The sequence below is a fragment of the Mesorhizobium sp. LSJC285A00 genome (assembly GCF_000503155.1).
GTDB lineage: Bacteria > Pseudomonadota > Alphaproteobacteria > Rhizobiales > Rhizobiaceae > Mesorhizobium.
The window spans coordinates 56,029-111,094 of sequence record NZ_AYVK01000024.1 but is presented as its reverse complement, the minus strand read 5'-3'; the positions used below and the strand labels follow the sequence as shown (position 1 = coordinate 111,094).

Genomic DNA, 55,066 nt, shown 5'->3' with positions numbered 1-55,066 from the left:
TGGGCGTCACCCACATCATCCGTGGCGACGACCATCTGACCAACGCCGCGCGCCAGACGGTGATCTACAACGCGATGGGCTGGGACGTCCCGTCGATGTCGCATATCCCGCTGATCCACGGCGCCGACGGCGCCAAGCTGTCGAAGCGGCACGGCGCACTCGGCGTCGAGGCTTATCGCGCCATGGGCTATCTGCCCGAGGCGCTGCTCAATTATCTGGCACGGCTCGGCTGGAGCCATGGCGACGACGAGATCATGTCGATCAAGGACATGATTTCGTGGTTCGACATCGGCGATGTCAACAAGGGTGCGGCGCGCTTCGACTTCGCCAAGCTCGAGTCAATCAACGGCGCGCATATGCGCAAGATGGCCGATACCGAGCTGTTCGACATTTTCGTCGCCACTCTGCCATACCTCGAAGGCGGACCGGCTATCGCCGCCCGTCTCGACGATGCCAGGAAGGCGCAGCTGCTGGCCGCCTTGCCGGGCCTGAAAGAGCGCGCCAAGACGCTGGTGGAACTGGCCGATGGCGCGGCCTTCCTGTTCGTCGAGCGGCCGCTGCCGATCGACGAGAAGGCGGCAGCACTGCTCAATGCCGACGCGCGCGCGATCCTGCGCGGCGCACATGCCGCTTTGCAGACTGTTTCGGGCGAGTGGTCGGCTGCCGCGGCTGAAGCCGCGGTGCGCGAGTTCGCGACGGCAGGCGGCCACAAGCTCGGCGCCGTGGCCCAACCGCTCCGGGCGGCCCTTACCGGCCGCAGCACCTCGCCCGGCGTGTTCGACGTGCTCGCCGTGCTTGGCCGCGAGGAAAGCCTGGCGCGGATTGCGGATCAAATCGATTAGGAGCGAACTGGCCCAAGAAGATTGGCATTGAAAGGCGGGTTTCGCAGTGCAACATTAGGCCTTGGCCCAATCTGGCACGCACCTCCCAAAATGCGGTGGCGAGTTCGCGCATTCCGGTGATTTCGACGTGTCGTTTGCAGGAATTGCCTTGCCGGCATGAGGAACATGAAGGAGTTTGAGAATGAGCGAAGCTGCGACAAGACTGGAAACCGGCAGCAAGACGACGCACCCGTCGACTGCCACGCTCGAACTGGCCGGCAAGACGCATGAATTCAAGGTGCGAAGCGGCTCGGTCGGGCCCGACGTCATCGACATCGGTGCGCTCTACAACACCACCGGCGCCTTCACCTACGATCCCGGCTTCACCTCGACGGCGAGCTGCGAGTCGGCGATAACCTTCATCGACGGGGATGCCGGCATCCTGCTTCACCGCGGCTACCCCATCGACCAGCTGGCCGAGCATGGCGACTTCCTCGAAGTCTGCTACCTCCTGCTCTACGGCGAACTGCCGACCAAGGCGCAGAAGGACGATTTCGACTACCGGGTAACGCGCCACACCATGGTGCACGAGCAGATGTCGCGCTTCTTCACCGGCTTTCGCCGCGACGCGCATCCGATGGCTGTGATGTGCGGTGTGGTCGGCGCGCTGTCGGCCTTCTATCACGACTCCACCGACATTTCGGACCCATACCAGCGCATGGTCGCCTCGATGCGGCTGATCGCCAAGATGCCGACGATTGCGGCCATGGCCTACAAATACCATATCGGCCAGCCCTTCATTTACCCGAAGAACGAGCTGAACTTCGCCGCCAACTTCCTGCACATGTGCTTTGCGGTGCCGTGCGAGGAATACAAGATCAATCCGGTGCTGGCGCGCGCCATGGAGCGCATCTTCATCCTGCACGCCGACCACGAACAGAACGCCTCGACCTCGACCGTGCGGCTTGCCGGCTCGTCGGGCGCCAATCCGTTCGCCTGTATCGCCGCCGGCATCGCCTGCCTGTGGGGCCCGGCGCATGGCGGCGCCAACGAAGCGGCGCTCAACATGCTGGGCGAGATCGGCCACGTCGACCACATCCCGGAATTCATCGCCCGCGCCAAGGACAAGAACGATCCGTTCCGGCTGATGGGCTTCGGCCATCGCGTCTATAAGAACTACGATCCTCGCGCGAAAATCATGCAGAAGACGGCGCATGAGGTGCTGGGCGAACTCGGCATCAAGGACGATCCGCTGCTCGACATCGCCATGGAGCTGGAAAAGATCGCGCTGACCGATTCCTACTTCATCGAGAAGAAGCTCTATCCGAACGTCGATTTCTATTCCGGCATCACGCTGAAGGCGCTGGGCTTCCCCACCACCATGTTCACCGTACTGTTCGCGGTCGCCCGCACCGTCGGCTGGATCGCGCAGTGGAAGGAAATGATCGAGGATCCCCACCAGAAGATCGGCCGTCCGCGCCAGCTCTACACCGGCGCGCCGGAACGCGACTACGTGCCGATTGCGAAAAGGTGAAAGAGAGTGAATGGTGAATGGTAAGTAGTGAATAGCAGGTAGTAAGTAGCAGCTTGATTATAGGCGAGAGCGCGTTAATCCTATTCACTATTCACTATTCACTATTCACTATTCACTATTCACTATTCACTACGGCCTATTCGCTCTCCCGATGTGGCGAAGAACGACATCGGCGGCGATGTCGCCGGAGGGCCTGTCGGTGGCCATGCGTCTGGCAACCTCGCCAAAGCCGTCCTTTTGCCAGGCGCGGTAGGCGGTGTCTGAAAACAGTGCCTCGAGCTGCCGCGCCAGATAGTGCGGCCGCACATACTGGTTGTAGCTTTCCGGCACGACCGGCCGGTCGGCAATAAGGTTGGGCAAAGCAGCGCTCCACACCGTGATCAGGCTCTGCGCCATCAGCATGATCGGATCGAACTTGTAGCAAGAGATCATCGGTACACCCGACAACGCCAGTTCCAGCGACACCGTTCCTGACGCGATCAGCGCCGCATCGGCCTTGCCGAAGGCCTGCCACTTGCGCTCGGGATCGAGGATGATTTCCGGCTCCTGATCCCAGCGCGCCACCGACGTTTTGACCAGTTCGGCGACATGCGGCACCGTCGGCAGCAACAGCCGCAGCCGGTGGCCGCGCGCGCGCAGCGCCGACACCGTCTCGCCGAACGGACCGATGAGCCGGCTCACCTCGCCGCGCCGCGACCCTGGCAGGACGAGCAGCGTCTTGACGCGATCGGCCGAGAGATCGCGTGGCTGGGCTTGCGCCCTGGCCGCGCCCAGCACGCCTGGATCATGCGTGAGGCGATGTCCGACGTAAGTGCCGGGCGGGCCGCCGAGACGGCTGAGCTCCTTTACCTCGAAAGGCAGGATGCACAGTATGTGGTCGACATAGGGCTTCATCGCGGCCGCCCTACCCGGCCGCCACGCCCAGACGCTCGGGCAGACATAATGGACGATCGGGATCGACGGATCGGCGGCGCGGATCTTTTTGGCGACGCGCAGCGAGAAATCGGGGCTGTCGATGGTGATCAGACAGTCGGGTTTTTCGGCGGCGACAGCACTTGCCGTCTGGCTGATCCGCCGCATCAGGCGCGGCAGGTCACGCAGGATGGCGCTGAGCCCCATCAGCGCGATCTCGGCGCCGTCGAACAGCGGCGCCAGTCCGAGCGCCTGCAGATGCCGCCCGCCAATGCCGACGAGTTGCACCTCGCGCCCGGTCATGCGCTTCAGCGCCTGCACGATGTCGGCGCCCAGCAGGTCGCCGGATTCTTCGCCGGCGACGATGGCAATCTTCAACGGCTTCTCAGCTGCCATGGTCAGACTCCGCAGCCGGCAGGCCGAACACGAACAGGCCGAGCGCATTGGCGCGCGCGATAACGACGGGGCCTTCGAGGATCAGCGAACGGCCGGCTTCGACGGCAATGCCGGCGAGCCCCGCGGCATGCGCCGCCTCGACGGTCTGGGGGCCAATAGATGGCAGATCGGCACGCAATTCCTGGCCAGGCTTGGCGCATTTGACCAGGACACCGCGCGTCTTGCCGGCCAGCCTGCCATGGCCGCGCAACTGCTGCGTCCGCTCGAGCAGTCCGTGGGTGCCCTCGACGCCTTCCAGGGCAACAGTGCGGCCACCGATGGCAATTGCCGCCTGACCAATGTCGAGCGCGCCGATGGCCTTTGCCGCCGCGTGTGCCGCCTCGATATCGCGCCAGTCGGACTTTCGCGGCACTGCTTTGGTCAGCGGCCCTTCGGCCGCGACGAGCCGGGGCACGACTTCATGCGCACCGACAACCTTGACGCCCCGTGCCTCCAGGCCGCGGGTCAATATCTTCAACAGCCCGTCATCGCCGCGGGCAAGCGCCATGGCGAGCGAGGGTATAAGTGCCAGTAGCCCAAGGTTCGGACGCATGTCGACCAACCGCGGCCTGCGCCTGATCTCGCCGGCAAGCACAAGATGGGTGATCCGCCGGCGCCTCAGCAACGCAACCAGCGAGCCGATGTCTTCCAGCGCAAGGCTTTCATGCTCATAGATTGTGAGGTCGGACTGACGGTCGGCCTGACCTTCGACCAGGATGATGACGGGCGGATGTCCGGCCTCCGCCAGGCCGGCGGCAACTTCGACCGGCAAGCTACCGCCGCCGGCAATGATGCCGACCCTGGCGTCCGGCGCAAGATCGAGGCCCGTTGAAGTGGCCTCAGCCTTCGTCATCGGCATCGTCGCCGTCGCCACCCTTGAGCGACGGGACGGCAAAATGCCGCTTGCCGCGACTGGTGATGAAATCGATGATTTTCATGGCCGTCGGCGACGACGCAAACTCGGCCTTGGCGAATTCGATGTTCTCGCCGACAGTGCGGGAGCGGTCGAAGATGGTCTTGTAAGCCTTGCGCAGCAGGTAGATTTCGGCGCGCGGCAACCCCGCGCGCTTCAGGCCGATGATGTTGAGTCCACGCAGGCTGGCGCGATTGCCCACCGCAATCGCGTAGGGAATGACATCGCCGACAAAAGCCGAGCAGCCGCCGAGAAAGGCGTTGTCACCAACACGAACGAACTGATGAACGGCGCTGAGGCCGCCAATATAAACGCTGTCACCGACCTCGCAATGGCCGCCCAAGGTCGCGCCATTGGCGAAGGTTGCATTTTTACCAACGACGCAATCATGGGCAATGTGGGCATAGGCAAGGAAATTGCCGTTGTCGCCGACGGTCGTCTCGCCGCGGCTGGAATCGGTGCCGAGATGCATGGTCACGCCTTCGCGGATCGTGCAGTTCTGGCCGATGACCAAAGTGGTGCGGCCGCCCTTGTGCTTGGTGTTCTGCGGCGGTCCGCCCAGTGTCGCCATTGGATAGACCTTGGTCGCGGCGCCAATGGTTGTCGCGCCCAGCACCGAGACATGGCTGACCAGTTCGACGCGGTCACCGATCACGGCGTCAGCGCCGACGTAGCAGAAAGGTCCTATGGAGGCGCCTTCGCCGATCTGCGCGCCGGCCTCGATGACGGCCGAGGGGTGGATTGAAGTCTGCATTTTCATGAGCATTTCGAACCGTCAGCCGGTAACCATCATTGCCGAGATCTCGGCTTCGGCGGCCTTTGTGCCCTCCACCATGGCCTCGCAGGCGAATTTGAGCAGGTTGCCGCGCATCTTGATTTTCTTGACGTGGATCTTCAACTGGTCGCCTGGGACGACCGGTTTGCGGAATTTCGCGTTATCGATGGTGAGGAAATAGACCAGCGACGGCTTTTCCGTGTTGAGGTTACGGATGCAGATCGCGCCGGCGGTCTGCGCCATAGCCTCGACGATGAGCACGCCCGGCATCACCGGCTGATCCGGGAAATGGCCCTGGAAATGCGGCTCATTGATGGTCACGTTCTTGATGCCGATGGCAGAATCATTGCCGTCGATATCGATGATGCGGTCGATCATCAGGAAGGGATAGCGATGCGGCAAAAGCTTCATCAACCCCAATATATCGACCGCTTCGAGCGTCGCCGGCACCATCTCAGCTACTTCCCCCTTCGCCCTGCTTGCGCGTCCTGGCAAGCTTCCTCAGCATGGCGATCTCACGCATGGCTTCCGCCATCGGCTGCGCCGGATAGCCTCCCCAGATCTCGCCCGCCGGCACGTTGCTCATGAACCCGCTTCTTGCAGCAAGCTTGGCCCCTGATCCGATGGTCAAATGATCGGCAAGGCCAACGCCGCCCCCCATGGTGACACCGTCGCCGACGGTGACGGAGCCGGAAATACCAGAGAGCCCGGCAATAATGCAATTGCGGCCGATGCGAACGTTATGGGCGATCTGCACCAGATTGTCGATCTTGGTCCCCTGACCGATGACCGTATCCGACATGGCGCCGCGATCGACGGTCGTGTTCGAGCCGATTTCGACATCGTCCTGAATGATAACGCGGCCGACCTGCGGCACACGCTCAGGGCCTTTGGCGCCGCCGACAAAGCCGAAGCCGTCCTGGCCGATCCTGGCGCCGCCATGAATGATGACGCGGTTGCCGATCAGCGCGTACTGGACGCTGACACCTGGTCCGATATAGCCGTCGCGGCCGATCTGGCATGACGGACCGATAACGGCGTGGGGGGCAATGACCGTTCCGCTGCCGATGGAAGCACGCGGGCCGACGACGGCTCCGGCCTCGATGATCGCGCCTGCCTCGATATGCGCCGTGGTATCGACATGAGCTTGCGGCGAGACCCCGGTTTCGCTGGTCATCGGTCCCGGCGTAGCCGCTGTCGGGAACAGCAGCCGGCCGATCATGGCGAAGGCCTGCTGCGGGCGCGGATGCACCAGAACCGCAATGCCGGCCGGCGCCTTGCCGGCGAACTCGGCGGGACAAAACACGGCCGCCGCCTTCAGCGACTGCATCAGCGCGAAATTGCGCTTGCCGTCGACGAAGACGAGCGCACCCTCGCCGCCTTCGTTGGCTGGCGCCAACGCATCGATCGATATGTGGGCAAGATCGGAATCGACAAGCGATGCGCCGGTCAGATTCGCGACTTCGCCGGCCGTATACCGGCGTGATGGCGCGAAGAACACCGGATCGGTCATTCCAGAAGCAATATCCAGCTAGGTCGGATCAATTCTCTTCCGGACCCCAACGGCCCGGAAGCATCGTTACCCGCGCATCAGAAGCGGCTCGACATGCCGAAGTTGAATTCCTGCACGTCGTCGGTCTTTTCCTTCTTGACGGGCATCGCGTAGTCAATGCGGATCGGGCCGAAGGGCGACGACCACAACAAGCCGACACCAACCGAAGCGCGCAACGCTAGATCAGTTGAAGCTTGAGTAACCCCGGCGACGTTAATCTTGCTGCCATACAGTGTGGCGGCATCAGCAAACACGGCGCCGCGCACACCAAAGCTTTCCGGAATGACCGGTATCGGAAACTGAGCTTCCGCCGACGCATTGAAATAGGTGGTGCCGCCGAGGTGGTCACCCGTTGCAATATCCGCAGGACCGATGCCACCATACTCGAAGCCGCGGATCATGCGGTCGCTGCTCTGGAACTGATCGAAGATACGCAGGCCGTCACCGCCGAAGCCTTGGATATGGCCGGCGCCGCCTGAGATCAGGCCGACCAGATCCAGCTGTTCGGACAAGGTCTGGTAGACAGTGCCACGACCGGTAACCTTGACGAATTTGGCATCGCCACCAAGGCCGGCCACTTCCACGGTCGTGGTGGCGTAGATGCCTTCGTGCGGGCTCTTCATGTCGTCGATGGTGTTGTAGACCAGCCCAAGGCTGACCGACGACTTGATCCAAGGGCTTTCGTCAATTCCCTGGACGATCGCCGGAGATATCTTGCAGTCGGCGTCAGGAATCCCGTCGCCAGGTGCGTTGACCGGCGGGCCTACGACAATAGGATTGTTATCGCAACCGTCGTCGAGCTTGTACTTCTCCTGGGCGATATTGTACGCCAACTGTGTCGAGATGTTGTCGGTGATCGGCAGGCCGAAGCGCACCGTCGCACCCAGCGTCTCGCTGTCATAGTGGTCGTAGTTGCGCGTCTGCTGGAAGATGTCGAAGCCGGCAGCGATACGGCGCCCGAGGAAATAGGGCTCGGTGAAGGACAGGCTGTAGTCGCGCGAATTCTTGCCACCACCCGCCGAAACCTTGATGTACTGGCCGCGACCGAGGAAGTTGCGCTCCGCGACCGAACCTTCGACGGACGGACCCGCAGTATCGCCACCGGTCGAATATCCTGCGCCGACCGAGAACTCGCCGGTCGATTTCTCGACTACGTCAACCACGAGCACGACCTGGTCTGGCTCAGAACCCGGGACAGTCGAAACGTCGACTTTCTCAAAGTAATCCAGCTTTTCCAGCCGCTTCTTCGCGCGCTGGATGAGTACCTGGTTGAAGGCGTCGCCTTCGCTGACATCGAACTCACGACGAATGACATAGTCGCGCGTGCGGTCGTTGCCGCGGATTTCGATGCGCTCGATATAGGCCTTGGTGCCCTGGTCGATCGTATAGACGACCGAAATGGTGTGGTTCTCGAAGTTGCGATCGCCGCGCGGCGTCACCTGGGCGAAGGCATAGCCCGAACCCGCGACCTTTTCGGTCAGCGCGATGATGGTGTCCTCGACATCCTTGGCGTTGTAGACGTCGCCCTTGTGGGTCTGAACCACCGATTCCAGCGCCTTCGAGTCGACTTCGGGAATGGTGCTCTCGACGCTGACGTCGCCGAACGTATAGCGGTCGCCTTCCTGGACGGTGATGGTAACGGTGTACTGGTTGGTCGTGTCGTCGAGCTCGCCGACAGCTGAGACCACCTGGAAGTCGGCATAGCCGTGATTGTAATAGAAGCGGCGCAGCGATTCCTGGTCGGCGCGGAGCTTGTCCTCGTCATAGACGTCGTCACGCAGCACGAAGGACAGGAAGCTCGAGCGCTTGGTGGCGATGACGTCGGACAGGCGGCGGCTCGAATAGGCGCTGTTGCCGACGAAATTGACGGCGGCGATCTTGGTGCGGCCGCCTTCGTTGATGTTGAAGACCACGTTCACGCGGTTGTCGCCGAGATCCATGATCTGCGTCGTGACAGCGGCGTCATCGCGGCCAATTCGCCTGTAGGCAGCCTTCACCGCCTCGACATCGGAGTCCAGCGTTGCCTGGGAAAACGTCCCGCGCGGCTTCAACTGCACGGCGACTGCCAGCGCATTGTCCTTGAGCTTCTTGTTGCCCTGGAACAGAACCTGGTTGACGACCTGATATTCGGCAACCTTGACTACCAGCGTCGAACCGACCTGATTGATCTGCACGTCCGAGAACAGCCCCGTGCCGAACAGCGCCTTGACCGCATCGTCGATATCGGCGCTGGAAAACGCCTTGCCCGGCTTGATCGTGATGTAGTTGCGGATGGTGTCGGCGTCGACACGCTGGTTGCCGCTGACCTCGACTCTCGAGACAACGGCTGCCTGCGCCGCAGATGTGGCAACGAACTGCACGGCGAGCGCACCTGGTACAACCAGAGCGGCGGACATAGCCACCGCGGACGCGGCGCTCAAAAATTTGGATGCTGCCTTCATCGGGCTTTTGTACCTTTTCTCGAAGTCCCCACGGCGAGAAAACCGGACGTGCGGTAATTTCTCCTACCGTATTAACCGGATTTTCCCTACACGCAAGGCTTCTGGTTAATTTGTAATTACTTAACCCTGATGCGTGGCTTTCGCGTCACGCATACCCCCGTGCATGGTAAACGGCGTCTCAACATTGCCGGTGCTGAAGCCAAATTTCTTCATGATTTCAGCACCCAAACAGATCGTTCCAGAAGACGAAGCCCATAAATCCCAGCACCAGAAAGAGGCCGGCCCGGTATCCCATTTCCATCATCCGCGCCGATACCGGACGCCGGAAAACGGCTTCGAGTGCGTAGAACAGGAGATGGCCGCCGTCGAGGGGGGGAATCGGCAAAAGGTTCAGAATTCCGATCCCGACCGACAGCCCGGCGACGAGTTGCACCAGCCATAGGAAGCCCAGCTTTGCCGCCTGCCCCGACATCTTGGCGATCTTGATCGGGCCGCCCAGCTGGCATTTGTCTTCGCGGCCGACAACGAATCGCTGCAGGAACTGGCCGGTGCGCTGAATGACGTGCCCCGTCTCCTCGACCGCGGCGCCGACTGCTCCGACAGGGCTGTAGGTGATCAGCCTGGGCTGGCCGACATCCTTGTTGTTGACGACGCCGATGACGGCCACCTTGACCTTGTTGCCCAGCGCGTCCAGCTGCTCCATCGGCTCCGGCGTCGCGACGACGGTGACCTCCTTGCCGTCGCGCAACATGGTGAAGGTGATGGCGTCGCCGCCGCGGCCTGAGACCAGACGTTGGACGTCGGCGAAGGTCTCAACCTTGCTGCCGTCGACGGCGACGAATCGGTCGCCTGGCAAAATGCCGGCCCTTTCGGCTGGACTGCCGGCGGTGACCGCCGCCACCATCGGCTCAAACACAGGGCGGCCATAGAGGGAAAACAGCACGGCAAAGACGGCAATGGTCAAAAGGAAGTTGAACAACGGTCCGGCCACCACCGTGGCGGCGCGTTTCCAGATGGGTTGCGTGTGGAAGGCGACCTTGCGTTCAGCGTCAGTCAGCGTTTCCAGATCTTCCGAACTCGGCTGGCTCGACGTGGCGCTCATGTCGCCGACGAATTTGACATAACCGCCGAGCGGTATGGCGCAGAGCTTCCAGCGCGTGCCGTGGCTGTCGTTGAAGCCGAGAAGTTCGGGGCCGAAGCCGATCGAAAAGGCCTTCACGCCAATGCCGCACCAGCGGCCGACCAGGTAATGGCCCATTTCGTGAATGAAGACGACCACGGTCAGCACGAACAGAAACGGCACCAGCGTGCCGAGGACAAAGCCTTCCGTGCTGAAAAACGCGTGAAGAATTTCGTTCAAGTCATGCCCTCAAATTCACCCGCGGCAAAAGGTGTCGCCGCGACTGTGACATCAATCCAGGCGAATCCGTGGCGTGCGCCATTTCTTCGCCGTGAAATATCACTCAAGCCGGAAACAGCCCCTGCGCCGGATGATCGGCGCCCGCCGAAATCCAGCCGATCACGTATAGGGCAAAAGCCGCCGCGACAAGCCCGTCCACCCTGTCCATGACACCGCCATGCCCGGGTATCAACGCGCTTGAATCCTTGCGGCCGTGGCGGCGCTTGACCCAGGATTCGAAGAGATCGCCAGCCTGGGCAACAATCGACAGCACCAGCGCAACCAAGGCGAGGACGCCAAGATTGCCGGCCCCGGCGGCGGCAGCCAGAAGCACGCCGGCGGCCACGCCGCCGACAGCGCCGCCAAGCGCGCCGCTCTGCGTCTTGCCGGGGGATATAGATGGCGCGAGCTTGGGCCCACCGACGGAGCGGCCGACGAAATAGGCGAAGATGTCGGTCGCCCAGACCACGGCGAACAGAAACAGGATTGCGATCAGGCCGGGGTGGTCGCCGCCGCGCAGCAGCGCCAGCGATAAGCCGGACAAAGCCGCGTAGGCAAGACCGGCTGCATCCCATTGCGCCGCCCCACGCATACGGGCGCCGACAGCAGCGACCACAACCATGGCCAGGACAAGAGACAGAAGCCACGATGCCGGCACGCCTGCAACCAGGGCGACGACGAAAACCAGAAGCAGCGCTTCGGGAATGAAGCCGAGGGTCGCACCGGCCAAGGGGCGCGACATGCGCGCCCATTCATAGAAGATGACCGCCGATATCACGGCGCAAAGCAGGCGGAACCACAGCCCTCCCAACCAGGTCAGGCCAAGCGCTATTGCGGCCAGCACCAGCGCCGAGACGATGCGAAGCTGAAGATTGTTCATCCCGCCGCCGATCACGAGGCAGCGACATCTTGAGCGGCAAGCCCGCCAAAACGGCGCTCGCGGCCAGCAAAATCGCGCAATGCGTCGGCCAGGTGTTCGCGGCTGAAGTCAGGCCAGTAGCAAGGCAGAAAAACCAGTTCGCTGTAGGCTGCCTGCCACAGAAGGAAGTTCGACAGCCGAAGCTCGCCACTGGTGCGGATGACCAGCTCCGGATCGGGAATGCCTGCGGTGTCGAGGGCGCCGGCAAAAGTGTCTGCCGTGATCGCCTCTGCGTCGATCTCGCCGCGCGCCACTGCGGCTGCGAGCTTGCGTGCCGTGCGCACGATCTCGTCGCGCCCGCCATAGTTGAAGGCGATGACCAAGGTCAGCGATTCATTGCGCGCAGTCAGCGATTCGGCCTCTTCGAGCAGGCCCCTGATGTCCGGCTGCAGCCCCGCCCTGTCACCGATGATCCTGACGCGCACGCCGTTCTGGTGCAGTTCGGCCAGATCGCGGCGGATGAACAGCTTCAAAAGCCCCATCAGGTCGCTCACTTCGGCCTTGGGCCGCGACCAGTTTTCCGACGAAAAGGCGTAGACGGTCAGGAAGAGATCGGAAGAGCACACGTNCCCCATCAGGTCGCTCACTTCGGCCTTGGGCCGCGACCAGTTTTCCGACGAAAAGGCGTAGACGGTCAGGAAGGAAATGCCGAGACCGGGCGCGGCGCGCACCGTCTTGCGCAGCGCTTCGACGCCGGCGCGATGGCCGGCAAGCCGCGGCATGCCGCGCGCTTTGGCCCAGCGTCCGTTTCCATCCATGATGATCGCGACATGCGCGGGCGTTGCCATTGTCTCGCTTTCGGGCCGGTGTGGGCCGACCCTAGACCTGCATGATTTCAGCTTCCTTATCGGAAAGCAGGTGATCGATGGTGCTGATCGTTTCGTCGGTCAGCTTCTGGACCTGATCGGAGCGCTTGCGCTGATCGTCCTCGCTGATGTCGCCGTCCTTTTCCGCCTTCTTCAAGAAGTCCATGCCGTCGCGACGGACATGGCGCACCGCAACGCGGGCGTTCTCGGCGTAGCCATGCGAAATCTTGACCAGTTCCTTGCGGCGCTGCTCGTTGAGCTCGGGCAGCGGAATTCTGAGATTGGTGCCGTCGACGATCGGATTGAAGCCGAGATTGGATTCTCTGATGGCACGGTCGACCGCGCCGACCATCGACTTGTCCCATACCGAAACCGAGATCATGCGCGGCTCCGGCACCGACACGTTCGCCACCTGGTTGATGGGCATGGTGGTGCCGTAGGCCTGGACCTGGATGGCGTCGAGCAGATTGCTGGAGGCACGGCCGGTGCGCAGCGAAGCCAGATCGTGCTTGAAGGCGGCGATCGCGCCATCCATGCGCCGCTTGAGGTCGTCGAACTCACCACTCATCTTAGTCTCCTCGACCCGTTTGATCCGGGTTCAGTGCTTAGGGCCTATATTCGGACCCGCTTTCGAAAACTGATCCCCTTTTTAGGAGAGTATACTCCGGGTCACTCGTCGGCGACGATCGTGCAACGGCCGCCGCCCCGCAGAATATCGCCGAAACCACCTTTTTCGTGGATCGAATAGACGATTATCGGGATGTTGTTTTCGCGCGCAAGTGCAATTGCGGCGGTATCCATGATCGAAAGGCCCTTGTTGATGACTTCGGCATGGCTGATGCGCTCGAAGCGGGTCGCATTCGGATCCTTCTTGGGATCGGCCGAATAGACGCCGTCGACCTGGGTGCCCTTGAACAGCGCGTCGGCGCCGATCTCGGCGGCGCGCAAGGCCGCGGCCGAATCGGTGGTGAAGAACGGATTGCCGGTGCCGCCGGCGAAAATGACGACCTTGCCCTGGTTCATATAGGCGGTGGCCTGGCGCTGGGAAAAACTCTCGCAAAGTTCGGGCATGGCTATGGCCGACAGCACGACGGCGTCGACGCCGATCTTGTTCAGCGAGGTGCGCAGCGCCAGCGAGTTGATGACGGTGGCCAGCATGCCCATGTGGTCGCCGGTGACACGGTCGCCGCCCTTGGATGCCACCGCCACGCCGCGAAAGATATTGCCGCCGCCAATGACGACGCCGACCTCGATACCAAGTGCGCGGGCTTCGGCGATGTCGGCGGCGATTCGGTCGACCACCGAGACATCGATGCCGAAATGCTGCTCGCCCATCAACGCTTCGCCCGACGCTTTCAGCAGGACACGTCGATAGAGGGGCTTTGCCGTCATCTGGACCTCGTCATTGTTGCGTGTGGCAGCCTGGGCAGGCCGCCCTCGCGCGGGCGCCGCCGCTGGCGCGATGCCGAGTTCCGATACACGAAGGGCGCCGCGATGTCACGCGGCGCCCCTCGCCCAATTCCGCCTTCCCGTCGCGGCCCGTCAGTTGCTGGTGATGCTGACGGCGTCGCCCTCGACCAGCAGCGGCGGCGCATAACCCAACGGCTTGTCGCCGGTCACGGCGCCGCCGGTAACCCGGGCTTGTATGTCGGAACCGAAATAGGCGTACGGGAATGGCGGCGGTGTCTTCCTGACCGTATCCAGCCGCGCGCGAAGCTCGGCGGGTAAAGTGAAATCCAACGCCGCCAGATTGTCCTGCAACTGCGCCAGCTTGGTGGCGCCAAGAATCACGGTGGCGATGCCGGTTGCGTTGCCACCCAGTTGAGCGCGACCTGCGCCATGCTGCGTCCGAGTTCGGCGGCAACTTTTTCGAGCTCCGCCACGATCGCCCAGTTGCGCTCGGTGAACTTCTGGAACCCCGGATGAGTGGTGTTGCGAAAGCCGTCGAGCCGGCCGGCATGGCCTTCCTGCGTCGGCCGGTACTTGCCGCTGAGCAGCCCGCTGGCCAGCGGGCTCCACACCATGATTCCTGCGCCATGGCGGGTGCCGAAGGGCACGAACTCATTTTCGATCGAACGCTCCGCCAGCGAATATTCAAGCTGCAGGGCCGACACCGGCTCGTAGCCGCGCCACTCGGCGATCGTCTGCGCGCGGGCAGCATACCAGGCCGGCACATCGGACAGGCCGACATGGCGAATTTTGCCCGCACGCACGAGATCATCCATCGTGCGCATGACCTCCTCGGCTGGCGTCAGCCCGTCCCAGACATGGAGGAGGTAGAGGTCGATATAGTCAGTGCCCAACCGCTTCAGCGAGGCGTCCACGGCGCGCAAGATGTTCTTGCGGCCATTGCCACCGGCGTTCGGATTGCCGGGCTCCGCGTTGAAGGTGAATTTCGTGGCGATCACCGCTCTGTCGCGCAAGCCTCGCTCGGCGATGAATTCGCCGAGCCAGGTTTCGGCTGTGCCGCCGGTGTAGAGGTCGGCGGTGTCGAAGAAATTGCCGCCGGCCTCGACATAGGCGTCGGCCATGGCGCGCGCGGTTTCCCTGTCCGCGCCCCAGCCCCATTCGGTGCCAAAGGTCATGGTGCCCAGTGCCAGCCGGCTGACGCGCAGGCCGCTGTTGCCCAGTGTGTAATAGCTCATGGTCATGGTGTTTTTCCTATCCTGATTTCTTGACGCCGGCTCACTGGCCAGGCGTCATCTTGACCCAGGGATTGCCGCGCTCATGCGTGGCGCGGAAAACGAAGCCGTCGACTTTCCAGCCGGTCCCGGAGCGAACCAGATGGTGCTCGTAGGTGCCCCAGACTTCCCACAGCGGGTCGCCATTGCCTTCCATCCGGTTCCAGGCATAGCCGTTCGAAGAGACGGTCGCCGCGTCCGCCTCAAAGATCACCTGGTGATTGGTGCGCAGATGCAGGCTGGTCTTGCTGCCCCTGAGGTTGCCGGCCCAGGTACCGATCAGATTGTCGGAGGGGATGGTGGCGGCAGGCTGTCCTGACAGGCTGCTGAAGTCGACGGTGACACGGTCGGCGAAATAGGAGCGGGCAAGCTTCCAGTCCTGCGCATCGACGGCACGGTCGATGGCATCGGCGATGCGGATGACGGCGCGTTCGTCGGCGAGCGCGCGCCAACCGGACGGCTCGGCGCCGCCGGCATCGACCGGCGCTAGGGCAAGGCCTGCGGCGAAGGTAGCGTGTTTCAAGGCATCCATCTCTCTTCTCCTTTGTGCATCGGTGATGGTAATATGGGTCAGCCTGTCGGCATCGAGAAGATTGAAGTGTTCGCAAGGACTATGCGATATCATGCATGAATGGACCGGGATCTGCTCAGTCATTTGCCTGTCATCGTCGCCGTTGCCCGACGCGGCGGCTTTGCGCTAGCTGCGGCCGAACTGGGCATGTCCCCATCCGCCGTCAGCCATGCGGTGCGCCTCGTGGAGGAGCGGATCGGCCAGCCGCTGTTTGCGCGCACCACGCGCAGCGTCTCGCTGACGGAAGCCGGCAAGGCGCTGGTGGACACGGCAGCCCCTGCCCTCCAGGATATCGCCGACCGGATGGACCGCATCCGAGCCATCAAGGGCCGGCCCTCCGGCTTGCTCAGGTTGAACGTTCCCAACATCGCCGTTCCACTTGCCGTCACTCCCGTGGCCGCCGCGATGGCTGAACGCTATCCTGATGTGACCATCGAATTGCTCACCGACCAGGGGCTGGTGGACATTGTCGGCGAGGGTTTTGATGCCGGCATCCGGCTGGGCGAGATGATCGCACAGGACATGGTCACGGTCCGGCTGACGCCGCCATTCAACGCCGTGATCGTCGCCTCCCCCGCCTATGTCGGCCGGCATGGCCGTCCGCGCGGTGTGGCGGATCTTTCGGACCACAATTGCATCGGCTACCGGCTTGTGCGCTCCGGCGCACTCTATCGCTGGGACCTGACCGAGGACGGCAAGGATGTCGTGGCCGAGACGAAGGGTACGGTCATCGTCACCGATTCGCTGGCCGCGATCGACCTTGCGCTTGCCGGCGTCGGGCTGACCTATGTGTTCGAGCCGCTGGTGCGCGCGGAATTGGCAGCCGGCCGCCTCGTTCAGATTCTGCCGCAAACGGCGATCGAGGAGCCCGGCCTCTTCCTCTACTTCCCGCGCCGGGCGTCGATGGCGCCAAAGCTCAGGGCCTTCATCGACACCGCACAAGAAATCGGCCGAGCATCCTTGCGGACACCCGGCCGAGTTGCCTGAGCTGAGAAGCCCCTTTTCAGGGGCTATTTTAAAACTACTTCTTCACCGCCGCCGCGACTTCCGCCGCGAAATCGGTCTCTTCCTTTTCGATGCCTTCGCCCAGCGCAAAGCGCAGATAGGCGGAGATCTTGGCCGGAGCGCCGATATCCTTCTCGGCATCCTTCAGCGCCTGCTCGACAGTGATGTCGGGATTGAGCACGAAGGCCTGCTTGAGGAGCACGACTTCCTCGTAGAACTTGCGCAGGCGGCCTTCGACCATCTTTTCGATGATCGCTTCCGGCTTGCCGGACTGGCGCGCCTGGTCGGCGAAGATCGCCTTCTCGCGCTCGACCGCTGCCGGATCGATCTGCTCGGCGGTCAACGCCAGCGGGTTGGTGGCGGCGACATGCATGGCGACCTGGCGGCCAAAGGCGTTGGCGGCATGCTCATTGCCCGTCGTCTCGATCGCGACCAGAACGCCGAGCTTGCCAAGACCATCGGCAACCGCATTGTGGACGTAGGTTGCGACAGCACCGTGCGGGACGGTGAGCTTGGCCGAACGGCGGAAGCTCATGTTCTCGCCAATGGTGCCAACGGCGTCCTTGATGGTGTCAGTGACCGACTTGTCCGAACCCGGATACTTTGCGGCAGAGACAGCCTCCGTCGTGCCATAAGCAAGCGCGACCTTGGCGACATTGCGAACGATCTCCTGGAACTGCTCGTTGCGGGCCACGAAATCGGTCTCGGAGTTAACCTCGATGATGGCGGCCTCGCGGACGCCGGAGTCGACGCCGATCAGGCCTTCGGCGGCAGTACGGCCAGCCTTCTTGTCGGCCTTGGAAATGCCCTTCTTGCGCAGCCAGTCGACGGCCTCTTCGATGTTGCCGTTGGTCTCGGTCAACGCCGCCTTGCAGTCCATCATGCCCGCGCCGGTCAAGTCGCGGAGTTCTTTGACCTGTGCAGCCGAAATGCTCATTGTCGCCTCTTTGTTTTAAATGCACCGACGCACCACCGGTACTCGGTGATGCGTCTGTCTAGCGTGCCAAATATGAGAATGATGAAGGCCGCAACCGGCCTTCGATTGTCAAGCTTCCGGAGCGTCCGCAGCCGGGGCCGGAGCCGGATCAAGCGCCGGTTCGACCGGAGCTTCGACCGAGGCGCCGATGTCGACGCCGAGCGCGCCCTGCTGGCGGGCGATGCCGTCGATGGCAGCCTTGGCGATCAGGTCGCAATAGAGCTGGATGGCGCGCGCCGCGTCGTCATTACCGGGGATCGGGAAATCGATCTTGTCCGGATCGCAGTTCGAATCGATGATGGCGACGACCGGGATGCCGAGGCGCTTGGCCTCGAGGATGGCGATCGCTTCCTTGTTGGTGTCGATGACGAACATCAGGTCCGGCGTCGAACCCATGTCCTTGATGCCGCCGAGCGCCTTGTCGAGCTTCTCGCGCTCGCGGTCGAGGTTCAGGCGTTCCTTCTTGGTCAGGCCCTGGGCCTCACCGGCCAGCATCTCGTCGAGCTTGCGCAGGCGCTGGATCGAATTCGAGATCGTCTTCCAGTTGGTCAGCATGCCGCCGAGCCAACGCGAGTTGACATAGTATTGGGCCGAACGCTGTGCGGCGTCGGCGACGATGTCGGACGCCTGGCGCTTGGTGCCGACGAACAGCACGCGGCCGCCCTTGGCAACGGTGTCGGAAACCTGCTTCAGAGCCTGGTGCAGCAAAGGCACCGTCTGCGACAGGTCGATGATGTGGATGTTGTTGCGGGCGCCGTAGATGTAAGGCGCCATCTTCGGGTTCCAGCGGTGGGTCTGGTGGCCGAAGTGAATGCCAGCTTCCAAAAGCTGGCGCATGCTGAAATCAGGCAGTGCCATTCTTAGTTCCTTTTCCGGTTAGCCTCCACGGACACAGGCATTTTTGGACTTTGTCCTCGAACGCCACCGGAGGTTTCAGCCGGATTTCTCCCGGGCAGACACCAAAGTCCGTGTGTGGAATGAGCGCGCATATAGAGGGGAAGCGCTGCAAACGCAAGCGGTGAGGTGCTTCATCGCTCAGCGTGCGGCAATCAGCGCTCCGGTGCCGATCATGGCGCTGCCGGCGAACCGGTTAATCAGCCGCATGCGTTCGGGCGTCCTGAACCAGCCGGATGCCCTGCCCGCCAGCGCGGCGTAGATGCCCATGGTGAGAATATTGGCGCCGACGACGACTGCCACCACCAGCAGGCCGTCGGCAAACGTCATGGTGTCGAGGTTGAGGATCAGCGGCATGATCGAGGCGTGGAACAGGATCGCCTTCGGGTTGCCGAGCGCCACGGAGGCGCCAAGCAGGAACGAACGCGACAATCCGGTTTGGGGGATTCCTTGCGCGGCCGATTGCGCGGCCGCGGCCCGCCACATCTTGACGCCGAGGAAAATCAGGTAGGCCGCACCGGCGTATTTCAACAGGAGAAACACCCATTCGAAGGTCTGGGCCAGCGCCACCAGCCCGAGCAGTGCCAGGGTGACCAGCACGGCATCGCCGGCGGCAATGCCCATTCCGGCGACGAACGCACGCAGGAAGCCGCGTGCCACGCCGTTGGTGATCACCGTGAACATCGCCGGTCCCGGCGTGGCGGCGGCAAGTGTGATGGCAAGGCAATAAGCCAGGAATGCCGTTAGCGTCACGATCGGCCCTTTCCGTTGGGTACCCGTACGCGCCTGAAGATCGCAACGATCTCCTCGCGGCTGCATTCGATGGCGCCGAGCCGCACCGCCCGGTCGCGCTCGAAGCCGGTTATGTCATAGTGCGGCGCCGATGTCCTGGGCGGCCCCTGGTAGGACGAACGCTTGACACCAAGCTCGGCGGCGAAACGATGCAGTTCGTCCGTATCGTCGGCCATCAGGTGGCACCAGCGATGGCCGGCCCATTTCCAGATCGCCGCATCGACATAGACCGCCATCGGGAACTGCCATCAAGCCTGCCGTGCCAGCGCCGCATTGTTGCTATTTCGAGACCGGGCAAGGCTTGGTCTGATCGAACAGCGACAGGTTGACCAGCTTTCCGGTCATCGAGAACTCGCCATAGTCCATTGTGAGGTCGCGGGTGATGCCGTTCTCGTGCAGCTTGAAGCTGATGCGGTATTCTGGCACCTCTTCGCCCGATTTGTCGGTCTCGTCGAAATAGGCGATGTCGACGGGCCAGTATTTGTCGCCGGCAAGCTTGGCCAGCGCCGGCGCTTCGGGGTCGGCCTTGTCGCCCTCGGCCTTCTTGCCGACGATGACGGTGGTGGTCATCACCTTGTTGGCATCCTCCGAACCGTCGAACAGGCTGGTTTCGTAGAAATTCTCGCCCTTCTCGGCCTTGCCGATCAGTTCGACCAGATGCTGGGTCGGGAACTGAGTGGCGGCGAGTTCCAGGCTGTTCTTCTCGGGCTTGTCGATGTCGACCTTGAGGCCCTTGGTCTCTTTCGTGGCGGTGCCCTTGACCTCCTTGTCGAGGTTCTGGTCGACGAAGGATTTGGTCACGAACGAGAAGGTCTTGCCTTCGGCGTCCTCGAACGTGGTCGTCTGCTGGTCGGTCAGCCTGGTGTTGTCGCCGGTGGCGATCTGGGTGACGAAACGGAATTTTACCGTATAGCCCTCGCAGGGCGAGCCGTTGAACTCATAGACCATGCGGCCGGAAATCCCGGTGATGCCCGAGCGGTCCGACGCCTTGTCGAGGGTAAGATCGTAGACGGCGCGATGCGCCTGCAGCGCCGGCACGGCAAAGGCTGGAGCCATCGAGAACAGCACCGGAACGAGAACGGCGTGGAAGGCAAGGCGCGTTGCGCGCATAAGGGGCTCCGATCGTCGCAGCTGATGGCAGGCCGCAGGTAAAGATGGTCCAGCTTAAAAAAAGTCGTGGCGGAAGCGAGGCAAAAATAGCAATTTCGGCCCGGCCAGCGCGGCCTCTCCAAGCAATAGGGAAATACCATGAGTGAAACAATCGAAAAGCGGCTAAGCGATCTCGGCGTGACAATACCTGCCGCCGCAGCGCCCGCCGCGAACTATGTGCCCTATTGCAGGTCCGGCAATCTTTTGTTCACCGCCGGGCAGTTGCCGCTCAAGGACGGCAAGCTGCAGGCAAGCGGCCTGCTCGGCCGCGACGTCGACACGGCAACCGGCAAGGAAGGCGCAAAGTACTGCGCAGTCAATGTCTTGGCGCAGGCAAAAGCAGCACTTGGCGATCTCGAAAAAATCCAGCGGCTGGTCAAGATCACCGTCTTTGTTGCATCAGTGCCGGATTTCGTCGAGCAGCATCTGGTCGCCAACGGCGCCTCCGATTTCCTGGTCGCGGCCCTTGGCGAGCGCGGCAAGCATGCCCGCTCCGCCGTCGGCACCGCCTGTCTGCCGCTTAATGCCGCAGTGGAAATCGAAGCCGTCTTCGAGGTCGCATGAGCAGGACCAAGACAATGACCGACCTTTCTTGGCTGACCGCCCGGCCGGTGGCGCATCGCGGCTTTCACGACATGAATAAGACGCGCTGGGAAAACACGCTGTCGGCCTTCGCTGCTGCCGCCGAGCGCGGCTATGCGATCGAATGCGACGTGCATTTGTCGTCCGACCGCGTCCCCGTCATCATTCACGACGGCGATCTCAAGCGGTTGACCGGCCAGGACGGCTTCGTCTGGCAGCGCACGGCGGCGGAAATGACGGCACTCAAGATCGGCGGCACCAGGGACCATATACCGACGTTGCAGGAAGCGCTCGACCTGGTCGATGGCCGTGTGCCGATGGTTATCGAACTGAAGGGCGTGCCCGGTTACGACGAGGGCCTGGTGGCAAGCGTCGGCAAGATGCTGGAGCGCTACAAGGGCAAGGCGGCGATCATGTCGTTCGACCACTGGCTGGTCCGCGATTTCCCCAGGGATGCGCCAGGAATTCCGGGCGGGCTCACGGCCTATGGCAAGGACAACCAGTTGATCGAGGCGCATTTCGCCATGCTGGCACATGACATCGCCTTCACCTCCTATGCCGCGGGCGATCTGCCGAACCCATTCGTCAGCTTCGTGCGTGAAAGGCTTAACATGCCTGTCATCACCTGGACGGTGCATGACGAGCCGGCGGTGGATCTCACCTTCAAATACGCCGACCAGATGACGTTCGAAGGGTTCGAACCCGATCTGGTCAAAGTCGCCTGATGGGAGTGCCTGAAACGTGACTTGTAGCGGCCCCGACAGAGCTTAAATAAGCCTCATGGATCAGGGTGACGAAGGCGATGGGCAAACGGCGAATGCGGAGTTCTCCATCCGCGTCGCCGCCGGCATCAATGCCTTCACCTGCGACGAGTGGAACGGCTTTACCGGCACAACCCGCAGCGACACAGAAAACGGCTATAACCCTCTCGTTTCATATGCTTTTCTGAGCGCGCTTGAAGATTCCGGCTGCGCCGTGCGGCGCACCGGCTGGCAAGGTCATCATCTCAGACTGGAAAATGCCCAAGGCAGATTGCTGGGCGCCGTGCCCTGCTATCTCAAATCGCACAGCCAGGGCGAATATGTCTTCGACCACGGCTGGTCCGATGCGTTCGAACGCGCCGGCGGCAACTACTATCCGAAACTGCAATGCGCCGTGCCGTTCTCTCCGGTCACCGGCCCTCGCCTGCTGGTCAGCAAGGGCGAGGACAGCGCCATTGTGAAGGCCGGTCTCGCAGCGGGCCTGAAGGCGGTGACGGAAAAGCTCGGCGTGTCCTCCGCGCATGTCACCTTCGCCAATGAAAGCGACGTTGCAACGCTGGAAGCAGCCGGCTTCCTGCACCGCACCGACCAGCAGTTCCATTTCTTCAACGAAGGCTTTTCGACCTATGACGACTTTCTCGCCACGCTGGCATCGCGCAAGCGCAAGGCGATGAAGAAGGAGCGCCGCGAGGCGCTCGCCAACGGTATCTCGATCGACCGGCTGACCGGCAAGGACCTGACCGAAAAGGCGTGGGACGATTTCTTCGCCTTCTATATGGATACCGGCAGCCGCAAATGGGGCCGGCCCTATCTCAACCGCAAGTTCTTCTCGCTGATCGGCGAGCGCATGTCCCAGGACATCCTGTTGATCATGGCCAAGCGCAATGGCCGCTATGTCGCCGGCGCCATCAACTTCATCGGCTCCGATGCGCTCTACGGCCGCAATTGGGGCTGCATCGAGGACCACCCGTTCCTGCATTTCGAAGTTTGCTACCATCAGGCCATCGACTTCGCCATCGAGCGTAAGCTGAAGGTGGTCGAGGCCGGCGCGCAGGGTGAGCACAAGCTGGCGCGCGGCTATCGTCCCGTGACCATGCATTCGGCGCACTACATCGCACATCCCGGCCTGCGCAATGCTGTGGCCGACTATCTCCGGCGGGAACGCCGCGAGGTCGAGCGGATGGGCGAAATCCTGGAAGAGCATACGCCGTTCCGCAAGGATCTTGAGGAATAGCGATCCGCCCCTGCCCTCGCCTGTCGATATCGCCGGACCATCTTGCCGGTCCGGGACAGCTTCGCTACACCGGGAGCATACTCCCGGAGCGCCGCCATGACCGAGGCCTACGATCCCAGCAATATCTTCGCGAAGATCCTGCGCGGCGAAATCCCGTCGCACCGCGTCTACGAGGATGATGCCGTGGTCGCCTTCATGGATGTGATGCCGCAAGGCCCCGGTCACACGCTGGTGGTGCCCAAAGCACCGTCGCGCAATCTGCTCGATGCCGATCCGGCGACGCTCGGCCGGCTGTTCACCACGGTCCAAAAGGTGTCGCTGGCGGTCAAAAAGGCTTTCGGCGCTGACGGGGTCACGATCCTGCAGTTCAACGAACCGGCCTCCGGCCAGACCGTCTACCACCTGCATGTCCATGTCATCCCGCGGTTCGAAGGCATCGCGCTCAAGCCGCATACGGGGCAGATGGAGAAGCCCGAAGTGCTGACTGAGAACGCGGCCAGGATCCGAGCAGCGCTGAACGGTTGAGGTGGCGCGCGCCTCAGGGCGATGCGCTCAGCCACAATCCACCACGTCGGTTAGGAAAATATGGTTGTGTGCGTCAAGTTCTGCAAAAAGGGGCGGCCATGATGCTGGTCATGCGGCTTGGCGCAGAGCGAGCTTCTTGTGCTCGCGCAGGTCGTCCATGTTGATGTATCGNTGACGTTGAACATCACCAGCCTGCCATGACCGCCCCCTCTCAGCGAATTTGCAGAACTCTCAGCACACTACCGAAAATATCAAACCACCCCGTGATAAAGTGCCGTACCGGGATGCGTTTGGGTTTTAAAAACCGTGGAACATTCGGTTGCGACATCAGAGCCGTTGGTAAAAGCAGCTGCCGGGCCGTGGATGACTATGCGAGCGATCTGATTTCGATCGCCATCTGGAAGGCGTGCGGGTACTTCCTGGGCAAGTTTGCACCCGAGGGCGTCGCCGCCTGACCTAACAACATCTGACCTGAAAAGCAGGGGCGCTGTGTCGGCAAACCGGCCAGCCAATGAAAAAAGGGCCCGTCACCGGGCCCTTTTTTCATAGGCGAACTTTTTAGCTCTTGCGCGGCAGTTGCGGCACCAGGCTGCGCTTGCCGCCATCCTTGCCCTTGGGCTCAGGCTCGTCCTTGCCCTTGGGCTGAGGCTTCTGCGCCACCGCCTTCTTGGCGACGGGCTTCTTGGCCACCGCCTTGCGGGCTTTCGGCGCCTCTTCCGGCTCCTGCTTCGGCTGCACCGGGGCTTCGTCGGCCAGTGATTCGAGCTTCAGGCCGGTTTCGCCGGTTTCCTTCTTCTCGACTGTGACGCGCACCGTGCCGCCCTTCTTGAGCTTGCCGAACAGCACCTCGTCGGCCAACGGCTTCTTGATGTGCTCCTGGATGACCCGGCCGAGCGGCCGCGCACCCATGCGCTCATCATAGCCCTTGTCGGCCAGCCAGGCGATCGCGTCGGACGACAGGTCGAAGGTGACGCCCCGCTCGGAGAGCTGGGCCTCGAGCTGCATGACGAACTTCTGCACCACCTGATGGATGACCGGCACCGGCAGCGAGCCGAACGGGATGATCGCATCGAGACGGTTGCGGAACTCCGGCGTGAACAACCGGTTGATGGCCTCGACATCGTCGCCTTCGCGCTTGGTCGATCCGAAACCGATCGCCGCGCGCTGCGCATCCGATGCGCCCGCATTGGTGGTCATGATCAGGATGACGTTGCGGAAGTCGATCTGCTTGCCGTTGTGGTCGGTCAGCTTGCCGTGGTCCATGACCTGCAACAGGATGTTGAACAGGTCCGGATGCGCCTTCTCGACTTCATCCAGCAAGAGCACGCAGTGCGGATGCTGGTCGACGCCGTCGGTCAACAAGCCGCCCTGGTCGAAGCCGACATAGCCGGGAGGCGCGCCGATCAGCCGCGAAACGGTGTGGCGTTCCATATATTCCGACATGTCGAAGCGGATCAGCTCGACGCCGAGCGAGGCAGCCAACTGCTTGGCGACTTCGGTCTTGCCGACGCCGGTCGGGCCTGAGAACAGGTAAGAGCCGATCGGCTTTTCCGGTTCGCGCAGGCCGGCACGCGCCAGCTTGATCGCCGAGGTCAGCGCGGTGATGGCGGTGTCCTGGCCATAGACGACGCGCTTCAGCTCGATGTCGAGGCCTTGCAGCACCTTCTCGTCGTCGGCCGAAACCGTCTTCGGCGGGATGCGGGCCATCGTGGCGATCGTGGCTTCGATCTCCTTGATGCCGATCGTCTTCTTGCGCTTGGCTTCCGGCACCAGCATCTGCGAGGCGCCGGTCTCGTCGATCACATCGATCGCCTTGTCCGGCAGCTTGCGGTCGTTGATGTAGCGGGCCGACAGTTCCACCGAAGCCTTGATCGCCTCGTTGGTGAACTTCACCTTGTGGAATTCCTCATAATAGGGCTTGAGGCCCTTCATGATCTCGATGGCGTCCTCGATGGTCGGCTCGTTGACGTCGATCTTCTGGAAGCGCCGCACCAGAGCGCGGTCCTTCTCGAAGAACTGGCGGAACTCCTTGTAAGTGGTCGAGCCGATGCAGCGGATGGCACCCGAAGACAGCGCCGGCTTCAACAGGTTCGACGCATCCATCGCGCCGCCTGAGGTGGCGCCGGCCCCGATCACCGTGTGGATCTCGTCGATGAACAGCACGGCGCCCGGATAATCCTCGAGCTCCTTGACGACCTGCTTCAGCCGCTCTTCGAAATCGCCGCGATAGCGCGTGCCGGCCAACAGCGTGCCCATGTCGAGCGCGAAGATGGTGGCGTCCTGCAGCACTTCGGGCACATCGCCCTCGACGATGCGCTTGGCCAGGCCTTCGGCAATCGCCGTCTTGCCGACGCCGGGATCGCCGACATAGAGCGGGTTGTTCTTGGAGCGGCGGCACAGCACCTGGATGGTGCGGTTGATTTCGCTCTCGCGGCCGATCAGCGGATCGATCTTGCCGGCCTTGGCCTTGTTGTTGAGGTTGACGCAATAAGCCGTCAGCGCATCCTGCTGCTGCTTCTTCTTGCCGCCTTCCTCCTGCGGCTCGGCGCCGTTCTGGCCGCCCTGCTCGTCATCGGCGCCGCGCGGCGAGCGCGTCTCCGATGCGCCGGGGCGCTTGGCGATGCCGTGCGAGATGTAGTTGACCGCGTCGTAGCGGGTCATCTGCTGTTCCTGCAGGAAATAAGCGGCATGGCTCTCGCGCTCGGCAAAGATGGCGACGAGCACGTTGGCGCCGGACACTTCCTCGCGGCCGGATGACTGCACATGGATCACGGCGCGCTGGATGACGCGCTGGAAGCCGGCGGTCGGCTTGGAATCCTCATCGTAACCGGTGACCAGATTGTCGAGTTCGGTGTCGATATAGGTCAGAACGGTGTGCTTCAGCTCGTCGAGATCGACGTTGCAGGCGCGCATAACGGCGGCCGCCTCGGTGTCGTCGATGAGGGCGAGCAGCAGATGTTCTAGGGTTGCATATTCATGGTGCCGCTCATTGGCGAGCGTCAGCGCCTGGTGAAGCGCCTTTTCCAGGCCTTGGGAGAAAGCCGGCATGTTACCTCACTTCTTCTCCATCACGCATTGCAGCGGATGCTGATTCTGTCGGGCGAAATCCATGACCTGAGACACTTTGGTCTCGGCCACCTCGAATGTATAGACCCCGCACTCGCCCACCCCATGATTGTGAACATGAAGCATGATGCGTGTGGCGGCTTCGCGGTCCTTTTGAAAAAAACGCTCCAGGACGTGAACCACGAACTCCATGGGCGTATAGTCGTCGTTGAGGATGAGGACCCTGTAAAGGCTGGGCTTCTTGGTCTTGGTCTTGGTGCGCGTAATGACGGCTGTGCCGCGACCGGCCTCATTGCCGTCGCCGTCACTTTGCATCCGCACCACGCTTGTCGTGGCAGTCAAACCTGAAGTCACGTAATCCTGCCTCTTTCGAATCCCCATGGCGAGTTCGATATGTAGGTGTTCGATGGACGATTTTAAGCCCTTCTTGTTAGCTGACAATATGGCTAGGTGGGCAAACCGAGGCGATTTTCAAAATCGTGAACCGCCAAAGCCCCGGAATTGAATCCGGCATGAAAAAACCCGGCCGCGCATCCGCGACCGGGTCTGTTCTGCAAGCCCGAAAGGCCGTGCCTGGTATTCTCGAGCGAAATTACTTCGCCTTGGCGACAATCGATTCGAAGGGCTTGTAAGCCTCCTTGGCGAGATCGGCATAGAGATCGCCGAACTTGGTCGCCTCGGCAACGAAGCTCTCATAGCTCTGCTTGGCGAAGTCGGACTGGATCTCGACCGCCTTTTCCAGCGACTTGGCGGAGAACAGCTTTTCGACCGCGGCGCTGCCGGCTTCGAAGCTCTTCTTGGTGTATTCGCCAGCTTCCGTGGCGATCGCCTGCGCGCCCTTGGAGAGCGAGGTGAAGCTCTTCAATCCGGTATCGGCAAACTCCTTGCCGTATTTCGAGAAGTCCTCGTAGGTCTGGGTCATTTGACGTTTCCCTTGGCGTTTTGAAGCGCCCTTGCCTGAGCGCGGTTGTGCAATGCACGAGAATATATTGTGCGCTGCACAAAAGTCAAGATTTCAGCGGCATCAGGCCGCGCTGCGCCGGCAACAGCTAAAATTCGAATAAAGAAAGGCTCAAGCCCGAGGAAAATGGTGAACGCGCCGGTTACCATAAACGGATTGGTAACGCTGGCCGCGATAGTTTGACGACAAGTGAGGTCGGATCCCTTTGCCGCCTCCATGGCAATGAGTTTCAAAGGAACTATCAGTGCGTCAGGCGTTGTCGGTCTTCGGTTCAAAATCCGCATCTTCCCTCAAAACGATCATGATCCTCGCTTTGGCGATGTCATTTGTCGTTGCGGATGCCGCGTCCTCGATGGCCGCCAGGTCTTCGGCGATCGTCGTCGACGCCAAGACCGGCAAGGTACTTTATTCCTCCGACGCCAACGGCCGGCGCTACCCGGCGTCGCTGACCAAGATGATGACGCTCTATCTGACCTTCGAGGCCATGGCGAAGGGCCGGATCAGCAGGAACACGCCCGTGCCGTTCTCGGCCAAAGCGGCGGCCGAACCGCCGACCAAGCTCGGCGTCAAGGCGGGCGGAGCGGTTTCGGTCGAGACCGCCATCCTGTCGATGGTGACCAAGTCGGCCAATGATTCGGCGACCGCGCTCGGCGAACTGCTCGGCGGCAGCGAAAGCAATTTCGCCCGCATGATGACCGCCAAGGCGCGCGCGCTCGGCATGGACGGCACCGTGTTTCGCAATGCCAACGGCCTGCCCGATCCCGGCCAGTTCACAACCGCCCACGACATGGCGATGCTTGGCATAGCGCTCAGGGAACATTATCCGCAGTATTACGGCTATTTCTCGCAGCGCTCCTTCCTTTACGGCCGCCAGCGCATCAATGGCCACAACCGCCTGCTCGGCCGCATCAAGGGCGTCGACGGCATCAAGACCGGCTATACCCGCGCCTCCGGCTTCAACCTGGTCTCGTCGGTTTCGGATGGCAACCGCCGCCTCGTCGCCGTCGTCATGGGCGGCACTTCGGGGCGCAGCCGCGACAACCAGATGGCCGGCCTGATCAACGCCTACATGCCGCGCGCATCGACCCGCGGCGGCGGCGCACTGGTCGCCAAGGCCGGCGGCGACAATCCGGTCAAGGCGCTGGCCAAGGTCTTCCTGCCCAAGCATGACGCGCCGACGCCGGATGACAAGCCGATGGTTGACGACGATGCCGTAGCGTCCAATGACGATCCGACATCCGCTGACGAGCAGTCTGCTGAAGGGCAGTCTGCCGACGAACAGACGGTGGCCGCGGTCGAAGAGCCCGCCCCCGCCGTCAAGACCAGGAAGGTCAAGACCGTCATCGTGACGGCGCCGAAGGTCGAAACTGCGCAGATTGTGGCTGCCTACGCCGAACCCACGCCTGCATCCCCACAGGCGGTCGACCCGGTCAACACGGCCTCGGTGCCGGCTGGTTGGGCGGTGCAGGTGGCGTCGTCGCCCAAGCAGTCCGAAGCCCAGGCTTTCCTCGACAAGACCGCCAAGCAGGCGCCCAAGGTTCTTGCGGCTGCTTCCGGTTTCACCGTCGCCTTCGAGAAGGATGGCGAGACCTATTACCGCGCCCGGTTCGGCGGCTTCCGCTCGAAGGACGCGGCCTGGAACGCCTGCAATGCCCTGAAGAAAAAGAAAATCGCCTGCTACGCAGTCCAACAGTAGGGCGGCGGAACCATCTCCCGGAAATTTACTGCGTCGAAGGAGACTAGTTGTGATTGGAGAGCAAGACGTCCTTGGCTTCGTTGATCCGCGCCGCCAGGAAAGACGTGCCGCCGATGTCGGGGTGCAGGCGCTGCATCAGGCGGCGGTGCGCCTTGCGGACATCCGCCGCGGCGGCCCCCGCTTCAAGACCAAGGATCTTGTAGGCCTCCTCCTTAGTCATGGCGCCCGCACCTGGCGCAACACCCAGCCCTTCGCCACCGTTCGCCTCAGCGTCTTTGCGCCAGACGGGAAAACGGCCGTCAAGATACGTCTCTAGGAGCTGGCGGCTCTCCGGGTCGCCGGGGAGTTCGCGGTAAAGCTGCTGCAGCTCGGCCAGGCCCATCGCGCCCAGCATCTTGCCTTCATGGCGGCCGGCCAGAACCAGGCCTTCAAGCCCGCCCGTATCGTGATCAAGCTCCATTTCCAGTGCGGCGGTCCGCACCGTCGAGCGCTTGCCGGGCGCCGGCCCGACCGACGGCTGCTTCATTCGCACCGAACCGTACCAGGCAAGGGCCGCGGCCAGAATGAGGCCGGCAATGCCTTCGCGCCCGACCACCAGCACGGCGAGCCCGACCAGCGCCAGAAGCACCGGCCCGAGCGTGCGCATGCCGCTTGCCAGTTTTTGCGCATCGGCGCGGACAAAGATCGTCGCCGCCCCGAGCAGCACCAGAAACAGTGCAACAAGTGCAATGATAGCGCCCATCAATTCCCGCCGCCCCTGAGATGCTCGATCAGCAGCCGGTCTCCCGGCCTGTCCCTTGCCTCGAGCGCCTTCAATCCACCCGTCGCATAGACGGCGACCGCTGAAAGCAGCCCGGCCAAGGTCGCGGCAGCCCGCCGATCAAATCGGAACCAAGCCCCTTTGGACAGCCGCGCAATCTCCTTGAACGCCTTTTCTGCGCCGGGATCATGGCCTTCCTGGAAGACGAAGACGGGAACGCCGTGCAGACCGAGGCTGCCGGCCCTCTGCGCCAGGTCGTCGATATCCTCTTCCATGGCGTCGCCGATATAGACCAGAGCGTTGACCTTGGCCGCCGCCGTTTCCTTCAGCGCATGCGCCAGCACCTTGCCGATCTGGGTGTGGCCGGCACGGCAGTCGATCCGCGTCATCAGCTGCTTCAGGGCATTGGTGTCGGCGACAAAAGCCGACGAGCGGCACTCGCCCAACCCGCGAAAATAGGCCAGTTGGACGCTGAGAGTTCCGGCCTTGCCGACGGCGTCGAACATTTCGCCCTGCAGCTTGGTGGCGAGATCCCAGGTCGGCTGGCGGCTCATCGTGGCGTCGAGCGCAAGGATCAGCCGCCCGGAGCCGGTCGCGGACGCGGCAAGCGTCCGGGCCTGACGGATAAAGGCGTCGATCTCGCCGGCATTGGATTGAGGCTTGACCGGCGCAGGATCGGCCCTGGCGGGCACGCGCTGCTTCTTGTCGCTCATAGGAAGCAAGATGTGGCGTTGTCGGCCCCCTTGCAAGTCCAGCCTTGGACAAGATGAAGGGCCAGCGCTCGACGCTCTGGGAGAAGCGGCCGCGCCCTTGGCTCTACAGCAAGCCCAGATCGGCGAGCTCGCGCTTCAGTTTTGGCGGCATCTCGACCATTCCGGCCTTGCCCTTGCCGATATCTGCGGGCGCATCCGACGGTTTGAGATAACGCCAGCCCTGGAAGGCGCGGCGCGGCTGCCAGTCGGTGCGCACCACGTCGAGGTCGAGCATCAGGCGGCAACGGCCGATGCCTTCGTCGTCGGTGAAGGGCCTGATATCAGTGATCAGCTGGCGGCATTGCACGCTGCCCTTGATCACCCAATAAAGCGAACCGCCATCGGTGACCTCGGCGCCGCGCGTCGGCACCATGCGGGTTGTGTGCCAGTGCTCGGCGGGTTCGCCGGCGCGGCGGCGCTCATCGAGGCGGAAGGCGATCCATTCTTCGAGGTCCTCGACGCTGTCGCAACCGACGCACAGTTTTAGGAGATTGAGTGCCATCGCTTAAGGTTTAGTCCGGCGCGCGATTGCGTCAACGGCCCTGCCCGACTTCTCCACAGTGCCAGTGGCGTTGCGCGGTCAGCATTCCACGACATTGACGGCGAGCCCACCAAGGCTGGTTTCCTTGTACTTCTCGTTCATGTCGAGGCCCGTCTGGCGCATTGTTTCGATCGCGGCGTCGAGCGGCACGAAATGGACGCCGTCGCCTTTGATCGCCAGAGAGGCGGCGGTGACCGCCTTGACGGCGCCGAGCGCATTGCGCTCGATGCAAGGCACCTGGACCAGACCGCCGACCGGATCGCAAGTCATGCCGAGATGATGTTCGAGCGCGATTTCGGCGGCGTTCTCGACCTGCTCGGGCGTGCCGCCCATGACGGCGCAGAGACCCGCGGCAGCCATCGCCGAGGCCGAGCCGACCTCGCCCTGGCAGCCGACTTCGGCGCCGGAGATCGAGGCATTGGTCTTGATGATGCCGCCGACGGCGGCCGCCGTGAGCAGGAAGTCGCGGATGCTCGGCTGGTCGGCCTCGGGGTGGAAATGCAGCCAGTAACGCAGCACCGCCGGCAATGTGCCGGCCGCGCCATTGGTCGGCGCGGTGACGACGCGTCCACCGGCGGCGTTCTCTTCGTTCACCGCCATGGCGTAGATCGACAGCCAGTCATTGGCCAGCAAAGGGTTGGGCTTGTTCTGCTGCCATTGCTCCTGCAGCTTGTCGTGCAGCATGCGGGCACGACGGCGCACTTTCAGCCCGCCCGGCATGATGCCGTCCTGCGACAGGCCGCGGTCGATGCAGCCCTTCATGGCGCCCCAGATCGCATCAAGGCCGCTGTCGAGCTCCTCGCGCGACATATGCGTCTCTTCATTGACGCGCTTCATGTCGGCGATAGACAGGCCGCTTTTGCCTGCCATCTTCAGCATCTCGACGGCGTTCTTGAAGGGATAGGGCACCTTCTTGCCTTCTGTGGTCACCGAGCCCTTGACCTTCATCCGCTGCAGCTCTTCCTCGGACACCACGAAGCCGCCGCCGATGGAATAATAGATGCGCTTGAGCAGCAGCCGGTCGCCGGCATCGTAAGCGTAGAAAGCCATGCCGTTGGCGTGGCCGGTGAGCGGCGTCTTGCGGTCGAGCACCAGATCCGTCGCCGGGTCGAAGCGATAGGAGGGATGGCCGTGTGGCGATATCCGCTTCTCGGCGGCGATGCGCGTGGCGATGCCTTCGGCCTGATCGGGATCGACCGTCTGCGGTGTCAGGCCAGCAAGGCCGAGGACAACGGCGCGATCCGAGCCATGGCCGATACCGGTATAGGCGAGCGAACCGTGCAGGCTGGCGCCCAGACGATCAACTTTCGCGCCGGCCGGGCGCGGCCAGTCGTCTCCGGCGATCTCGTCGAGAAACCGCCGCGCCGCTGTCATCGGTCCCATCGTGTGCGAACTCGACGGTCCGACGCCGATCTTGAACAGGTCGAAAACCGAAAGAAACACGCTGCGCCGTCTCCGGGAATGGGATCAAGACCTACATATAGGACTTTCCATGATGTTTGTGCTGTTTTGCGGATTGCGGCGCTGCACCTGCCGACCTTGTTTGCTCCGGCAGCGACATCACCGGCTGAAAGCGTGTCGCGCTGAAACGGATTCATGCGACGCGCTTTAAGTTCTTGTTTCAATGCATGTCGTTGTCCCAGAACCGCAGCTCACCTCTGGGCGCATGCATTGGAGCATCGAACTGACCGCTTTGCCTGTGGTAAAAGGCGGCATGGGCGATTCCTTCCATCTGTCGACGGCTGATCTGGCGGCGCTGGCTTTCTTCCTGCTCGCATGGTTGCTGCATACGCTGGCGTCCGACGGCAGACTGGTCAGCCGGGTGTCGTTGACGATGGCCATGAACGTGCAGCGCGAGGCCTGGATGCGCACCATGGCCGAGCGCGAAATCCGCATCGTCGACACCGCCATCATGAGCGGCCTGCAGCAAGGCACCGCCTTTTTCGCCTCCAGTTCGCTGATTGCGCTCGGTGGCTGTTTCGCGCTGCTTGGCGCCTCGGATCAGGTCCTTGCCGTGCTGAACGACCTGCCGTTGAACGCGACCTCATCGCGCTCCGCCTTTCAGATCAAGGTCTTTGGCCTGGTGCTGATCCTGGCCTTCGCCTTCTTCAAGTTCGGCTGGGCCTACCGTCTCTTCAACTACTGCACGATCCTGATCGGCGCGGTGCCGATCCCCTATGGCGAGGCGTCACGCAACCCGGTCAGCGAAACGGCGGTGTGGCGCGCGGCGCGCATGAACATGCTGGCCGGCAAGCATTTCAATTCAGGCCTGCGCGCGGTGTTCTTCTCGATCGGCTATCTCGGCTGGTTCGTCGACCCGATCGTGTTCGTGCTGTCGACGCTGCTGCTACTGGCAGTGCTGGTGCGGCGTCAGTTCTTTTCCGCCGCAAGGCAAGCCGTGATCGGTCAGCCGCCCGGGCCGGGGAAAAGCTGGTCGATCCGGCCCGACAGCCAATAGGCGGCGAGCCCGATCCACTCGCGGATCGCCACGGTCGTGGTCTGCAGCGAATCGGGTGCGTTGTCGCGAAACAGGCCAAAGCCTTCCTTGCCCGAGGTGCGATAGTCGACCGGCCACGGGACCGTGTGAAAGCCGGCCTTGTCGAACAGCGCCTTGGCGCGCGGCATGTGGAAGGCGGAGGTCACCAGCAGCCAGGTTTCGCCCGATTTCGGCGTTACCAGTTCCTTGGTGAAGACGGCATTCTCATAGGTGTTGCGGGATTTGCTCTCGAGCATCAGGCGATCGGCGTCGACGCCAAGCGCACCGAGCAGCCGCGGCGCGGTGGCCGCATCCCCCTCGCCATCGATGAACAGTTCACCGGTGCCGCCCGAGATAACCACTTTCGCCTCGGGAAAGCGCCGGGCAAGGATCGCCGCCTCGACCATGCGGTCGCCGCCGGAATTCAGCTCATAGCCGCCGCGCGCCAAGTTGATGGCGCCCTCGAAGCCGCCGCCGAGCACGACAATGCCGTCGACCTTCCGCGGCAGCGGCGGCTTTGGGAAGCGCTCTTCGAGCGGATTGAGCATCATGGCGCCAAGCGACGTCCAGGCCGACAGCGCCAGAATCAGGAAGGCGAACACACTGCCCGTCGCCGCCAATCGCCGGCGGCCGATCAGCGCCGCGAGCAAGCCGGCAAGCAGCAGGAAGATCGCCAGGTTGAGTGGTTGGACGAAGAACCAGAATACCTTGGAGAGATAGAAGAACATTGCCTGCCTATCTCCAGCTCAAATTGTGACGGCCGGTGAAGTGCTCGACCGCACTCGCTACCGCTTCCGCTTCGAGGCGGCTTAACTCCCTGCCGAAAACAAGGACGCCGTTCGCGTTGGTTAAGCTGATGACTTCCGACAGTCCCACTTCGTCCGTGGGATAGGTATGGTCGAGGATTTCGACCCTAAGATGCCCTTTCAAAGGCAGTGACCACCGATTTCGCAAGGAACCCCTCACCGAGCGCACGGCTGCAGTGTCGGTCAGCCGCAGGGTTTCCCTGCCGAACACCCGCCAGATGAAATCCTTGCCCAGGAAATAGGTGAAGAGGGCAATGACCGCCACGAAGGACAGCAGGCCGAGCGTGCCGCTGGTGAGCGTTGCGGACGACATATCCGTCAATCCCATGTAGCCGGTGTAGGCGACGATCGCGGCCCCGATCAGGACAAAGACTGTCCTGAAATCCGAGGTGCGTGGCGGGTTCGTGATCAGCAGTTCGTTTCCCGTCTCGACGATGGAAATGCGAGACGGAGGCGGCATGCTACCACCACTTCTCCGGCTGGAAGGTTCCCGCCGCCTGCTCGATGACGGCGGCTGTCTGGAACAGGGTTTCCTCGTCGAAGGGACGGCCAATCAGCTGCAGGCCGAGCGGCAGGCCCTTGGCATCGAGGCCGGCAGGCACAGCAATGCCCGGCAGTCCGGCCATGTTCACGGTCACCGTGAAAATGTCGTTGAGGTACATTTTCACCGGATCGGCGGCCATGTCCTCGTCAGCGATGCCGAAGGCGGCCGACGGCGTCGCCGGCGTCAGGATGACGTCGACGCCGTCGGCAAAAACCGTCTCGAAGTCGCGCTTGATCAAATTGCGCACCTTCTGCGCCTGCAGATAGTAGGCATCGTAATAGCCTGCCGACAGCACATAGGTGCCGATCATGATGCGACGCTTGACCTCTCGACCGAACCCGGCGGCTCGGGTCTTTTCGTACATGTCGACAATGTCCTGGCCCGGCACGCGCAGGCCATAGCGGACGCCGTCATAGCGCGCCAGATTGGACGATGCTTCGGCAGGCGCTACGATATAATAAGCCGGCAAAGCATATTTGGTGTGCGGCAGCGAAATGTCGACGATCTCGGCGCCGGCATCCCTGAGCCAGGCAATGCCCTTCTGCCACAGCGCCTCGATCTCTTCCGGCATGCCGTCGACGCGGTATTCCCGGGGAATGCCGACCTTCATGCCCCTGATCGGTTTGCCGATCGCCGCCTCGTAATCCGGCACCGGCCGGTCGACGGAAGTGGTGTCCTTGGCGTCGACCGAGGCCATGGACTTCAGCATGATCGCGGCATCGCGCACGTCCCGGGCGATCGGGCCGGCCTGATCGAGCGACGAAGCGAAGGCGACGATGCCCCAGCGCGAGCAGCGGCCATAGGTCGGCTTGATGCCGACGGTGCCGGTGAAGGCGGCTGGCTGGCGGATCGAGCCGCCGGTGTCGGTGGCGGTGGCGCCGGCGCACAGGAAAGCCGAGACGGCGGAAGCCGAGCCCCCCGACGAGCCCCCCGGCACCAGTTGGGCATTGTCCAGCGTGCGCGCGGTCTTGGTGCCGCCGGCCGAAACGAAACCGCCATCGCCCTGATGCGTGGTCGGCATCACCACCGTGTCGAGGCGCGAACGCCGCCATGGATTGACGACAGGGCCGTAATAGGAGGTCTCGTTGGACGAGCCCATGGCGAACTCGTCCATGTTAAGCTTGCCCAGCATGACGGCGCCGTCTGCCCACAGATTGGCGGTGACGGTCGATTCGTAGCGCGGCTTGAAGCCGTCCAGCACATGGCTGCAGGCCTGGGTGTGGATACCTTCGGTGCCGAACAGGTCCTTGATGCCGAGCGGGATGCCTTCCAGCGCACCGCCATGGCCCTTGGCGAGCCTGGCGTCGGAAGCTTTGGCCATATCGCGCGCCTTGTCGCCGGTGACGACGATGTAGGCATTGAGCACCGGATTGGCGCGCTCGATGGCACCGAGATAGGCCTCGGTGATTTCGACGGCCGAAATCTCCTTGGCGCGCAGCTTGGCGCGCGCCTGCGAAATCGTCAGATGGGTCAGTTCGCTCATCAAAGGCTCTTTTCGTAAAACACCGACCACTCGGAATCGGGATAATCCAGCACCGGCCCGCAGCGCGAGAAGCCGGCGCGTTCGTAGACGGTCCAGGCGGCGGGATGGCGGTCGCCGGTTTCCAGCACCAGACGCTTCAGCCCTTCGCTGCGCGCCAGCGTTTCGACATGTTCGACGATCTTGGCGCCGATCTTCCTGCCCCGATGCGAAGGCCGCGTGTACATACGCTTGACCTCACCGACGCGGGCATCATGGCGCTTCAGCGCGCCGCAGCCGATGGCTTGCCCGTCGTCGCGGGCGATAAAGACGGTGGTGTCGTCGCCAGCCATCTGCTCGACCGTCAGATGGTAGCAATGCTCCGGCGGCGTCAGTTCGAGCAGAGCCGCGTTGAGCTCCTCGACCAAAGCGCGGACATCGTCCTGCAGCGGCGTTTCGATGGCGATCTCGATTGCCATCGGCCGCCTACTCCACGACCTTCGGCACGAGGAAGAAATTCTCGTCAGTGGCCGGCGCATTGGCGACGATATCGGCGGCCTTGTTGCCGTCGGTGACGATGTCTTGGCGCTTCTTCATCTCCATCGGCGTCACCGATGTCATCGGCTCGACGCCGGAGACATCGACCTCGTTCAGCTGCTCGACAAAGCCCAGAATGGCGTTCAGCTCGCCGGTCATGCGCTCGGCATCCTCCTCGCTCACCGCAATGCGGGCGAGACGCGCGACGCGCTTCACAGTTTGCAGATCAACGGACATGTCTTTAGCCTTTGGGAAAACCAGATCGCGCTATAGCGGCGTGGCGCGTGCCGCGCAACATCGATCGTGCTTGGGGATAGAGCCCGTTCATGCCAGGGCGGCATTTCAGCCTAGGGCAGCGATACACCCTCGCACAGATAATAGCTGCCGCCATTGCCGGCCTGCTCGCCTTCGTCGGCGGTCGGGCGCACCGAGACGATGTCGATTTGGGTCGCGTTCATCTGCGTGATCGACAGTATATCGGGAAAGAGAAAGCCCGGCTCCTGGCAGATGGCAGTGACCGCCCAGCTCGGCGAGCGCGTCGCCTTGGTGACCTGGACAAACTCGCAATTATACTCGACGCTTTGCAGGCCGTCCGCCGACAAGATGACATTGCCGGTGTCAATCAGCGTCTGCAGCGTGTCCTTTTTGGCTTGCGCGCAAAGCTCCTGGGTCTGGAGGTAAACGCCCTTGATGAAGTCCTCGGCGGCGGATGCGGGCGACGCAGCGACCAGCATCGAAACGCAAAGAGTCTCTCTCAAACCCATGGTTTAATTCCCCTTTGCGACAAGGGATCGTTTCAACGATCGCTCTATAGTGTGATCGTTTGGCCGATGGCTGGCAAGGCTACGTCGACACCTGATCCTTCGAGGCCGGCCACGAACTTCTCCGCCGTCGCGTCGATGATCGGGAAGGTGCCGAAGTGGCATGGCACGACGGTGTCGAAGTGGAAGAAGCGCCGGCAGGCCAGGGCCGCCACCGCGCCGCCCATGGTGAAGCGGTCGCCGACCGGCACGAGGCCGATCTTCGGCTCATGCAATTCCTCGATCAGCGCCATATCGGAGAAGATGTCGGTGTCGCCCATATGGTAGAGCGTCTTGTCCTCCGGGAAATGCAGGACCAGCCCGTTGGGATTGCCGAGGTAGACGTTCTGGCCGCCATCGAGCCCAAACGACGAGGAATGCAGTGCCTGCACGAATGTGGTGGTGAAGGCACCGCAATCGACGGTGCCGCCATGATTGCCGGGATTGATCTTCTTGCCGTCGACGCCCTTGCCGACCAGGTACATGCAGATCTCGTAATTGGCGACCAGCTGGGCGCCGCTCTTCTTCAGCACCTCCACCGCGCCGCTGACATGATCACTGTGGCCGTGGGTCAGAAGCACATGGGTGACGCCTTCCGCCGGCCCCTCCCAGCCGCTCGTCCATGACGGATTGCCGACGAGATAGGGGTCGATCAGGATGTTCGCGCCTGATGTCTCGACGCGGAAGGCGGAATGTCCGTACCAGGTCAATTTCATCGATCGTGTTCCTCGATTTTGGTTGCGCCGGAAGATAGAACGCCGGCAGCAAAATTAAAGTGACACAGTGTGCTCGCGGTTCAAAAGAACGTGTCGCGCTCTTTGTGACGGCAAGTCTGGGTCACGGTTAGACTGGGTCACGGTAAAACTGGTTGGGGAAAGCCGTTGGGCATCATAGCAATCGAGGATCTGCCGGCACGGCTGGAGGGCGGCAGGACGCTGGCCGGGCTCGACCTCGGCGACAAGACGATCGGTGTCGCCGTTTCCGACCGCGGCCTGTCCTTCGCCCATCCGCGCGCGGTCATCCTGCGCAAAAAATTTTCGCTGGATGCGGCAGCACTGCTCGCCCAGCTGCAGAAGGACAATGTCGGCGCGTTTGTACTCGGTCTCCCCATCAACATGGACGGTTCGGAAGGTCCCCGCGCCCAGAAGTCGCGCGCCTTCGTGCGCAACATGGCAGGCATAACCGACCTGCCCTTCGTGCTGTGGGACGAGCGGCTGTCGACGGTGGCGGCGGAGCGGACGCTGATCGAGATGGATTTCTCGCGCCGAAAGCGCGCCGACAAGATCGATTCGGCGGCTGCGGCCTTTATTCTGCAGGGAGTTCTGGACCGGCTCCAGTCGCTTGACCCACGCGATCGGACGGAACCGGATTCCCCGCCTGCCGCCTGACCCAGGCCATGATGTTGCGGCGGCGGCGAAACGCCCACAATGCCATCAGCAGGAAGCCGTCGAAGATGCAGGCCCTTGCCACCATGCCCGGAATGATCGCCGGATCGATGCCCAGCATCTGCCCGTAGAGCTGAAACACGAAATCATGCAGCTGCCGGCTGAGCATGACGTAGCCGAAATTGATGTCGTTGAGCGACAGGAAGAACCAGCCCCAGAACAGAGCGAGTGGCGCGGCCCACAATGCGAACAGCGTGCGCATCAGTGACCGTCCCTGCGGCTGGAGCCGCCTCTGCGACCGCTGGGACCAATGTCCGGACGGCCGGAAATGCGCGACAGCAAGGAGCCGTGCGCGGCACCCTTGGCCATGGCATGGGCGGTGGCGCGGCTCTCTGCCTCCCGAGAAACCATGACAGCGAAGACCGACCTCCGCTCGGCCAGCATGGCGACATAGGAGGCCAGAAGTGCCGCCAATTGCACGGCGACAACCAAAAACAGGCCGTTGATGCCTCGCGCTGCGCCGCCGATCAGGATGAGCGACAACACCGCGGATGCCGAAATGAAGGCGGTCCGCGCCACACTGTCGGCTCCGTCCGGGCTCGCCGCGGCGTTAACCAGGCTCTCGACGAAGACCCAGCAAAACAGCACCGCCACGACCAGCAAGGCGATGGCCAGCGGCGCCACGACGGCAGCATTGTCGAGATCGGCCAGACGAGTGTTTTCCACGACGACGCCGAGCACGCCCAGAGCGCCCGCAACGCCGCGGTTTCCATCGACACAGATGAACGCCAGCAGGGCGAAAACCAGCGCCCAGTGCAAGGCCAGAAAGGACGTCAAAATGTGCCGCATGGCATTCCTGCTTTGGTGACAAAGACAGTGGGGTCTGCGGCCTGCGGCTGCAACGGAAACCATTCGTTAAGGTTAACGGCTGTCCACAGGCAGGCAAATTCGTTCACGGACTGGCGGAAGGCCCTCAATTCACCGGCGGATAGAGCGTGTCGATGATCATGCGCGCATCGTGGCGCGAATCGAGCATGCCATAGGTGTTGCGCCACTGGCCGGCGAGCCGCGTCTCGACGAAGGCGTCCGCAATCCGCCCTGCCCCCAGCCGGCGCAATTCCGCAGCTGCCGCCGACAGCGCCAGCTGTTCGGTCAGCAGGCGGGCCGACCCCTCATCGGTGCCGGCGACCTGCATGGCCGCCTTGAGCACGCCAATGGTTCCGCGTCCGCCGGCGCCGAGATCGCGGTCGATGCCGGCCAGCACCTCCTCGAACAGGCCGGGCGCGCGGCCGAGCACGCGCAGCACGTCGAGCGCCATGACATTGCCTGAGCCCTCCCAGATCGCATTGACCGGGGCTTCGCGGTAGTAGCGGGCGAGCGGCGCTTCCTCGACATAGCCATTGCCGCCGAGGCACTCCATCGCCTCATAGAGCAGTGGCGGCGCGATCTTGCAGACCCAGTATTTGACCACCGGGGTCATGGCGCGGGCAAAAGCAGCCTCGCCGCGGTCGCCGGCAGCCTCGTCGAAGGAGCGCGCCAGTCGGAACGAGAGTGCCGTGGCGGCGGCGACATCGAGCGCCATGTCCGCCAGCACGCGCTGCATCAGCGGCTGTTCGATCAGCGTCGAGCCGGCCACCTGGCGGTGACGGGCGTGATGCACGGCCTCAGCCAGCCCCGCTCGCATGATTGCCGACGAGGCGACGGCGCAGTCGAGCCGGGTCAGCGTGACCATGTCCATGATCGTCTTTATACCGGCGCCGGGCTCGCCGACCATCTCGCCGATGGCGTTGACGAACTCTACCTCCGATGAGGCGTTGGAGCGGTTGCCGAGCTTGTCCTTCAGCCGCTGAAAGCGGAAGCCGTTGCCGGAACCGTCGCCGAGGATGCGCGGGACGAGAAAACAGGAAAGCCCTTCCGGCGCCTGTCCAAGCACGAGAAAAGCGTCCGACATCGGCGCCGACATGAACCATTTGTGGCCGGTGAGGCGATAAAAGCCGCTGCCGGCGCGTTCGGCCCGTGTGGTGTTGGCGCGCACGTCGGTGCCGCCCTGCTTTTCGGTCATGCCCATGCCGAGCGTCAGCCCGGCCTTGTCGACCGGCGGCTTCTGGCTCTGGTCGTATTTGCGCGTCGTCACGCGCGGCGCCCATTCGCGAAACAGCTTTGGGCTGGCCATCAGGGCGGCCAGCGAAGCGCTGGTCATGGTGATGGGGCAGAGATGCCCGGTCTCGAGTTCGGCGGTCAGGTAGAAACGCGCGGCGCGCACCTGATGGCGACGGCCGATCTCGCTATCGCCGTTTTCCCAGATCGAGGAATGCAGGCCGCCGGCAACCGAGCGGCGCATCAGCGCATGATAGGCCGGATGGAATTCGACGAGGTCGATGCGCCGGCCCTGACGGTCATGCGTGCGGAGCTTCGGCGTCTCGACATTGGCGAGGCGCGCCAGCTCCTGCGCCTCCTGCGTCAGGACGAACCGGCCAAGCCCGTCGAGGTCCTTGCGCACCGGATCGGAAAAACGCTCGGCAAGCTGGATCAGCAACGGATCGCCCCGCCAGGCGTTGCCGCCCGTCAGCGGCGGCGGCTGGTTGGTCACGTCGTCGGTCACGCCCAATCCTTCTGAAAGTAGAAGGGCCTTCTAACGGTAGAAAGGCCTTATCATCACAAGGCTTCGAATCCGAAGCAATCGGCTAGATATAGCCCAAGCCAGGCGGCGCGCGCGACGAAAATACCGGGGAGAAAGGCCGCAATCCCAAGCTGGCGCTTGCGGCAAGGAATTCTCCCCCCTATAGCAGCGCCTTGAGATGACCGACGCTTCGTCCCTGCCGCTTTATCCTCACCGCCATCTTCTGGGCATCCGCGATCTTTCCCCCGGTGATATCGAGCTCCTGCTCGACCGGGCCGATCGCGCCGTCGCCATTTCGCGGCAGTCCGAAAAGAAGACCTCGACGCTGCGCGGCCGCACCCAGATCAACCTCTTCTACGAAGCCTCGACGCGCACGCAGTCGTCGTTCGAACTGGCCGGGAAACGGCTCGGCGCCGACGTCATGAACATGTCGGTGGCGAGCTCTTCGGTGAAGAAGGGCGAGACGCTGATCGACACGGCGATGACGCTGAACGCCATGCGGCCCGACATCCTGATCATCCGCCACCAATCGGCGGGCGCCGCCGCCCTTTTGGCGCAGAAGGTCGGCTGCTCGGTGGTCAATGCCGGCGACGGCGCGCATGAGCACCCAACGCAGGCGCTGCTCGATGCGCTGACTATCCGCCGCGCGAAGGGGCCGCTGTCGAAACTGATCGTAGCGATCTGCGGCGACATCCTGCATTCTCGCGTGGCGCGTTCCAACATCATGCTGTTGAACGCGCTTGGTGCGCAGGTGCGTGTGGTGGCGCCGTCGACCCTGCTGCCGTCCGGCATCGAGAAAATGGGCGTCATCGTCTCGCGCTCGATGGCCGAGGGCCTCAAGGGCGCCGACGTGGTGATGATGCTGCGCTTGCAGCGTGAGCGGATGGAAGGCGCCTTCGTGCCTTCGGTGCGCGAATATTTTCGCTATTTCGGCCTCGATGCCGAAAAGCTGAAGGCCGCCAAGGACGGCGCGCTGGTGATGCATCCCGGTCCGATGAACCGCGGCGTCGAGATTGCGTCCGAAATCGCCGACGGGCCGCAAAGCGTCATCCAGGAACAGGTCGAGATGGGTGTCGCCGTGCGCATGGCGGTGATGGAAGCGCTGCTCGACCCGCGCCGCAACGAGGGCCGGGTGGCATGAGCACGACGGTCTTTGAGCGCGCCCGCATCGTCGACCCGTCACGCGGCATCGACGAGGTCGGCACCGTCATCGTCGAAGGGAAAAAGATCGTTGCCGCCGGCAAGGCTGCCCTGAACCAGGGCCTGCCGGCGGGAGCCACCGTGGTCGACTGCGCCGGCAAGGCAATCATTCCCGGCCTGATCGACGCGCGCGTCTTCATCGGCGAACCGGGCGGCGAACATCGCGAGACCATCGCTTCGGCCAGCGTTGCGGCGGCGGCCGGCGGCGTTACCTCCGTCGTCATGATGCCCGACACCGACCCGGTGATCGACAATGTCGCGCTGGTCGAATTCGTGCTGCGCACCGCCCGGGACACGGCAAGCGTCAACATCTTTCCGGCGGCGGCGATCACCAAAGGCCTCGCCGGTCGCGAGATGACCGAATTCGGCCTGTTGCGCGAGGCCGGTGCGGTCGCCTTCACCGATGGGCGGCACACAATATCCAGCGCACTGGTGATGCGCCGGGCGCTGACCTATGCCCGCGATTTCGGCGGCGTCATCGCACATGAGACACAGGATGGCGACCTCGCTTCGGCAGGCGTGATGAATGAAGGCCTGTATGCCAGCTGGCTCGGCCTTGCCGGCATTCCGCGCGAGGCCGAGTCCATCCCGCTGGAGCGCGACCTGGCGCTGGCACGGCTGACGCGCGGCGCCTACCACGCGGCCAAGATCTCGACGGCGATGGCAGCGCAAGCGATGACGCGCGCGAAAGCCGACAAGGCCAATGTCACGGCGGGCGTGGCGATCCACAATCTGTCGCTGAACGAGAACGATGTCGGGGAATACCGCACCTTCTTCCGGCTGACGCCGCCTTTGCGCGCGGAGGAAGACCGGCTGGCCATGATCGAGGCGGTCAAGGACGGCACGATCGACATCATCGTCTCCTCGCACGACCCGCAGGATGTCGACACCAAGCGCCTTCCCTTCGCCGATGCAGCTGCCGGCGCGATCGGGTTGGAGACGCTGCTTGGAGCAGCGCTTCGGCTCTACCACAATGGCGACGTGCCGCTACTTCGGCTGGTCGAAACACTGTCCACCGCACCAGCAAGGCTGTTCGGCCTGCCGGGCGGCACGCTGAAGCAGGGAGCGCCGGCCGATCTTGCGCTGATCGACCTTGAAGAACCCTGGATCGTGAGTGAAAGCGGCATCCGCTCGCGCTCGAAAAACACCTGCTTCGAAGGTGCGCGGCTGCAAGGCATGGTCTTGCAAACGCTGGTGGCGGGCCGCACAGTGTTTTCGAGCTAGAGCGATCGCGCCACGTCGCAGACCGATATGTTGCTGGGGAAATGCGGGGGCAAACAATGAGTTATAACGTTATCCTGGCATTGCTGTTCGGCTATCTCCTCGGCTCGATTCCCTTCGGCCTCTTGATCACCCGCGCGGCCGGCCTCGGCGATGTGCGCAAAATCGGCTCCGGCAATATCGGCGCCACCAACGTTCTGCGCACCGGCAACAAGGGCCTCGCCGCCGCGACGCTGGTGCTCGACGCGTTGAAGGGTACGGCGGCGGTGATGATCGCGCGCCATTTTGGACACGACTACGGACTGTGGGCCGGCCTTGGACTCTGGGCGGGCCTTGGCGCCTTCCTTGGCCATCTGTTTCCGGTCTGGCTCGGTTTCAAGGGCGGCAAGGGCGTGGCGACCTATCTCGGCGTGCTGATCGCGCTCGGCTGGCATGTGGCGCTGATTTTTATCGTCGTCTGGCTGGCGATGGCTTTTCTGTTTCGCTATTCCTCGCTGGCAGCGCTGACGGCGGCGGTCATCGTGCCGATCCCGCTTTATTTCTGGAGCACACCTGAGACCGCCGGGCTGTTCCTGGTGATGAGCCTGATCGTCATCTTCAAACATCGCGCCAACATTTCGCGCCTTCTTGCCGGCACCGAAGGCAAGATCGGAGCCAAGGGTTGAGCAAGCCCGCCGCCGGGCCGCGCCTCAGCGACCGGCAGCGGCTGAGCTGGCTGCGGCTGATCCGCACACAAAATGTCGGCCCGGCCTCGTTTCGCGAATTGATCAACCGCTTTGGTTCGGCGGAGGCGGCGTTGGAGATGCTGCCCGAGCTGATGATTTCGGGCGGAGCCAAAAGGATCATGCGCATTCCTTCCGTGGAGGAAGCCGAAGCGGAACTCGACGCAGCCAGTGAAAACGGCGCCCGCTTCGTCGGCATCGGCGAGGCCGACTACCCGCCGATGCTGAAAAACATGGACAATCCGCCGCCACTGATTGCCGTGAAGGGCGAGGCAGCCGTCTTTCGCCTGCCGGCGGTGGCCATCGTCGGCGCCCGCAACGCGTCGCTCGCCGGCATCAAGATGGCGCGCATGCTGGCGGCGGATCTTGGCCGCGACGGCTACGTCATCGTTTCCGGCCTGGCGCGCGGCATCGACACGGCAGCACACCAGGGCAGTCTCTCGACTGGTACAGTGGGTGTGCTGGCCGGTGGGCTCGATGTCCCCTACCCGCCCGAAAATATCGGCTTGTGCGACGACATTGCCGAGCGTGGCGGCGCCGTTATTTCGGAAATGCCGTTCGGCTGGCAGCCGCGGGCGCAGGATTTTCCGCGCCGCAACCGGCTTGTCGCGGGCGCCGCCCTCGGACTGGTGGTGATCGAAGCTGCGCAACGCTCCGGCTCGCTGATCAGCGCGCGCCTGGCCGGCGAGATGGGCCGGCTGGTCTTTGCCGTACCGGGTTCGCCGCTCGATCCGCGCTGCGCCGGCTCCAACGGGCTGCTCAAGGATGGCGCCACCCTGGTCACCGAGGCGGCCGATGTTTCCGGTGCGATCGCACCCTTGGCGGGCACGCGAACGCGAAGCATTGCGCCGCCAGAAAAGGCACCCGATTTTTCGGCAACACCCCCGCCCGGTGAGGACGAACGCAGCGGCGTGCTCGAGGCGCTGGGCCCAACGCCGGTGGGCGTGGACGAGATCATCCGCCACACCGGCCTCAACGCCGCGCAAGTCTCCATGGTGCTGCTGGAACTCGACCTTGCCGGCCGCATCGAGCGCCATGCCGGCGGCAATGTCTCACTGGTTTCGTGACGTTCCAGCCGATCCCGCCGCACGTCGGCCGCAACTCACGCGTCGAGGGTCACGCCGGCGGCGCCAACGCCGGTACAGATGCCACCGCAGGGTATTTTTCCAGGCGGCTCTCGGAAAAGCACTCCGCCATTCCAGGGCTCTCCGTTGCACTGACGATCACGCTCGCAATGGCATACTCGACAGCTGACGAAAACCGGGCTCGACAGTCTGCGCATCAGTCAGCGGAACAGATACTTCGATACCTCCGGATTGCCACGGCGCCACATCACATTGTCGAGAAAATAATGGTGCACATTGATGAAGATGAGCACGATGAAGAAAAACAGCGATGACCCCAGCACTTGCCTGTCATAGGGAATCAAAGCCGTCAGCGCGGATGGGATCAGCCAGAAGCCGAGATAGCCAAGGGCCGTGCCGCCGACGATGAAGCCGAGGAGCCGAAACCTGTAGAGGGGGCCAAGAAAGGACAGGATTTTCGGCTGCGGATCGCGTTCGGCATCGGAGCTGTCACGCTCAACATTGGTCTGATAGCGCCAGACCACGGCGAGGTACTGCAGCGAGTGGAGCGCCGGCACGATCAGCAGCCAGAGCGGATTTATTCTCACAATCAGGATCCAGAGATAGAGCGACGCGGCGTAGGCCACGATGCCGTTATAGGGCAGCTTGCCACCGTTCTTTCGCCAGCGATTGACCAGCATCAAAAGCGTAGCCGCCGTCGAAGCAATGGCTGCCAGCAAGGCGATGTCGGTGATCCAGGAAGGGACCGCGAAGGTGTAATAGTCGAGGCCGTAATATTTGCCTTGGGTGACCGCCGTATTCGTCTGCAGCCATGCCAGGATCCACACCGCATAGGAGTTCACCAGCAGCACCTTCTTGTCGCGGTCGTCGAAGAATTTGCGCTTCAGCACCGCATCCACCATCAGCATGCCGTAGCCCTGCTTGACGTAGTGCCAACCGACAAAAAAGAACATGGCGTTGGTGGCATAGCCGAGCAGGCGCGTGTTCGCCGCCGCGGCGCCATAGGCAAAGAACCCGGCCATGACCAGGGGCACGACAATGCCCGCGAAGATGTAGCGGAGCTGCAGGCTCCTGTCGTAGCCGTCGCCCGTCACCTTGCGCCCGAAATTGCGGTAGAAGAGCTGGTAGGAGTGGGCGAAGTGGGGATAGTTCACGAGATAGGCCACGAAGACCATCGTTGCGGCCACCGGACCTTCATATTCGAGCGGAACGAGAAACAGCACCGGCAGGATGAGAAAGGCGCTGCCGCCCAGCATGAGGAAATCGGCGACCGGGCCGAAGAGGTATTTTTGAGGCGCCGCCGCCTTAGGAGCGACAGCATCCGCCGAAAGCTGAAGTGTCATGTCAGAACCTCCCCTGGGAAGGCTGAGTTTAGCCATCGACTGGAATGGGGACAAGCTTGGAGCTGCCGCTCCGCGCCCGAACACTGGACCATCCTGCTGTTTCGCCAATGGTCTCGATCCGCCATGGGCTTCGAACCTGTGAAGGCCCTCCGCCGTTAAAAAAGCGCACCACCCCAATTTACGACTAACATGTTAGTGTGCTAGCACGGCATACACACCTACTTCGGAGACCTTCCGGTGACATCACGCTTTGGCCTTTCGGCCGCTCTCGCCACGCCTTTCGATGCCCGCGGGCAGATCGCCACCGCTCCCATGATCGCTCAGGCCAAAAGTTGCCTGGCGCAGGGTTGCGGCAGCGTGACGCTTTTCGGCACCACAGGGGAAGGCGCGTCGGTGGGCACGACGGAGCGGCGGTCGGTGACCGAAGCCATGCTGGCTGCTGGAATCTTGCCGCATCAACTCGTTGCCGGCGTGCTGGTCGACGCCGCCGAAGACGCCGCCGAACAGGCACAGCATGCCTTGCAGCGAGGCGCCCGAAACATTCTGCTGGCCCCGCCGAGCTACTTCAAGAATGTCGGCGAGGAGGGCCTTTTCGGCTGGTTCTCCGCCGTCTTTGCCGCGCTCGGCCCCCTCGCCCGTGACGTGCTGCTCTACAACATCCCTTCGGTTACCATGGTGCAGCTTTCGCTTGGCCTGATCGGCCGGTTGCGCACTGCTTTTCCCGACGTGGTCGCCGGGGTCAAGGATTCCGGTGGAAATTGGAGCTACAGCGAGGCGCTGCTTGCCGCCCATGGCGATCTGGTGATCCTGATCGGCGATGAAAGGCATCTGGCGCGTGCGGTGCGACTGGGTGGTCAAGGCGCAATCTCGGGCATGGCCAATTTCGTCCCGGGCGAAATCCGCGCCATGGCCGAGGACGGGCGCGACGATCCTCGCGTCGAGAGTTTTGTGCTCGAATTGCTCAAATATCCGGTCACCCCGGCGGTAAAGGTGATGGTGGCGCGTAAGACCGGCGACGAGCGCTGGCTGGCGGTCCGTCCGCCGCTGGAGCCGATCGCGTCGCAAGGGCAGCAGCAGCTTGCCGCAGCCTATGACAGCTTGTTTGCCAGGGAACCGGCCTGACCGGCAAAGAGAAGCGCGCCGAAATGGAAGACGGCAACGAACCGACCACCCTCAGGGAGAAGGCCTATGCCAGCTTCACGCGGCATTTGCTGGCGCGCGACTTCAAGCCGGGCCAGTTCGTGTCGCAGCGTGAGCTGGTTGCCTTCACCGGACTGCCGCTCGGCGCCATTCGCGAGATCGTGCCGCGTCTCGAGGCGGAAGGACTGCTGACGACCATCCCGCAGCGCGGCATGCAGATCGCCCATATCGATATCAGCCTGATCCGCGAGGCCTTTCAGTTCCGCCTGTTCATGGAGCGTGAAGCGGTGGCGCTGTTTACGGTCTGCGCCTCCGACGCCGAGCTTGCCCGCTTGCGGCGCGAGCATGAGGACATGCTTGCCCAGGCGCTGGCGCATACCCCGACGCCGGAGATGGAGGCCAAGGCGCAGACCATCGACTGGGCCATGCACGACACGTTCATCGATGCGCTGGGCAACGAGATCATCGCCAAGGCCTATCTGGTGAATTCGGTGAAGATCCGGCTGATCCACCAGGAGCGGTTCCGTATCGACGGGCGCGTCGTGCCGGTCATGCGCGAGCACCTGGCGGTGATCGATGCGATGCAGAGCCGCGATCCTGGCAAGGCGGTCGAGGCCATTAGCCAGCATATCGACAAGGCGCGCCGGCTGGCGCTGCAAATCTGAGGAAGCATGAGCCGCGCCGCGGTCGCTGCGGCGCAATCGACAACGACAACAACCGGGAGGAAGAAAATGTCGTCCAATCTGTTCAACCCAACCAGGAGGCAACTCCTCCAGGGAACCGCCGCCCTTGCCGCCGCCGGCTTTGCCGGTGTTCGCCCAAGCTTTGCCGCCGGCGTCGACTGGAAGCGCTTTGCGGGAACGACGCTTGACGTCAATCTGGTGAAAAGCCCGCGCAGCGACACGCTGATAAAATACATCGCCGAGTTCGAGGAACTGACCGGGATCAAGGTCAATGCCGAAGCGACGCCTGAACAGCAGCAGCGCCAGAAGACGGTGATCGAACTGAGCTCCGGCAAACCGAGCTTCGACGTCGTGCATCTGAGCTACCACGTGCAGAAGCGCCAGTTCGAAAAGGGCGACTGGCTGGCCGACATATCAGGCTATCTCGCTGACCCGACCCTGACCGATCCTGCGCTGGTGGAAACCGATTTCGCCGATGCCGGCATGCTGTTTGCCAAGGACGGCCAGGGCGTGCTGCGCTCGCTGCCGTTCTCAGTCGACTACTGGATCGTCTACTGGAACAAGGAATTGTTCGAGGCCAAGGGCCTCAAATACCCTGAAACCTTCGAGCAATTGGTGGCGGCCGCCGAAGCGCTGACCGACCCGTCGACCAACACCTACGGCTTTGTCGCCCGCGGCCTGAAAAACGCCAACACGCCGGTGTGGACGTCGCTGATGCTCGGCTACGACATGACGCCGCTCGATGATAAGGGCAAGCTGCGCACGACCTCGCCCGAGGCGGTCGAGGCCGCCAGCCTCTACCAGCGGCTGATGACCAAGTCGGCGCCTCCAGGCGTCACCGGATTCAACTGGGCCGAAGCCCAGTCCGCCTTCCTGCAAGGCAAGATCGGCATGTGGTTCGATGGCGTCGGCTTTGCCCCGCCGATGGAAAACCCGGAAAAGTCACGAGTGGTCGGCAAGGTCGGCTACGGCGTCATGCCCAAGGGGCCCAAGGCGCATGCCGCCGGCACCTTTGGCGACGGCCTCGGCGTGACGGCCGCCAGCGAGAAGAAGGAGGCCGCCTACCTCTTCTGCCAGTGGGCGATTTCGCCCGCCATGGGCGCGCGCCTGCTGCAGGCGGGTGCCGGCGTGCCGTTCCGCAAGTCGGTGCTGGAAGATCCCAAGGTGCGCGAAGGCGTCACCATGCCGGCGAGTTGGCTCGATGCCGTGGTCGGCTCGGGCAATGTCAGCCGGCTGTCGCTGCCGGTCATCATTCCGGTCACCGAGTTCCGCGACATCTATGGCGTGGCGCTGACCAATCTGATCGCCGGCGCCGATCCGGCGGAGGAACTGAAGAAGGCTACCGAGCAGTTCCAGCCGGTGCTCGACCGGAGCGAGCAAGGCTGATGTCCGCCATCACCCCAGAACGCACCGGGGTGACGACGCAAGCCATCGAAGGGGGCCAGACCATCCGTCTGGCTCCCAACTACTGGCCTTTCGTCGTCCCGGCGCTCGTCGTCGTCGGCGCCGTGATCGTCTTTCCCTGGGCCTTCACACTGTGGATGAGCGTCAACCGCTGGACCCTCGGCCAGGCGCGAAGCTTTGCCGGGATGGAAAACTATCTGCGGCTGGCCGTCGACCAACGCTTCTGGGAATCGCTTTTCCATACGCTGACCTACACGGCGCTTTCGGTCGCGGCGCCGATGTTCCTTGGCACTGTCGCGGCGCTGATCTTCGACGCCAAATTTCCGCTGCGCGGCCTGTTGCGCGGCGTCTTCGTCATGCCGATGATGGCAACGCCAGTCGCCGTGGCGCTGGTCTGGACGATGATGTTCCATCCCCAGCTTGGCGTGCTCAACTATCTGTTGTCGCTGGTCGGCATCCCGGCGCAGGAATGGATCTTTAATGCCAGGACGGTCATCCCGTCCCTGGTTGCGGTCGAGACCTGGCAGTGGACGCCGCTGGTGATGCTGATCGTGCTGGGCGGCTTGGCCTCCGTGCCGCGCGAGCCCTTCGAGAGCGCCGAGATCGATGGCGCCAACGCCTGGCAGCAATTCCGCTATCTCACCTTGCCGATGATCGCGCCGTTCCTGATGATCGCGATGATCATCCGCACTATCGATGCGTTGAAGAGTTTTGACATCATCTACGCCATGACCCAGGGCGGACCGGGCACGGCCTCGGAAACCATCAACATCTATCTCTACAACACCGCCTTCTCCTACTACGACATCGGCTATGGCTCGGCCATGGCCGTGGTGTTCTTCATCGTCATCGTCGCGCTGTCCTTCATCCTGCTGATGCTGCGCCAGCGCTCCCAATGGATCGGGGTGGAGGGCAAATAGATGAGTTCACGGCTGCTCAACCGGATCGGGCTGTTTTTCGCGGCTCTGGTCTTCGTCTCGCCGGCGATCCTGTTCTTCCTCTGGATGGTCTCGCTGTCGCTGAAGTTCGAGATCGACAACGGTGCATACCCGCCGATTCTGATCCCGGAACATCTCGCCTGGTCGAACTATGTGAAGGTATTCGAGGAGAACAATTTCCTGCTCTATTTCTGGAATTCGGTTCTGGTGACGGGCACGGCAACGTTGCTGGCGCTGCTGATCGGCGTGCCGGCCGGCTATGGCATCGCGCGGCTCAAGGCCGAACGCTCGGCGGTGGTCATCATGATCGCCCGCATGACGCCGGGGCTTTCCTATCTCATTCCGCTGTTCCTGCTGTTCCAGTGGGTCGGCATTCTCGGCACACTGTGGCCGCAGATCATCATCCATCTGGTGGTGACGGTGCCGATCGTGGTCTGGGTGATGATCGGCTATTTCGAGACCACGCCGATGGAGCTGGAAGAAGCGGCCAACATCGATGGCGCCAGTTCCTGGCAGGTGTTCCGGCTGGTCGCCTTGCCCATCGCCAAGCCGGGCATTGTCGTCGCCTTGATCCTGTCGATCATCTTCTCATGGAACAATTTCGTCTTCGGCATTGTGCTCGCCAGCCGCGAGACCCGCACGCTGCCGGTCGCCGTCTACAACATGCTTTCCTACGAGCAGGTGAGCTGGGGTCCGCTCGCCGCCGCGGCACTTGTGGTGACGCTGCCGGTGCTGGTGCTGACCCTGTTCGCGCAAAGGCAGATCGTCGCCGGGCTGACCGCAGGCGCCGTCAAGGGCGGCTGAGGCACGGCCCCGACATCACTCATTTCCGGGAGAAATCCAATGGCATCGGTAACAATCAACAACGTTCAGAAGGCTTTCGGAGCCGCCAAGATCATCCACGATGTCAGCGTCGACATCGCCGATGGCGAATTCGTCATCCTGGTCGGGCCGTCGGGCTGCGGAAAGTCGACGCTGCTGCGCATGATTGCCGGACTGGAAACGATCTCGGGCGGCAGGATCGCCATTGGCGATCGCGTCGTCAACAATCTCAGGGCGCGCGACCGAAACATCGCCATGGTGTTCCAGAACTACGCGCTCTATCCGCATATGACGGTGGCCGACAATATGGGCTTTGCCCTGAAGATCAAGAAAGCCGATCCGGCCGACACCGCCGGCCGCGTCGGCAGGGCCGCCAGCATTCTCGGCCTGGACAAGCTGCTCGACCGCTATCCGCGTCAGCTTTCCGGCGGCCAGCGCCAGCGCGTCGCCATGGGCCGCGCCATCGTGCGCGACCCGCAGGTGTTCCTGTTCGACGAGCCGCTGTCCAATCTCGACGCCAAATTGCGCGTGCAGATGCGCGGCGAGATCAAGGCGCTGCACCAGCGGCTGGGAACCACCACCATCTACGTTACCCACGACCAGATCGAGGCCATGACCATGGCCGACAAGATCGTCGTGCTGCATGACGGCCTTGTCGAGCAGATCGGCGCACCGCTCGATCTCTACGATCGCCCGGCCAACCTCTTCGTTGCCGGGTTCATCGGCTCGCCCGCGATGAATTTCATTCGGGGCCATGTCGAGGAAGGTGTTTTCCGCAGCGCCGGTGGACTGATCTTGCCGCTGCCGGAAGGCATCGACCTGGCAAACATACCCGGCGGCGACCTCATCTACGGCATCCGTCCCGAACACATCCGAGCGACGACCGCCAAAGGAATCGCCGGCACGATCGTGCTTCTGGAAGCAACGGGTTCGGAAATCTTTGCCAGGGTCGACTGCGCCGGAGAAGAAATCTCCTGCCTTTTCCGCGAGCGGCTGGCACTGAAACAGGGCGAGCAGATGCGCATCGAGATCGACCGCGCCTGCGCTCATCTGTTCGACGTCAAGACCGGGCGGCGATTGTAGGGGGCGATGGGGGCTGCTGACAGGGCAACTTCCGCACGAAATATTTCTGGTGAGCGCGTCGGGGTTCGAACCCGAGACCTACTGATTAAAAGTCAGTTGCTCTACCGGCTGAGCTACGCGCTCCCGCGGGCTCTAAAGGCCGCCCTCGAAATTGCGCGGAACATAGGGAGAGTGCCGCGACCGGTCAACCGGAAAAAGATGGCCGTTCCACCGGGGTTTCGGCCATCGCCCGACGCGCCGCAAATTGCGTCGTCACCAGCCCGGTGAGCCGCTCCCGCAACGTGGTCGCCGCTTCGATCTGTTGGCGCGCGAAACGCGCCTTTTCTCACGCGCCAAATTCGAGAAACATTACAAATCAGCAACTTACTGTTTTGGTGGGAACCATCGCACGAGCGGGCCGTTTTCGTCTCACAAGGGACGTCAACCACCCTTCAAGGAGAAGATCATGAACAAGATCGCAACGGGTCTACTGGCGACCACCCTGTCAATTTCGTTTGCCGCGGCCGCCGCTATGCCGGCCAATGCCGCCCAGATGTTCGTGCCCCAGTCATCAGCAACTTCGTCCGACATCGTGAATGTGGGCGATTCTCGTCATGACAACTGGCGGTGGATGCGCCATGGCAACCGCAATTCCGGCAATCGCGATTTCCGCGTAGGCCGCCAATTCTCGCGCAACAATGATGGCGGCAGCTATTGGAATGGCCATCGCGGCTATCGCGAATATCACCGCGGCTATCGCCGTCACGGCGACTACTGGTTCCCGCTGGCTGCCTTCACCACCGGCGCCTTGATCACCGGCGCGATCGTCAACAGCGAGAACAACCGCGGCGATGCGCATGTGCAGTGGTGCTACGACCACTATCGGTCGTACCGCGCTTCGGACAACACATTCCAGCCCAATTACGGCCCGCGTCGGCAGTGCAATTCGCCCTATTGAGCTGAGTTGGTACCAAGTGTTGTGTAGAAAAGCCCGCGCCGGCAACGGCGCGGGCCTTTCCGTAGGTTGCTTGGGTACGGGCGCGGCGGATTAGCTGGCCCAATTGACGCTCTTGAAGATCAGATACAGGGCTCCGCCTTCACCACGCGGAGAACGGTATGCACCGAGGCCGTTGCAGATTCGAACCGCAACTGCGGTCATCTTCCAGCCGAGCACTTCCAGGTCGTTGTTCAAAGCTATCGCATAGGATTGAGCCAGCTCATCAATGGAATGCTCCTGTCCGAATGACCGAACCAGCTTTGCGTCGGCAAGCAGTTCGCCAGGCAGGTTTGAATTTGCCCAAGCCCAGAGCCAGTTGCTGGCCTTGGCACTCGTCGATCCGGCGATTTGGATTTCGGCGACGACCTT

The 55,066-nt window shown here is 62.8% G+C and carries 58 protein-coding genes, 1 tRNA gene and 1 pseudogene (2 of these 60 running past the window's edge); 21 read left to right on the top strand and 39 right to left on the bottom strand.

The genetic code is table 11. The features are described from left to right. A protein-coding gene (gene gltX / locus X726_RS149835) for a glutamate--tRNA ligase (RefSeq protein WP_023671038.1) crosses the window boundary here: on the top strand, window positions 1–842 show its 3' portion. It extends 583 nt beyond the left edge of the window; 842 of the gene's 1,425 nt are visible here — the last part of the coding sequence; its start codon lies beyond the left edge, outside the window; the stop codon is at window positions 840–842. 181 nt (window positions 843–1,023) lie between these two features. Continuing rightward, window positions 1,024–2,355 (top strand): citrate synthase, encoded by a 1,332-nt coding sequence (gene gltA, locus X726_RS149840; RefSeq protein ID WP_023671037.1) that lies wholly within the window; start codon window positions 1,024–1,026, stop codon window positions 2,353–2,355. A 129-nt stretch (window positions 2,356–2,484) separates the two neighbouring features. Here gltA and lpxB read toward each other — a convergent pair whose 3' ends face one another. From lpxB to X726_RS149895, 13 genes and pseudogenes are all read right to left on the bottom strand, one after another. After that, complete coding sequence (gene lpxB / locus X726_RS149845; RefSeq protein WP_023671036.1) at window positions 2,485–3,663, bottom strand: lipid-A-disaccharide synthase; 1,179 nt, start codon at window positions 3,661–3,663, stop codon at window positions 2,485–2,487. After that, entirely contained in the window at window positions 3,653–4,555 is a 903-nt protein-coding gene (gene lpxI, locus X726_RS149850; protein ID WP_023671035.1) for a UDP-2,3-diacylglucosamine diphosphatase LpxI, read from the bottom strand. Before lpxI ends, lpxB begins: the two co-directional genes overlap by 11 nt. Continuing rightward, window positions 4,542–5,375 carry an acyl-ACP--UDP-N-acetylglucosamine O-acyltransferase gene (gene lpxA, locus X726_RS149855; protein WP_023671034.1) on the bottom strand — a complete coding sequence of 278 codons (834 nt, stop codon included), beginning with the start codon at window positions 5,373–5,375 and terminating at the stop codon, window positions 4,542–4,544. The genes lpxI and lpxA overlap by 14 nt, the downstream gene beginning before the upstream one ends. Before the next feature lie 15 nt (window positions 5,376–5,390). Then, window positions 5,391–5,843 (bottom strand): 3-hydroxyacyl-ACP dehydratase FabZ, encoded by a 453-nt coding sequence (gene fabZ / locus X726_RS149860; protein ID WP_023671033.1) that lies wholly within the window; start codon window positions 5,841–5,843, stop codon window positions 5,391–5,393. Window position 5,844: 1 nt separating this feature from the next. Next, window positions 5,845–6,903, bottom strand: a complete 1,059-nt coding sequence (gene lpxD / locus X726_RS149865) for a UDP-3-O-(3-hydroxymyristoyl)glucosamine N-acyltransferase (RefSeq protein WP_023671032.1) — start codon at window positions 6,901–6,903, stop codon at window positions 5,845–5,847. A gap of 77 nt (window positions 6,904–6,980) precedes the next feature. Next, window positions 6,981–9,383 carry an outer membrane protein assembly factor BamA gene (bamA, locus tag X726_RS149870; protein ID WP_023671031.1) on the bottom strand — a complete coding sequence of 801 codons (2,403 nt, stop codon included), beginning with the start codon at window positions 9,381–9,383 and terminating at the stop codon, window positions 6,981–6,983. A 217-nt stretch (window positions 9,384–9,600) separates the two neighbouring features. Further along, window positions 9,601–10,743 carry an RIP metalloprotease RseP gene (rseP, locus tag X726_RS149875; protein WP_023671029.1) on the bottom strand — a complete coding sequence of 381 codons (1,143 nt, stop codon included), beginning with the start codon at window positions 10,741–10,743 and terminating at the stop codon, window positions 9,601–9,603. A gap of 103 nt (window positions 10,744–10,846) precedes the next feature. After that, window positions 10,847–11,662, bottom strand: a complete 816-nt coding sequence (locus X726_RS149880; protein ID WP_023671028.1) for a phosphatidate cytidylyltransferase — start codon at window positions 11,660–11,662, stop codon at window positions 10,847–10,849. Window positions 11,663–11,673: 11 nt separating this feature from the next. Then, on the bottom strand, window positions 11,674–12,489 hold the full coding sequence (uppS, locus tag X726_RS0135575) for a polyprenyl diphosphate synthase (protein WP_031215089.1): 816 nt from the start codon (window positions 12,487–12,489) through the stop codon (window positions 11,674–11,676). A gap of 31 nt (window positions 12,490–12,520) precedes the next feature. Further along, window positions 12,521–13,075, bottom strand: coding sequence for a ribosome recycling factor (gene frr, locus X726_RS149885; protein ID WP_023671027.1), 555 nt, complete (start codon window positions 13,073–13,075; stop codon window positions 12,521–12,523). A gap of 101 nt (window positions 13,076–13,176) precedes the next feature. After that, the gene (gene pyrH / locus X726_RS149890; protein ID WP_023671026.1) at window positions 13,177–13,899 is read right to left on the bottom strand and encodes a UMP kinase; all 723 of its coding nucleotides are present in this window, start codon (window positions 13,897–13,899) and stop codon (window positions 13,177–13,179) included. A 150-nt stretch (window positions 13,900–14,049) separates the two neighbouring features. Continuing rightward, window positions 14,050–15,158, bottom strand: a pseudogene (locus tag X726_RS01000000167125) (aldo/keto reductase). Between the two features lie 34 nt (window positions 15,159–15,192). Next, window positions 15,193–15,720, bottom strand: a complete 528-nt coding sequence (locus X726_RS149895; protein WP_023671025.1) for a nuclear transport factor 2 family protein — start codon at window positions 15,718–15,720, stop codon at window positions 15,193–15,195. 99 nt (window positions 15,721–15,819) lie between these two features. Here X726_RS149895 and X726_RS149900 point away from each other — a divergent pair, with 99 nt between their 5' ends. Further along, on the top strand, window positions 15,820–16,746 hold the full coding sequence (locus X726_RS149900; protein ID WP_023671024.1) for a LysR family transcriptional regulator: 927 nt from the start codon (window positions 15,820–15,822) through the stop codon (window positions 16,744–16,746). 34 nt (window positions 16,747–16,780) lie between these two features. Here X726_RS149900 and tsf read toward each other — a convergent pair whose 3' ends face one another. The 5 genes from tsf to X726_RS149925 all read right to left on the bottom strand — a co-directional run bounded on the left by tsf (window position 16,781) and on the right by X726_RS149925 (window position 20,536). Continuing rightward, a complete protein-coding gene (tsf, locus tag X726_RS149905; RefSeq protein WP_023671023.1) occupies window positions 16,781–17,701 on the bottom strand; it encodes a translation elongation factor Ts in 921 nt (306 codons plus the stop codon). A 108-nt stretch (window positions 17,702–17,809) separates the two neighbouring features. Next, on the bottom strand, window positions 17,810–18,598 hold the full coding sequence (rpsB, locus tag X726_RS149910) for a 30S ribosomal protein S2 (protein WP_023671022.1): 789 nt from the start codon (window positions 18,596–18,598) through the stop codon (window positions 17,810–17,812). 177 nt (window positions 18,599–18,775) lie between these two features. Further along, complete coding sequence (locus X726_RS149915; RefSeq protein WP_023671021.1) at window positions 18,776–19,387, bottom strand: LysE family translocator; 612 nt, start codon at window positions 19,385–19,387, stop codon at window positions 18,776–18,778. Then, window positions 19,384–19,662 (bottom strand): DUF4031 domain-containing protein, encoded by a 279-nt coding sequence (locus X726_RS149920; RefSeq protein ID WP_023671020.1) that lies wholly within the window; start codon window positions 19,660–19,662, stop codon window positions 19,384–19,386. Before X726_RS149920 ends, X726_RS149915 begins: the two co-directional genes overlap by 4 nt. Window positions 19,663–19,705: 43 nt before the next feature. Next, complete coding sequence (locus X726_RS149925; protein ID WP_023671019.1) at window positions 19,706–20,536, bottom strand: cell envelope integrity EipB family protein; 831 nt, start codon at window positions 20,534–20,536, stop codon at window positions 19,706–19,708. 138 nt (window positions 20,537–20,674) lie between these two features. Here X726_RS149925 and X726_RS149930 point away from each other — a divergent pair, with 138 nt between their 5' ends. The 4 genes from X726_RS149930 (at window position 20,675) to X726_RS149945 (ending at window position 23,677) form a co-directional block, all read left to right on the top strand. Then, window positions 20,675–21,139, top strand: a complete 465-nt coding sequence (locus tag X726_RS149930) for a RidA family protein (RefSeq protein WP_023671018.1) — start codon at window positions 20,675–20,677, stop codon at window positions 21,137–21,139. A gap of 14 nt (window positions 21,140–21,153) precedes the next feature. Then, on the top strand, window positions 21,154–21,882 hold the full coding sequence (locus tag X726_RS149935; protein WP_023671017.1) for a glycerophosphodiester phosphodiesterase: 729 nt from the start codon (window positions 21,154–21,156) through the stop codon (window positions 21,880–21,882). A 55-nt stretch (window positions 21,883–21,937) separates the two neighbouring features. Continuing rightward, a complete protein-coding gene (locus tag X726_RS149940; RefSeq protein ID WP_023671016.1) occupies window positions 21,938–23,152 on the top strand; it encodes a GNAT family N-acetyltransferase in 1,215 nt (404 codons plus the stop codon). A 96-nt stretch (window positions 23,153–23,248) separates the two neighbouring features. Then, the gene (locus tag X726_RS149945) at window positions 23,249–23,677 is read left to right on the top strand and encodes an HIT family protein (RefSeq protein ID WP_023671015.1); all 429 of its coding nucleotides are present in this window, start codon (window positions 23,249–23,251) and stop codon (window positions 23,675–23,677) included. Between the two features lie 558 nt (window positions 23,678–24,235). On the opposite strand, the gene clpA is transcribed toward X726_RS149945, so the two are convergent. The 4 genes from clpA to X726_RS149965 all read right to left on the bottom strand — a co-directional run bounded on the left by clpA (window position 24,236) and on the right by X726_RS149965 (window position 27,937). After that, a complete protein-coding gene (gene clpA / locus X726_RS149950) occupies window positions 24,236–26,725 on the bottom strand; it encodes an ATP-dependent Clp protease ATP-binding subunit ClpA (RefSeq protein ID WP_023671013.1) in 2,490 nt (829 codons plus the stop codon). Window positions 26,726–26,731: 6 nt separating this feature from the next. Further along, window positions 26,732–27,058 (bottom strand): ATP-dependent Clp protease adapter ClpS, encoded by a 327-nt coding sequence (gene clpS, locus X726_RS149955; RefSeq protein ID WP_023671012.1) that lies wholly within the window; start codon window positions 27,056–27,058, stop codon window positions 26,732–26,734. A 277-nt stretch (window positions 27,059–27,335) separates the two neighbouring features. Beyond that, window positions 27,336–27,665: a phasin family protein gene (locus X726_RS149960; protein ID WP_023671011.1), complete on the bottom strand. Its 330-nt coding sequence runs from the start codon at window positions 27,663–27,665 to the stop codon at window positions 27,336–27,338. Then, window positions 27,662–27,937 carry a hypothetical protein gene (locus X726_RS149965; protein ID WP_155927172.1) on the bottom strand — a complete coding sequence of 92 codons (276 nt, stop codon included), beginning with the start codon at window positions 27,935–27,937 and terminating at the stop codon, window positions 27,662–27,664. The genes X726_RS149960 and X726_RS149965 overlap by 4 nt, the downstream gene beginning before the upstream one ends. An 11-nt stretch (window positions 27,938–27,948) precedes the next feature. Here X726_RS149965 and X726_RS149970 point away from each other — a divergent pair, with 11 nt between their 5' ends. Beyond that, window positions 27,949–29,400, top strand: coding sequence for a D-alanyl-D-alanine carboxypeptidase (locus X726_RS149970; protein WP_023671009.1), 1,452 nt, complete (start codon window positions 27,949–27,951; stop codon window positions 29,398–29,400). A 43-nt stretch (window positions 29,401–29,443) separates the two neighbouring features. Here the strand turns inward: X726_RS149970 and X726_RS149975 are convergent, their stop codons facing one another. The 4 genes from X726_RS149975 to X726_RS149990 form a co-directional block, all read right to left on the bottom strand. Next, a complete protein-coding gene (locus tag X726_RS149975; protein ID WP_023671008.1) occupies window positions 29,444–30,142 on the bottom strand; it encodes a DnaJ domain-containing protein in 699 nt (232 codons plus the stop codon). Continuing rightward, window positions 30,142–30,873: a hypothetical protein gene (locus X726_RS149980; RefSeq protein ID WP_023671007.1), complete on the bottom strand. Its 732-nt coding sequence runs from the start codon at window positions 30,871–30,873 to the stop codon at window positions 30,142–30,144. Before X726_RS149980 ends, X726_RS149975 begins: the two co-directional genes overlap by 1 nt. 103 nt (window positions 30,874–30,976) lie before the next feature. Then, window positions 30,977–31,414, bottom strand: a complete 438-nt coding sequence (locus X726_RS149985; protein WP_023671006.1) for a DUF1489 family protein — start codon at window positions 31,412–31,414, stop codon at window positions 30,977–30,979. Window positions 31,415–31,492: 78 nt separating this feature from the next. Beyond that, window positions 31,493–32,896 carry an L-serine ammonia-lyase gene (locus tag X726_RS149990; RefSeq protein ID WP_023671005.1) on the bottom strand — a complete coding sequence of 468 codons (1,404 nt, stop codon included), beginning with the start codon at window positions 32,894–32,896 and terminating at the stop codon, window positions 31,493–31,495. Between the two features lie 271 nt (window positions 32,897–33,167). Between X726_RS149990 and X726_RS149995 the strand changes: the two genes are divergently transcribed. Beyond that, the gene (locus X726_RS149995) at window positions 33,168–33,911 is read left to right on the top strand and encodes a DUF599 domain-containing protein (protein WP_023671004.1); all 744 of its coding nucleotides are present in this window, start codon (window positions 33,168–33,170) and stop codon (window positions 33,909–33,911) included. Here the strand turns inward: X726_RS149995 and X726_RS150000 are convergent. From X726_RS150000 to X726_RS150030, 7 genes are all read right to left on the bottom strand, one after another. Beyond that, window positions 33,860–34,657 carry a YdcF family protein gene (locus tag X726_RS150000; RefSeq protein WP_023671003.1) on the bottom strand — a complete coding sequence of 266 codons (798 nt, stop codon included), beginning with the start codon at window positions 34,655–34,657 and terminating at the stop codon, window positions 33,860–33,862. The genes X726_RS149995 and X726_RS150000 overlap by 52 nt on opposite strands. A 7-nt stretch (window positions 34,658–34,664) precedes the next feature. Next, window positions 34,665–35,195, bottom strand: coding sequence for a hypothetical protein (locus X726_RS150005; RefSeq protein WP_023671002.1), 531 nt, complete (start codon window positions 35,193–35,195; stop codon window positions 34,665–34,667). Window position 35,196: 1 nt separating this feature from the next. Continuing rightward, window positions 35,197–36,762, bottom strand: a complete 1,566-nt coding sequence (locus X726_RS150010; protein ID WP_023671001.1) for an amidase family protein — start codon at window positions 36,760–36,762, stop codon at window positions 35,197–35,199. Next, the gene (locus tag X726_RS150015; RefSeq protein WP_023671000.1) at window positions 36,762–37,217 is read right to left on the bottom strand and encodes a GNAT family N-acetyltransferase; all 456 of its coding nucleotides are present in this window, start codon (window positions 37,215–37,217) and stop codon (window positions 36,762–36,764) included. The genes X726_RS150010 and X726_RS150015 overlap by 1 nt, the downstream gene beginning before the upstream one ends. Window positions 37,218–37,224: 7 nt before the next feature. Then, window positions 37,225–37,512, bottom strand: coding sequence for an Asp-tRNA(Asn)/Glu-tRNA(Gln) amidotransferase subunit GatC (gene gatC / locus X726_RS150020; protein WP_023670999.1), 288 nt, complete (start codon window positions 37,510–37,512; stop codon window positions 37,225–37,227). A gap of 110 nt (window positions 37,513–37,622) precedes the next feature. Next, window positions 37,623–38,039 (bottom strand): hypothetical protein, encoded by a 417-nt coding sequence (locus tag X726_RS150025; RefSeq protein WP_023670998.1) that lies wholly within the window; start codon window positions 38,037–38,039, stop codon window positions 37,623–37,625. A 44-nt stretch (window positions 38,040–38,083) separates the two neighbouring features. After that, a complete protein-coding gene (locus X726_RS150030) occupies window positions 38,084–38,791 on the bottom strand; it encodes a metal-dependent hydrolase (RefSeq protein ID WP_023670997.1) in 708 nt (235 codons plus the stop codon). A gap of 165 nt (window positions 38,792–38,956) precedes the next feature. Between X726_RS150030 and ruvX the strand changes: the two genes are divergently transcribed. Next, on the top strand, window positions 38,957–39,463 hold the full coding sequence (gene ruvX, locus X726_RS150035; RefSeq protein WP_023670996.1) for a Holliday junction resolvase RuvX: 507 nt from the start codon (window positions 38,957–38,959) through the stop codon (window positions 39,461–39,463). Here the strand turns inward: ruvX and X726_RS150040 are convergent. The 3 genes from X726_RS150040 to X726_RS150050 form a co-directional block, all read right to left on the bottom strand. Continuing rightward, window positions 39,381–39,722 carry a DUF6105 family protein gene (locus X726_RS150040; protein ID WP_023670995.1) on the bottom strand — a complete coding sequence of 114 codons (342 nt, stop codon included), beginning with the start codon at window positions 39,720–39,722 and terminating at the stop codon, window positions 39,381–39,383. The genes ruvX and X726_RS150040 overlap by 83 nt on opposite strands. After that, window positions 39,722–40,309 carry a hypothetical protein gene (locus X726_RS150045; protein WP_023670994.1) on the bottom strand — a complete coding sequence of 196 codons (588 nt, stop codon included), beginning with the start codon at window positions 40,307–40,309 and terminating at the stop codon, window positions 39,722–39,724. The genes X726_RS150040 and X726_RS150045 overlap by 1 nt, the downstream gene beginning before the upstream one ends. A 124-nt stretch (window positions 40,310–40,433) precedes the next feature. After that, the gene (locus X726_RS150050) at window positions 40,434–42,062 is read right to left on the bottom strand and encodes a DNA alkylation response protein (RefSeq protein WP_023670993.1); all 1,629 of its coding nucleotides are present in this window, start codon (window positions 42,060–42,062) and stop codon (window positions 40,434–40,436) included. 196 nt (window positions 42,063–42,258) lie between these two features. On the opposite strand from X726_RS150050, the gene X726_RS150055 reads away from it, so the two are divergent. Genes X726_RS150055 through dprA form a run of 4 tightly spaced genes read left to right on the top strand, consistent with a single transcriptional unit; the run spans window position 42,259 to window position 46,290 of the window. Then, window positions 42,259–43,221 (top strand): aspartate carbamoyltransferase catalytic subunit, encoded by a 963-nt coding sequence (locus X726_RS150055; RefSeq protein ID WP_023670992.1) that lies wholly within the window; start codon window positions 42,259–42,261, stop codon window positions 43,219–43,221. Beyond that, on the top strand, window positions 43,218–44,504 hold the full coding sequence (locus tag X726_RS150060; protein WP_023670991.1) for a dihydroorotase: 1,287 nt from the start codon (window positions 43,218–43,220) through the stop codon (window positions 44,502–44,504). Before X726_RS150055 ends, X726_RS150060 begins: the two co-directional genes overlap by 4 nt. Window positions 44,505–44,560: 56 nt before the next feature. Continuing rightward, on the top strand, window positions 44,561–45,166 hold the full coding sequence (gene plsY, locus X726_RS150065; RefSeq protein ID WP_023670990.1) for a glycerol-3-phosphate 1-O-acyltransferase PlsY: 606 nt from the start codon (window positions 44,561–44,563) through the stop codon (window positions 45,164–45,166). Further along, on the top strand, window positions 45,163–46,290 hold the full coding sequence (gene dprA, locus X726_RS150070) for a DNA-processing protein DprA (RefSeq protein ID WP_023670989.1): 1,128 nt from the start codon (window positions 45,163–45,165) through the stop codon (window positions 46,288–46,290). Before plsY ends, dprA begins: the two co-directional genes overlap by 4 nt. A 218-nt stretch (window positions 46,291–46,508) precedes the next feature. On the opposite strand, the gene X726_RS150075 is transcribed toward dprA, so the two are convergent. After that, entirely contained in the window at window positions 46,509–47,651 is a 1,143-nt protein-coding gene (locus tag X726_RS150075; RefSeq protein WP_023670988.1) for a hypothetical protein, read from the bottom strand. A 237-nt stretch (window positions 47,652–47,888) separates the two neighbouring features. On the opposite strand from X726_RS150075, the gene X726_RS150080 reads away from it, so the two are divergent. The 6 genes from X726_RS150080 to ugpC all read left to right on the top strand — a co-directional run bounded on the left by X726_RS150080 (window position 47,889) and on the right by ugpC (window position 53,721). After that, window positions 47,889–48,773 carry a dihydrodipicolinate synthase family protein gene (locus tag X726_RS150080; RefSeq protein WP_023670987.1) on the top strand — a complete coding sequence of 295 codons (885 nt, stop codon included), beginning with the start codon at window positions 47,889–47,891 and terminating at the stop codon, window positions 48,771–48,773. A gap of 23 nt (window positions 48,774–48,796) precedes the next feature. After that, entirely contained in the window at window positions 48,797–49,456 is a 660-nt protein-coding gene (locus tag X726_RS150085; RefSeq protein ID WP_023670986.1) for a GntR family transcriptional regulator, read from the top strand. Between the two features lie 66 nt (window positions 49,457–49,522). Beyond that, window positions 49,523–50,860: a sugar ABC transporter substrate-binding protein gene (locus X726_RS150090; RefSeq protein WP_023670985.1), complete on the top strand. Its 1,338-nt coding sequence runs from the start codon at window positions 49,523–49,525 to the stop codon at window positions 50,858–50,860. Further along, window positions 50,860–51,798 carry a sugar ABC transporter permease gene (locus X726_RS150095; protein ID WP_023670984.1) on the top strand — a complete coding sequence of 313 codons (939 nt, stop codon included), beginning with the start codon at window positions 50,860–50,862 and terminating at the stop codon, window positions 51,796–51,798. Before X726_RS150090 ends, X726_RS150095 begins: the two co-directional genes overlap by 1 nt. Continuing rightward, the gene (locus tag X726_RS150100) at window positions 51,799–52,620 is read left to right on the top strand and encodes a carbohydrate ABC transporter permease (protein ID WP_023670983.1); all 822 of its coding nucleotides are present in this window, start codon (window positions 51,799–51,801) and stop codon (window positions 52,618–52,620) included. 39 nt (window positions 52,621–52,659) lie between these two features. After that, on the top strand, window positions 52,660–53,721 hold the full coding sequence (ugpC, locus tag X726_RS150105) for a sn-glycerol-3-phosphate ABC transporter ATP-binding protein UgpC (protein ID WP_023670982.1): 1,062 nt from the start codon (window positions 52,660–52,662) through the stop codon (window positions 53,719–53,721). A gap of 47 nt (window positions 53,722–53,768) precedes the next feature. Here the strand turns inward: ugpC and X726_RS150110 are convergent. Further along, window positions 53,769–53,844 (bottom strand) — tRNA-Lys (locus X726_RS150110). A gap of 322 nt (window positions 53,845–54,166) precedes the next feature. Between X726_RS150110 and X726_RS150115 the strand changes: the two genes are divergently transcribed. Further along, complete coding sequence (locus tag X726_RS150115; protein ID WP_023670981.1) at window positions 54,167–54,658, top strand: BA14K family protein; 492 nt, start codon at window positions 54,167–54,169, stop codon at window positions 54,656–54,658. A 90-nt stretch (window positions 54,659–54,748) separates the two neighbouring features. Here X726_RS150115 and X726_RS150120 read toward each other — a convergent pair whose 3' ends face one another. Then, window positions 54,749–55,066: the 3' portion of a DUF6882 domain-containing protein gene (locus X726_RS150120; RefSeq protein WP_023670980.1), read on the bottom strand. It continues 159 nt past the right edge of the window; the window shows 318 of its 477 coding nt (coding positions 160–477); its start codon lies off the right edge, out of view — the gene reads right to left on this strand; the stop codon is at window positions 54,749–54,751.

What these genes read in the sequence shown, in the direction of transcription:
- gltA (WP_023671037.1), top strand. Translation starts at nt 1,024, where the DNA reads ATGAGCGAAGCTGCGACAAGACTGGAAACCGGCAGCAAGACGACGCAC.
- lpxB (WP_023671036.1), bottom strand. Translation starts at nt 3,663, where the DNA reads ATGGCAGCTGAGAAGCCGTTGAAGATTGCCATCGTCGCCGGCGAAGAA.
- lpxI (WP_023671035.1), bottom strand. Translation starts at nt 4,555, where the DNA reads ATGACGAAGGCTGAGGCCACTTCAACGGGCCTCGATCTTGCGCCGGAC.
- lpxA (WP_023671034.1), bottom strand. Translation starts at nt 5,375, where the DNA reads ATGAAAATGCAGACTTCAATCCACCCCTCGGCCGTCATCGAGGCCGGC.
- fabZ (WP_023671033.1), bottom strand. Translation starts at nt 5,843, where the DNA reads ATGGTGCCGGCGACGCTCGAAGCGGTCGATATATTGGGGTTGATGAAG.
- lpxD (WP_023671032.1), bottom strand. Translation starts at nt 6,903, where the DNA reads ATGACCGATCCGGTGTTCTTCGCGCCATCACGCCGGTATACGGCCGGC.
- bamA (WP_023671031.1), bottom strand. Translation starts at nt 9,383, where the DNA reads ATGAAGGCAGCATCCAAATTTTTGAGCGCCGCGTCCGCGGTGGCTATG.
- X726_RS149880 (WP_023671028.1), bottom strand. Translation starts at nt 11,662, where the DNA reads ATGAACAATCTTCAGCTTCGCATCGTCTCGGCGCTGGTGCTGGCCGCA.
- frr (WP_023671027.1), bottom strand. Translation starts at nt 13,075, where the DNA reads ATGAGTGGTGAGTTCGACGACCTCAAGCGGCGCATGGATGGCGCGATC.
- pyrH (WP_023671026.1), bottom strand. Translation starts at nt 13,899, where the DNA reads ATGACGGCAAAGCCCCTCTATCGACGTGTCCTGCTGAAAGCGTCGGGC.
- X726_RS149895 (WP_023671025.1), bottom strand. Translation starts at nt 15,720, where the DNA reads ATGGATGCCTTGAAACACGCTACCTTCGCCGCAGGCCTTGCCCTAGCG.
- X726_RS149900 (WP_023671024.1), top strand. Translation starts at nt 15,820, where the DNA reads ATGGACCGGGATCTGCTCAGTCATTTGCCTGTCATCGTCGCCGTTGCC.
- tsf (WP_023671023.1), bottom strand. Translation starts at nt 17,701, where the DNA reads ATGAGCATTTCGGCTGCACAGGTCAAAGAACTCCGCGACTTGACCGGC.
- rpsB (WP_023671022.1), bottom strand. Translation starts at nt 18,598, where the DNA reads ATGGCACTGCCTGATTTCAGCATGCGCCAGCTTTTGGAAGCTGGCATT.
- X726_RS149920 (WP_023671020.1), bottom strand. Translation starts at nt 19,662, where the DNA reads ATGGCGGTCTATGTCGATGCGGCGATCTGGAAATGGGCCGGCCATCGC.
- X726_RS149925 (WP_023671019.1), bottom strand. Translation starts at nt 20,536, where the DNA reads ATGCGCGCAACGCGCCTTGCCTTCCACGCCGTTCTCGTTCCGGTGCTG.
- X726_RS149930 (WP_023671018.1), top strand. Translation starts at nt 20,675, where the DNA reads ATGAGTGAAACAATCGAAAAGCGGCTAAGCGATCTCGGCGTGACAATA.
- X726_RS149935 (WP_023671017.1), top strand. Translation starts at nt 21,154, where the DNA reads ATGACCGACCTTTCTTGGCTGACCGCCCGGCCGGTGGCGCATCGCGGC.
- X726_RS149940 (WP_023671016.1), top strand. Translation starts at nt 21,938, where the DNA reads ATGGATCAGGGTGACGAAGGCGATGGGCAAACGGCGAATGCGGAGTTC.
- X726_RS149945 (WP_023671015.1), top strand. Translation starts at nt 23,249, where the DNA reads ATGACCGAGGCCTACGATCCCAGCAATATCTTCGCGAAGATCCTGCGC.
- clpA (WP_023671013.1), bottom strand. Translation starts at nt 26,725, where the DNA reads ATGCCGGCTTTCTCCCAAGGCCTGGAAAAGGCGCTTCACCAGGCGCTG.
- clpS (WP_023671012.1), bottom strand. Translation starts at nt 27,058, where the DNA reads ATGCAAAGTGACGGCGACGGCAATGAGGCCGGTCGCGGCACAGCCGTC.
- X726_RS149960 (WP_023671011.1), bottom strand. Translation starts at nt 27,665, where the DNA reads ATGACCCAGACCTACGAGGACTTCTCGAAATACGGCAAGGAGTTTGCC.
- X726_RS149975 (WP_023671008.1), bottom strand. Translation starts at nt 30,142, where the DNA reads ATGGGCGCTATCATTGCACTTGTTGCACTGTTTCTGGTGCTGCTCGGG.
- X726_RS149980 (WP_023671007.1), bottom strand. Translation starts at nt 30,873, where the DNA reads ATGAGCGACAAGAAGCAGCGCGTGCCCGCCAGGGCCGATCCTGCGCCG.
- X726_RS149985 (WP_023671006.1), bottom strand. Translation starts at nt 31,414, where the DNA reads ATGGCACTCAATCTCCTAAAACTGTGCGTCGGTTGCGACAGCGTCGAG.
- X726_RS149995 (WP_023671004.1), top strand. Translation starts at nt 33,168, where the DNA reads ATGGGCGATTCCTTCCATCTGTCGACGGCTGATCTGGCGGCGCTGGCT.
- X726_RS150000 (WP_023671003.1), bottom strand. Translation starts at nt 34,657, where the DNA reads ATGTTCTTCTATCTCTCCAAGGTATTCTGGTTCTTCGTCCAACCACTC.
- X726_RS150005 (WP_023671002.1), bottom strand. Translation starts at nt 35,195, where the DNA reads ATGCCGCCTCCGTCTCGCATTTCCATCGTCGAGACGGGAAACGAACTG.
- X726_RS150010 (WP_023671001.1), bottom strand. Translation starts at nt 36,762, where the DNA reads ATGAGCGAACTGACCCATCTGACGATTTCGCAGGCGCGCGCCAAGCTG.
- X726_RS150015 (WP_023671000.1), bottom strand. Translation starts at nt 37,217, where the DNA reads ATGGCAATCGAGATCGCCATCGAAACGCCGCTGCAGGACGATGTCCGC.
- gatC (WP_023670999.1), bottom strand. Translation starts at nt 37,512, where the DNA reads ATGTCCGTTGATCTGCAAACTGTGAAGCGCGTCGCGCGTCTCGCCCGC.
- X726_RS150025 (WP_023670998.1), bottom strand. Translation starts at nt 38,039, where the DNA reads ATGGGTTTGAGAGAGACTCTTTGCGTTTCGATGCTGGTCGCTGCGTCG.
- X726_RS150030 (WP_023670997.1), bottom strand. Translation starts at nt 38,791, where the DNA reads ATGAAATTGACCTGGTACGGACATTCCGCCTTCCGCGTCGAGACATCA.
- X726_RS150040 (WP_023670995.1), bottom strand. Translation starts at nt 39,722, where the DNA reads ATGCGCACGCTGTTCGCATTGTGGGCCGCGCCACTCGCTCTGTTCTGG.
- X726_RS150045 (WP_023670994.1), bottom strand. Translation starts at nt 40,309, where the DNA reads ATGCGGCACATTTTGACGTCCTTTCTGGCCTTGCACTGGGCGCTGGTT.
- X726_RS150055 (WP_023670992.1), top strand. Translation starts at nt 42,259, where the DNA reads ATGACCGACGCTTCGTCCCTGCCGCTTTATCCTCACCGCCATCTTCTG.
- X726_RS150060 (WP_023670991.1), top strand. Translation starts at nt 43,218, where the DNA reads ATGAGCACGACGGTCTTTGAGCGCGCCCGCATCGTCGACCCGTCACGC.
- plsY (WP_023670990.1), top strand. Translation starts at nt 44,561, where the DNA reads ATGAGTTATAACGTTATCCTGGCATTGCTGTTCGGCTATCTCCTCGGC.
- X726_RS150075 (WP_023670988.1), bottom strand. Translation starts at nt 47,651, where the DNA reads ATGACACTTCAGCTTTCGGCGGATGCTGTCGCTCCTAAGGCGGCGGCG.
- X726_RS150085 (WP_023670986.1), top strand. Translation starts at nt 48,797, where the DNA reads ATGGAAGACGGCAACGAACCGACCACCCTCAGGGAGAAGGCCTATGCC.
- X726_RS150090 (WP_023670985.1), top strand. Translation starts at nt 49,523, where the DNA reads ATGTCGTCCAATCTGTTCAACCCAACCAGGAGGCAACTCCTCCAGGGA.
- X726_RS150095 (WP_023670984.1), top strand. Translation starts at nt 50,860, where the DNA reads ATGTCCGCCATCACCCCAGAACGCACCGGGGTGACGACGCAAGCCATC.
- X726_RS150100 (WP_023670983.1), top strand. Translation starts at nt 51,799, where the DNA reads ATGAGTTCACGGCTGCTCAACCGGATCGGGCTGTTTTTCGCGGCTCTG.
- ugpC (WP_023670982.1), top strand. Translation starts at nt 52,660, where the DNA reads ATGGCATCGGTAACAATCAACAACGTTCAGAAGGCTTTCGGAGCCGCC.
- X726_RS150115 (WP_023670981.1), top strand. Translation starts at nt 54,167, where the DNA reads ATGAACAAGATCGCAACGGGTCTACTGGCGACCACCCTGTCAATTTCG.